The organism is Rhizobium sp. 25PS6 (assembly GCF_032464655.1).
Lineage (GTDB): Bacteria > Pseudomonadota > Alphaproteobacteria > Rhizobiales > Rhizobiaceae > Rhizobium > Rhizobium laguerreae.
Map to the genome: position 1 here is coordinate 56,126 of NZ_JAWDIV010000024.1, position 56,676 is coordinate 112,801.

54 protein-coding genes and 1 pseudogene (2 of these 55 only partly in view) are annotated in these 56,676 nt (G+C 61.2%); 23 read left to right on the top strand and 32 right to left on the bottom strand.

Annotated elements, in window-relative coordinates; translation table 11 throughout:
• Nucleotides 1-845 carry the 3' portion of a GGDEF domain-containing protein gene (locus tag RWK44_RS28825; protein WP_316029804.1) on the top strand. Its footprint begins 427 nt before the window's first position, so the window shows 845 of its 1,272 coding nt (coding positions 428-1,272); its start codon lies off the left edge, out of view; the stop codon is at nt 843-845.
• A 7-nt stretch (nt 846-852) separates the two neighbouring features.
• Here RWK44_RS28825 and RWK44_RS28830 read toward each other — a convergent pair whose 3' ends face one another.
• A complete protein-coding gene (locus RWK44_RS28830) occupies nt 853-1,629 on the bottom strand; it encodes an SDR family oxidoreductase (protein WP_316029788.1) in 777 nt (258 codons plus the stop codon).
• 162 nt (nt 1,630-1,791) lie between these two features.
• Here RWK44_RS28830 and RWK44_RS28835 point away from each other — a divergent pair, with 162 nt between their 5' ends.
• Nucleotides 1,792-2,367 (top strand): TetR/AcrR family transcriptional regulator, encoded by a 576-nt coding sequence (locus tag RWK44_RS28835; protein WP_316029789.1) that lies wholly within the window; start codon nt 1,792-1,794, stop codon nt 2,365-2,367.
• A 48-nt stretch (nt 2,368-2,415) separates the two neighbouring features.
• Here RWK44_RS28835 and RWK44_RS28840 read toward each other — a convergent pair whose 3' ends face one another.
• Nucleotides 2,416-3,030: an FMN-dependent NADH-azoreductase gene (locus RWK44_RS28840; RefSeq protein ID WP_316029790.1), complete on the bottom strand. Its 615-nt coding sequence runs from the start codon at nt 3,028-3,030 to the stop codon at nt 2,416-2,418.
• A gap of 139 nt (nt 3,031-3,169) precedes the next feature.
• On the opposite strand from RWK44_RS28840, the gene RWK44_RS28845 reads away from it, so the two are divergent.
• Nucleotides 3,170-4,138: a LysR family transcriptional regulator gene (locus RWK44_RS28845; RefSeq protein WP_168281662.1), complete on the top strand. Its 969-nt coding sequence runs from the start codon at nt 3,170-3,172 to the stop codon at nt 4,136-4,138.
• 42 nt (nt 4,139-4,180) lie between these two features.
• Here the strand turns inward: RWK44_RS28845 and RWK44_RS28850 are convergent, their stop codons facing one another.
• Nucleotides 4,181-6,169 (bottom strand): bifunctional 2',3'-cyclic-nucleotide 2'-phosphodiesterase/3'-nucleotidase, encoded by a 1,989-nt coding sequence (locus RWK44_RS28850; protein WP_316029791.1) that lies wholly within the window; start codon nt 6,167-6,169, stop codon nt 4,181-4,183.
• Nucleotides 6,170-6,345: 176 nt separating this feature from the next.
• Here RWK44_RS28850 and RWK44_RS28855 point away from each other — a divergent pair, with 176 nt between their 5' ends.
• Entirely contained in the window at nt 6,346-7,068 is a 723-nt protein-coding gene (locus RWK44_RS28855) for a hypothetical protein (RefSeq protein ID WP_168281666.1), read from the top strand.
• Here the strand turns inward: RWK44_RS28855 and RWK44_RS28860 are convergent.
• The 3 genes from RWK44_RS28860 to RWK44_RS28870 all read right to left on the bottom strand — a co-directional run bounded on the left by RWK44_RS28860 (nt 7,038) and on the right by RWK44_RS28870 (nt 8,943).
• Complete coding sequence (locus RWK44_RS28860) at nt 7,038-7,442, bottom strand: PilZ domain-containing protein (RefSeq protein WP_131663833.1); 405 nt, start codon at nt 7,440-7,442, stop codon at nt 7,038-7,040. The two genes, RWK44_RS28855 and RWK44_RS28860, sit on opposite strands and share 31 nt — an antisense overlap.
• 84 nt (nt 7,443-7,526) lie before the next feature.
• Nucleotides 7,527-8,408 carry a DMT family transporter gene (locus RWK44_RS28865; protein WP_020049624.1) on the bottom strand — a complete coding sequence of 294 codons (882 nt, stop codon included), beginning with the start codon at nt 8,406-8,408 and terminating at the stop codon, nt 7,527-7,529.
• Between the two features lie 73 nt (nt 8,409-8,481).
• A complete protein-coding gene (locus RWK44_RS28870; protein ID WP_003538804.1) occupies nt 8,482-8,943 on the bottom strand; it encodes an Lrp/AsnC family transcriptional regulator in 462 nt (153 codons plus the stop codon).
• A gap of 156 nt (nt 8,944-9,099) precedes the next feature.
• On the opposite strand from RWK44_RS28870, the gene ald reads away from it, so the two are divergent.
• Nucleotides 9,100-10,218, top strand: a complete 1,119-nt coding sequence (gene ald, locus RWK44_RS28875) for an alanine dehydrogenase (RefSeq protein ID WP_168270894.1) — start codon at nt 9,100-9,102, stop codon at nt 10,216-10,218.
• A 16-nt stretch (nt 10,219-10,234) separates the two neighbouring features.
• Here ald and RWK44_RS28880 read toward each other — a convergent pair whose 3' ends face one another.
• Complete coding sequence (locus RWK44_RS28880) at nt 10,235-10,744, bottom strand: DUF1203 domain-containing protein (RefSeq protein ID WP_316029792.1); 510 nt, start codon at nt 10,742-10,744, stop codon at nt 10,235-10,237.
• A 78-nt stretch (nt 10,745-10,822) separates the two neighbouring features.
• On the opposite strand from RWK44_RS28880, the gene RWK44_RS28885 reads away from it, so the two are divergent.
• On the top strand, nt 10,823-11,059 hold the full coding sequence (locus RWK44_RS28885; protein WP_168270767.1) for a hypothetical protein: 237 nt from the start codon (nt 10,823-10,825) through the stop codon (nt 11,057-11,059).
• A 30-nt stretch (nt 11,060-11,089) separates the two neighbouring features.
• Here the strand turns inward: RWK44_RS28885 and RWK44_RS28890 are convergent, their stop codons facing one another.
• Genes RWK44_RS28890 through RWK44_RS28905 form a run of 4 tightly spaced genes read right to left on the bottom strand, consistent with a single transcriptional unit; the run spans nt 11,090 to nt 14,325 of the window.
• Nucleotides 11,090-11,650 (bottom strand): GNAT family N-acetyltransferase, encoded by a 561-nt coding sequence (locus tag RWK44_RS28890; RefSeq protein ID WP_020049628.1) that lies wholly within the window; start codon nt 11,648-11,650, stop codon nt 11,090-11,092.
• Between the two features lie 5 nt (nt 11,651-11,655).
• Nucleotides 11,656-12,525 carry a 3-mercaptopyruvate sulfurtransferase gene (gene sseA, locus RWK44_RS28895; RefSeq protein ID WP_131663837.1) on the bottom strand — a complete coding sequence of 290 codons (870 nt, stop codon included), beginning with the start codon at nt 12,523-12,525 and terminating at the stop codon, nt 11,656-11,658.
• An 18-nt stretch (nt 12,526-12,543) separates the two neighbouring features.
• A complete protein-coding gene (locus RWK44_RS28900; RefSeq protein ID WP_222009857.1) occupies nt 12,544-13,281 on the bottom strand; it encodes an alanyl-tRNA editing protein in 738 nt (245 codons plus the stop codon).
• Between the two features lie 6 nt (nt 13,282-13,287).
• Nucleotides 13,288-14,325: a cysteine synthase A gene (locus RWK44_RS28905; RefSeq protein ID WP_316029793.1), complete on the bottom strand. Its 1,038-nt coding sequence runs from the start codon at nt 14,323-14,325 to the stop codon at nt 13,288-13,290.
• A 226-nt stretch (nt 14,326-14,551) separates the two neighbouring features.
• Here RWK44_RS28905 and RWK44_RS28910 point away from each other — a divergent pair, with 226 nt between their 5' ends.
• Together RWK44_RS28910 and RWK44_RS28915 are read left to right on the top strand one after the other, a co-directional pair.
• Nucleotides 14,552-15,211 carry a ChrR family anti-sigma-E factor gene (locus RWK44_RS28910; RefSeq protein WP_316029794.1) on the top strand — a complete coding sequence of 220 codons (660 nt, stop codon included), beginning with the start codon at nt 14,552-14,554 and terminating at the stop codon, nt 15,209-15,211.
• Between the two features lie 99 nt (nt 15,212-15,310).
• Nucleotides 15,311-16,144, top strand: a complete 834-nt coding sequence (locus RWK44_RS28915; RefSeq protein WP_168286565.1) for an SDR family NAD(P)-dependent oxidoreductase — start codon at nt 15,311-15,313, stop codon at nt 16,142-16,144.
• Here RWK44_RS28915 and RWK44_RS28920 read toward each other — a convergent pair whose 3' ends face one another.
• The 3 genes and pseudogenes from RWK44_RS28920 to RWK44_RS28930 form a co-directional block, all read right to left on the bottom strand.
• Complete coding sequence (locus RWK44_RS28920; protein ID WP_316029795.1) at nt 16,145-17,404, bottom strand: cyclopropane-fatty-acyl-phospholipid synthase family protein; 1,260 nt, start codon at nt 17,402-17,404, stop codon at nt 16,145-16,147.
• A 289-nt stretch (nt 17,405-17,693) separates the two neighbouring features.
• Nucleotides 17,694-17,804: pseudogene (locus tag RWK44_RS28925) on the bottom strand (deoxyribodipyrimidine photo-lyase); the annotation flags it as partial.
• Nucleotides 17,805-17,957: 153 nt separating this feature from the next.
• On the bottom strand, nt 17,958-18,284 hold the full coding sequence (locus RWK44_RS28930; RefSeq protein ID WP_168256545.1) for a hypothetical protein: 327 nt from the start codon (nt 18,282-18,284) through the stop codon (nt 17,958-17,960).
• A 210-nt stretch (nt 18,285-18,494) separates the two neighbouring features.
• Between RWK44_RS28930 and RWK44_RS28935 the strand changes: the two genes are divergently transcribed.
• Entirely contained in the window at nt 18,495-18,812 is a 318-nt protein-coding gene (locus RWK44_RS28935) for a hypothetical protein (RefSeq protein WP_316029796.1), read from the top strand.
• Between the two features lie 52 nt (nt 18,813-18,864).
• On the opposite strand, the gene RWK44_RS28940 is transcribed toward RWK44_RS28935, so the two are convergent.
• Entirely contained in the window at nt 18,865-19,350 is a 486-nt protein-coding gene (locus RWK44_RS28940) for an Lrp/AsnC family transcriptional regulator (protein WP_168256543.1), read from the bottom strand.
• A 136-nt stretch (nt 19,351-19,486) separates the two neighbouring features.
• Between RWK44_RS28940 and RWK44_RS28945 the strand changes: the two genes are divergently transcribed.
• Nucleotides 19,487-19,906 carry a DUF2000 domain-containing protein gene (locus RWK44_RS28945; RefSeq protein ID WP_025394231.1) on the top strand — a complete coding sequence of 140 codons (420 nt, stop codon included), beginning with the start codon at nt 19,487-19,489 and terminating at the stop codon, nt 19,904-19,906.
• A gap of 119 nt (nt 19,907-20,025) precedes the next feature.
• Nucleotides 20,026-20,703: an HAD family hydrolase gene (locus RWK44_RS28950; RefSeq protein ID WP_077981211.1), complete on the top strand. Its 678-nt coding sequence runs from the start codon at nt 20,026-20,028 to the stop codon at nt 20,701-20,703.
• Between the two features lie 37 nt (nt 20,704-20,740).
• Here RWK44_RS28950 and RWK44_RS28955 read toward each other — a convergent pair whose 3' ends face one another.
• The 7 genes from RWK44_RS28955 to RWK44_RS28985 form a co-directional block, all read right to left on the bottom strand.
• On the bottom strand, nt 20,741-23,398 hold the full coding sequence (locus RWK44_RS28955; RefSeq protein WP_316029797.1) for a nitrate reductase: 2,658 nt from the start codon (nt 23,396-23,398) through the stop codon (nt 20,741-20,743).
• On the bottom strand, nt 23,399-23,734 hold the full coding sequence (nirD, locus tag RWK44_RS28960; RefSeq protein ID WP_017960132.1) for a nitrite reductase small subunit NirD: 336 nt from the start codon (nt 23,732-23,734) through the stop codon (nt 23,399-23,401).
• Between the two features lie 4 nt (nt 23,735-23,738).
• Complete coding sequence (gene nirB, locus RWK44_RS28965) at nt 23,739-26,189, bottom strand: nitrite reductase large subunit NirB (RefSeq protein WP_077981209.1); 2,451 nt, start codon at nt 26,187-26,189, stop codon at nt 23,739-23,741.
• Nucleotides 26,190-26,206: 17 nt separating this feature from the next.
• Nucleotides 26,207-27,475, bottom strand: a complete 1,269-nt coding sequence (locus tag RWK44_RS28970; protein ID WP_077981208.1) for an MFS transporter — start codon at nt 27,473-27,475, stop codon at nt 26,207-26,209.
• A gap of 481 nt (nt 27,476-27,956) precedes the next feature.
• Nucleotides 27,957-29,237, bottom strand: a complete 1,281-nt coding sequence (locus RWK44_RS28975) for a CmpA/NrtA family ABC transporter substrate-binding protein (RefSeq protein WP_316029798.1) — start codon at nt 29,235-29,237, stop codon at nt 27,957-27,959.
• Between the two features lie 34 nt (nt 29,238-29,271).
• Nucleotides 29,272-29,859 (bottom strand): ANTAR domain-containing response regulator, encoded by a 588-nt coding sequence (locus RWK44_RS28980; RefSeq protein ID WP_018241751.1) that lies wholly within the window; start codon nt 29,857-29,859, stop codon nt 29,272-29,274.
• Between the two features lie 85 nt (nt 29,860-29,944).
• Complete coding sequence (locus RWK44_RS28985; protein WP_221998952.1) at nt 29,945-30,949, bottom strand: LacI family DNA-binding transcriptional regulator; 1,005 nt, start codon at nt 30,947-30,949, stop codon at nt 29,945-29,947.
• 228 nt (nt 30,950-31,177) lie between these two features.
• Here RWK44_RS28985 and RWK44_RS28990 point away from each other — a divergent pair, with 228 nt between their 5' ends.
• From RWK44_RS28990 to RWK44_RS29025, 7 genes are all read left to right on the top strand, one after another.
• The gene (locus RWK44_RS28990; RefSeq protein WP_131663850.1) at nt 31,178-32,317 is read left to right on the top strand and encodes a sugar ABC transporter substrate-binding protein; all 1,140 of its coding nucleotides are present in this window, start codon (nt 31,178-31,180) and stop codon (nt 32,315-32,317) included.
• A 77-nt stretch (nt 32,318-32,394) separates the two neighbouring features.
• Nucleotides 32,395-33,933 carry a sugar ABC transporter ATP-binding protein gene (locus RWK44_RS28995; protein ID WP_316029799.1) on the top strand — a complete coding sequence of 513 codons (1,539 nt, stop codon included), beginning with the start codon at nt 32,395-32,397 and terminating at the stop codon, nt 33,931-33,933.
• Nucleotides 33,930-34,925 carry an ABC transporter permease gene (locus RWK44_RS29000; RefSeq protein ID WP_017991160.1) on the top strand — a complete coding sequence of 332 codons (996 nt, stop codon included), beginning with the start codon at nt 33,930-33,932 and terminating at the stop codon, nt 34,923-34,925. The genes RWK44_RS28995 and RWK44_RS29000 overlap by 4 nt, the downstream gene beginning before the upstream one ends.
• The gene (locus tag RWK44_RS29005) at nt 34,922-35,905 is read left to right on the top strand and encodes an ABC transporter permease (protein ID WP_003538873.1); all 984 of its coding nucleotides are present in this window, start codon (nt 34,922-34,924) and stop codon (nt 35,903-35,905) included. The genes RWK44_RS29000 and RWK44_RS29005 overlap by 4 nt, the downstream gene beginning before the upstream one ends.
• 118 nt (nt 35,906-36,023) lie before the next feature.
• Nucleotides 36,024-37,856, top strand: a complete 1,833-nt coding sequence (locus tag RWK44_RS29015) for a TRAP transporter large permease (protein WP_168286558.1) — start codon at nt 36,024-36,026, stop codon at nt 37,854-37,856.
• A 13-nt stretch (nt 37,857-37,869) separates the two neighbouring features.
• Nucleotides 37,870-38,868, top strand: coding sequence for a TRAP transporter substrate-binding protein (locus RWK44_RS29020; RefSeq protein WP_077981203.1), 999 nt, complete (start codon nt 37,870-37,872; stop codon nt 38,866-38,868).
• A 294-nt stretch (nt 38,869-39,162) separates the two neighbouring features.
• Nucleotides 39,163-39,822, top strand: a complete 660-nt coding sequence (locus tag RWK44_RS29025; RefSeq protein ID WP_017964008.1) for a peroxiredoxin — start codon at nt 39,163-39,165, stop codon at nt 39,820-39,822.
• Nucleotides 39,823-39,975: 153 nt separating this feature from the next.
• Here RWK44_RS29025 and RWK44_RS29030 read toward each other — a convergent pair whose 3' ends face one another.
• Nucleotides 39,976-40,698 carry a glutathione binding-like protein gene (locus RWK44_RS29030; protein WP_168281704.1) on the bottom strand — a complete coding sequence of 241 codons (723 nt, stop codon included), beginning with the start codon at nt 40,696-40,698 and terminating at the stop codon, nt 39,976-39,978.
• A gap of 220 nt (nt 40,699-40,918) precedes the next feature.
• On the opposite strand from RWK44_RS29030, the gene RWK44_RS29035 reads away from it, so the two are divergent.
• Nucleotides 40,919-41,875: a lytic transglycosylase domain-containing protein gene (locus tag RWK44_RS29035; protein WP_168281706.1), complete on the top strand. Its 957-nt coding sequence runs from the start codon at nt 40,919-40,921 to the stop codon at nt 41,873-41,875.
• A gap of 96 nt (nt 41,876-41,971) precedes the next feature.
• Entirely contained in the window at nt 41,972-42,925 is a 954-nt protein-coding gene (locus tag RWK44_RS29040) for an NAD-dependent epimerase/dehydratase family protein (protein ID WP_168281708.1), read from the top strand.
• 84 nt (nt 42,926-43,009) lie between these two features.
• On the opposite strand, the gene RWK44_RS29045 is transcribed toward RWK44_RS29040, so the two are convergent.
• From RWK44_RS29045 to RWK44_RS29070, 6 genes are all read right to left on the bottom strand, one after another.
• Nucleotides 43,010-44,275 carry a glycerate kinase type-2 family protein gene (locus tag RWK44_RS29045; protein ID WP_131663856.1) on the bottom strand — a complete coding sequence of 422 codons (1,266 nt, stop codon included), beginning with the start codon at nt 44,273-44,275 and terminating at the stop codon, nt 43,010-43,012.
• 145 nt (nt 44,276-44,420) lie between these two features.
• A complete protein-coding gene (locus RWK44_RS29050; protein WP_168339309.1) occupies nt 44,421-45,818 on the bottom strand; it encodes a dipeptidase in 1,398 nt (465 codons plus the stop codon).
• A 17-nt stretch (nt 45,819-45,835) separates the two neighbouring features.
• Entirely contained in the window at nt 45,836-46,894 is a 1,059-nt protein-coding gene (locus tag RWK44_RS29055; protein WP_077981198.1) for an ABC transporter ATP-binding protein, read from the bottom strand.
• A gap of 6 nt (nt 46,895-46,900) precedes the next feature.
• Nucleotides 46,901-47,692, bottom strand: a complete 792-nt coding sequence (locus RWK44_RS29060; RefSeq protein WP_017964016.1) for an ABC transporter permease — start codon at nt 47,690-47,692, stop codon at nt 46,901-46,903.
• Nucleotides 47,689-48,513, bottom strand: coding sequence for an ABC transporter permease (locus RWK44_RS29065; protein WP_316029800.1), 825 nt, complete (start codon nt 48,511-48,513; stop codon nt 47,689-47,691). Before RWK44_RS29065 ends, RWK44_RS29060 begins: the two co-directional genes overlap by 4 nt.
• 132 nt (nt 48,514-48,645) lie before the next feature.
• Nucleotides 48,646-49,686: an ABC transporter substrate-binding protein gene (locus RWK44_RS29070; protein WP_131640260.1), complete on the bottom strand. Its 1,041-nt coding sequence runs from the start codon at nt 49,684-49,686 to the stop codon at nt 48,646-48,648.
• 73 nt (nt 49,687-49,759) lie between these two features.
• Between RWK44_RS29070 and RWK44_RS29075 the strand changes: the two genes are divergently transcribed.
• Together RWK44_RS29075 and RWK44_RS29080 are read left to right on the top strand one after the other, a co-directional pair.
• Nucleotides 49,760-51,778, top strand: coding sequence for an adenine deaminase (locus tag RWK44_RS29075; protein ID WP_316029801.1), 2,019 nt, complete (start codon nt 49,760-49,762; stop codon nt 51,776-51,778).
• A 108-nt stretch (nt 51,779-51,886) separates the two neighbouring features.
• Nucleotides 51,887-52,186 carry a DUF6074 family protein gene (locus RWK44_RS29080; protein WP_077981194.1) on the top strand — a complete coding sequence of 100 codons (300 nt, stop codon included), beginning with the start codon at nt 51,887-51,889 and terminating at the stop codon, nt 52,184-52,186.
• A 42-nt stretch (nt 52,187-52,228) separates the two neighbouring features.
• On the opposite strand, the gene RWK44_RS29085 is transcribed toward RWK44_RS29080, so the two are convergent.
• Nucleotides 52,229-53,320: an extracellular catalytic domain type 1 short-chain-length polyhydroxyalkanoate depolymerase gene (locus tag RWK44_RS29085; protein ID WP_168339313.1), complete on the bottom strand. Its 1,092-nt coding sequence runs from the start codon at nt 53,318-53,320 to the stop codon at nt 52,229-52,231.
• 342 nt (nt 53,321-53,662) lie between these two features.
• On the opposite strand from RWK44_RS29085, the gene RWK44_RS29090 reads away from it, so the two are divergent.
• Complete coding sequence (locus RWK44_RS29090) at nt 53,663-54,070, top strand: low affinity iron permease family protein (RefSeq protein WP_025394249.1); 408 nt, start codon at nt 53,663-53,665, stop codon at nt 54,068-54,070.
• Nucleotides 54,071-54,170: 100 nt separating this feature from the next.
• Here RWK44_RS29090 and RWK44_RS29095 read toward each other — a convergent pair whose 3' ends face one another.
• Both RWK44_RS29095 and RWK44_RS29100 read right to left on the bottom strand, forming a co-directional pair.
• Entirely contained in the window at nt 54,171-54,530 is a 360-nt protein-coding gene (locus RWK44_RS29095; RefSeq protein ID WP_168286546.1) for a low affinity iron permease family protein, read from the bottom strand.
• Between the two features lie 150 nt (nt 54,531-54,680).
• Nucleotides 54,681-56,676, bottom strand: partial view of a catalase gene (locus RWK44_RS29100; RefSeq protein WP_221945890.1) — the 3' portion only. It continues 122 nt past the right edge of the window; only the last 1,996 of its 2,118 coding nucleotides appear in the window; the start codon falls outside the window, past its right edge; it ends in the stop codon at nt 54,681-54,683.

Genomic DNA, 56,676 nt, shown 5'->3' on the forward strand with positions numbered 1-56,676 from the left:
TGCTCTATGTCGATTCGCTCGGCATCATCCTGCTTTACGAAAAACTCGGCGATTTCTTCCGCCGCCGCGTCGTCCTGCGTTTCCTGATTTCGGGCTTCGTGCTGCTGACCTTCGACCAGATCGGCTTCTTCGCCGCGCTGCATTATTTTCTGGATGTGCCGATCGCCGCATTCTGGGGCGGGTGGAAGGCGAAAATGCTTGCCGTCTGCCTCTACGCGGCGATGTTCGCATTCTATGAATATCGAATTCGCCGCGGCGGAGCAGCCGGGTCCGCACGTTCGATCAGCGACGTGTTCGGCGACCTGACGTTCCGCGAGCGCTACAACGATCTTCTGGAACGCACCGGCCGCGATATGCTCACCGGCGTCTATGATCGGACGCGCATGGAGGTTGAAGCGCCGCTGATGCTGCGTGAGGCGCTGAAGCAGGGGCTATACGCCACCGTTCTCATTCTCGACGCCGATCACTTCAAGGATGTCAACGACGGCTACGGCCATCTCCAGGGCGACGAGGTGCTGAAGGCGATCGCCGCCCGATTGGGCACGACGTTGCGTTCGAGCGATCGCGTCTTCCGCTTCGGCGGCGAGGAATTCGTTGCCGTCTGTCCAGGTACCGACCACGAGGAAGGTCTGCGGCTTGCCGAGCGCCTGCGCTGGACGATCGCAACCAGCGTCAAGACGCCGGATGACAGGCCGATCACGGTCAGCATCGGCGTTGCGACTGCCGACGAGGACGGCGTCGATTTCACCGCCGTGCTGACGGCTGCCGACGGCAGGCTCTACGCAGCCAAGAAGAGCGGCCGCAACTGCGTCGTCGGCCGCTCCGGCGTGGTCAAGCTCAGCTGAAACTCATTCAGGCGGCGCGGAAGATCTTGGCGCCGGATGGCGCGCTCGTCATGCCGCCGTCGACGGTGATCTCGATGCCGGTGACATTGGCCGAATCATCCGAGGCCAGATAGAGCGCCGCCTTGGCGATTTCGTCGGCTTCGCTCATGCGGCCGAGCGGGCTCATGCCGCCGATGCGGGCTTCGAGCGCCGACATGGCGTCTTCTGTCTGAGCCATCGGCGACCAGATCGGCGTTTTGGTGCCGCCGGGCGTTACCTGATTGACGCGGATGCCGCGCGGCGCGAGCTCGGATGCCATATTGCGCGTCATCGCCCGGACTGCCGCCTTGGTCGCCGCATAGGCCGACCAGCCGGGAGCGCCGAGCACGGCATGCACCGAACCGTTGAGGATCACCGAAGCGTCGTCATTGAGATGCGGCAGGGCCGCTTGCACCGTGAAGAAAACTGCCGTGAGATTGGTGCTGATGATCTGGTTGAACTGCGCCAGTGATGTCTCGCCGAGCGGCGTCGCGCCGCCGATGCCGGCATTGGCGAAGACGATGTCGAACTTGCCGACCTTTCCGGCGGCTTCCGCAAAGGCCCTCTCGGTTGCGGCGGCATCAGTGACATCGACCTTCAGCGCCAGCACGCCGGCGCCGAGCGCCTTTTCGGCGGCAGCGAGCGTTTCCGGGTTGCGGCCGGTGATCACCACCCGGGCACCCTCGTCGATGAAGACCTTGGCGGTCGCAAGACCGATGCCGCTGTTTCCGCCGGTAATCAGGGCGACCTTGTTTCTTAGACGCATGATTCATGCTCCTCTTGGAATTGGCAACGATATGGATTATGATCGTTATCTACAAGAATTATGATGATAATCCACATGAGTCAAGAGAAGCATGATGCCGAAAAGTGTAAGCGGTTTTCGGCCGACATCATGCTCATTCGATTGGTGCCAGGGAGATGTCCGATGGGTCGTTCGCAATTGGAAAAACAGAAGACGCACAAGAAGATTGTCGAGATCGCGTCGAAGCGGCTGCGTGAGGAGGGGCTCGAAGGTATTGGCGTCGCCGATCTGATGAAGGAGGCCGGACTGACCGTCGGCGGCTTCTACAAGCATTTCGCCTCGCGCGCTGATCTGGTCGCCGAGGCGATCCAGTCCGCTTTCGATTCATGGGGACGCAAGCTGGAGGCCGAGGGGGTGAACCCGGCGCAGATGACGGCTGCCGATGTCGCCGATCGTTATGTCAGCGCCTATCATCGCGACAATCCCGGCGAGGGCTGCCCTTTTGCCGCGCTGACCTCCGATATATCCCGCAGCGGCGAGAAGGCGCGGGGGATCGCGACGGACGGGCTCAAGCGTAATTTCGCGTCATTGGCGAGCAAGGCTGCGGGAGCGGACGAAGGGGAAAGGCGGCGCAAGGCGATCATGGCCTTCGCGATGATGGCCGGTGGCGTCGGCCTTGCCAGGATTTCGTCCGATGAGGAACTCTCGGCCGAAATCCTGGCGACGGTCCGGGATTTTGTCGCCGATATCGATAGATGAAAAACGGCCGGCAAAGGCCGGCCGTTCCGCAAAGCATTTGGGAGCCGATCAGGCCGCCAGTGCGATTTCCTGGACGCGCGACTTGGCGGCGTCGATCGCCTTTTCGGCAGCTTCCGGACCAAAGGCCAGGCCTTCGACATAGATGGTCTCGATATCGCTGATGCCGAGGAAGCCGAGAACCGACTTCAGATACGGCACGGCATGGTTCAAGGCGGCGGCCGGTCCCTGCGAGTAGACGCCACCCGAGGCGAGCACCACATAGACCTTCTTGCCGGTTGCCAGCCCAACCGGGCCGCTTTCCGTGTACTTGAAGGTCAGGCCGGCGCGGGCGACGTTGTCGATCCATGTCTTCAGCGACGAATAGATGTTGAAATTGATGAGGCCGGTGCTGATGACGATCGTGTCGGCGGCGAGCAGCTCGTTGACAAGCTCGTCGGAGGTTTTGACGGCTGCCGTTTCCTCAGCGGTGCGGGCTTCGGCCGGCTTGCGGATCGCGCCGGTGAAGAGGTCATCGATATGCGGCAGCGGGTTGGCGGCAAGGTCGCGGCGAACGACGACGCTGCCCGGATTCTGGCTCTTCAGCTTTTCGGCGAGATCGACGGCGATCGGCGTCGAGAGTGAGTCGGCGCGCGGGCTGGACGTCAGAAGAAGGATGGACGACATGGTGCATTTCCTTTCGAATGGAGTTTGACGGCCCGTTGCTGGGAGGTGAGCCGCAGTCTCGATGAGGAAAATAGGTCTGGCCTGCTATCGAAAAAACGGTGATAATGTCGATCGAAACTATCGATGGAATGGATAGAAGATGCTGCCAAACCCCACTCTGGACCAATTGCAGGTGTTTCTGACGGTTGCCGAGACCGGCAGCTTCTCGGCCGCTTCGCGGGCGCTGAACCGTGCCCAATCGGTCGTCAGCTATACGATCGCCAATCTGGAGGCGCAGCTCGAAGTACCGCTTTTCGAGCGTTCCGGCGCGCGTCAGCCGAAGCTGACGGAGGCGGGCAAGGCGATGCTTGAGGATGCGCGGCGCATTCTCGGCGACCTGCAAGTCATGCGGGCGCGCGTCAAGAGCCTGAGGGAAGGGCTCGAAGCGGAGGTTTCCGTCGCCATCAGCGTCATGGTGCCTTCACGAGCCCTGGTGGACGTCCTCCGCGAATTCCGCGAGATGTTTCCATCCGTTTCTTTAAGCCTCAATGTCGGCGAGCTCGGAATGGTCATGGATCTCGTCCTCAGCGGCAAGGCGACGATCGGGATTGGCGGCGCGGTCGTCAAGCAGGACGATTCGATCGTCACGGAGCGTATCGGTCATTCCTTCATGTTGCCGGTTGCCGCGCATAACCACCCGCTTGCCGGAATCGGCCGGCCGCTGACGCTCGGCGACGTGCGCGAGGAAGTGCAACTGGTCGTCACCGATGCGTCGGGACGGACGAAGGGGCGCGATTTCAACGTTCTCTCCTACAAGACATGGCGCGTCAGCGATATTGCGACGAAGCACCAGCTCATCACGGCCGGCCTTGGCTGGGGCGGCCTTCCGGCTTCCGTGATTCATGACGATCTGACGAGCGGCAGGCTCGTTCATCTCGATCTGGATGCCTACGAACAGGGGGAGTATCCCATATATTCGGTGCGCCAACTCGCCAACCCGCCTGGACCTGCCGCCACCTGGATGATCGAAGCGTTCCGCACGCGGCTTTCCGCCTGCCCGAGCCAAGCCGATTTCCATGCTCAGATAGCAGAACTCCAGGACGCTGGTACGCCGCTCGCGGCCGAATGACGAAGGCGCGGGTGCCGCGCCTTCGCTGATATTGTCTTCCGCTTAAAGAACCAGCCTGAATTTCGAGAAACCGTCGGCCCCTTCGCCGGCATCCTCGATCTTGACGCTCTTGACCTCGGCGAGGAACTGTTTCGCCTTCGGGCCGCTTTCGAAGGTCACGGTCGTACCGGGGAGCGGCTTGAAGGTCCAGTTTGCGTCGGCAGACGGATTGATCGTGCCTTGATCATGGACATAGCGGACGATGACGTCGCGGTTGGTATCCGGCGCCTGGAAGATCACCTTGTCCGCGGTTATCTCAGGGAAATTGCCGCCGCCGCCGGCGCGGTAGTTATTCGAGACGACGACGAACTTCTGGGCCGGATCGATCGGCTTGCCGTTGAAGGCGAGGTTCTGGATGCGGTTGGCGTCCGGATTGATCGGCTTGCCGGACGAATCATACTTCGGCGGCTGCGACAGGTCGATCTGGTAGGTGACACCGTCGATGACGTCGAAATTGTAGGACGGGAAGTCGTTGTTGAGCAGCGCCGGATCCTTTGAGCCGGCCTCGATGTGATTGAACATGCCGGCCGACATTTCGAGCCAGTTCTTCACCTGGGCGCCGGTGATGGCGACAGCCTGTACCGTGTTCGGGTAGAGATAGAGGTCGGCGACGTTCTTGATGGCGATATCGCCGGCCGGCACGTCGGTATAGTAGTCGGCACCGCCGCGACCGCCGGCCTTAAAGGGAGCAGCCGCCGAAAGCACCGGCAGGTCCTTGAACTGGGTGTCGGCGAGCATCTGCTTGATGTACCAGGTCTGGGCTTGGCTGACGACCTGCACCGAGGGATCGTCGGCAACCAGCGCGAAGTAGGAATAGAGCGGTGCGGAGGTCTTGCCGACCGGGGTGCGGACATAGGCAAGCGTCGCCTCATGCTCGGCCTTGGCGGCCCCCACCACATCCTTCTTGTCGGCGTAGTCGGCAACCACCTTCTTCTTGTCGTCGCGGTGATAGATCGGCCGTGCTTCCGAGGTGAAATCGACGATCTTCCAGCTATTGCCGTCCTTTTCGAGCAGCAGGTCGATAAGGCCGAGATGCGAGCCCCAGAAGCCGGCCATCACGGCGGGCTTGCCGTGCAGCGTGCCCTTGACGGGGTCGGCATTGGCCACACTGTCCCAGCTCTTCGGGCCAGGGAAGACGAGATGCTGGTGGCCGGTGAAGATCGCGTCGATCCCGTCGACGGCGGCGAGATGCAGCGAGGCGTTTTCCATCTTTTCGGACGGTGCGCTGCCGTCGATGCCGGAATGCGAGAGCGCAATGACGATATCGGCGCCGGCTTCCTTCATGGCGGGAACCCAGGCCTTGGCGGCCTCGACGATGTCGCGCGTCTGCGCCTTGCCTTCAAGGTTCTTGATGTCCCACAGCATGATCTGCGGCGGCACGAAGCCGATGAAGCCGATCTTGACGGGGCTCTCATTGCCGGCGCCGTCCTTGATCTGTTTTTCGACGATGATGTAGGGCTTGAAGAAGAGATCGTCCTGCTTCGGGTCCGAGGCGAGCTGGCCCTTGGTCAGGTTGGCGCAGACGAACGGGAAGTTTGCGCCTGCCAGGACCTTGAACATGAAGTCGAGGCCGTAGTTGAACTCGTGATTGCCGAGCGTGCCGACCGTATAGCCGAGCGTGTTCATCGCCCTGATCACCGGATGGACGTCGCCGTCCTTCATGCCGTGCTGATAGGCCATGTAATCGCCCATCGGATTGCCCTGCAGCACGTCGCCATTGTCGATCAGCAGCGAGTTGACGGCCTCTGCGCGGATCGCGTCGATGATCGTCCCGGTGCGCGACAGGCCCATCGTGTCGTTCGGCTTGTCGGCATAATAGTCATAGGGGAAGACGTTGACGTGAATGTCGGTCGTTTCCATCAGCCTGAGATGGGCCTGGTTGGCGCTGGCGCGGGCGCTGAAAGGGTGCAGCAGCACCAGGGCGGAAGTGGCGGCGAGGCCGCCGAGCAGGGAACGGCGGCTCATTACACCAACATCGAAAATGGAAGACATGGAAACTCTCCTTCAAAGATCACGCATCGTCCGGCCCGTCAGAATTAGGACGAATTGACGACGAGTACACTGCGAAAATGACAGAACGGCAAAACAATCCAACGGGAAAGCCTCATGGTCGTGAAATACAATTTATCGTACAGTGGTAGCGGCTGGAACCATTGGGGAGATGGGATATGAACAAGGTCGTTATCGCTTTGGTCGGAGGTTTCGGAGGCATCGCACCCAGTCTGGTCGACAAGGCGCAGGCGCTCTACAGCGGCGATGTGGAGAAATGGCTGACGACGACGGCAAACCCTTGGATCTCAGTTGCCTGCGCGCTTGCCGCCATCGTCGTCTTCTTCATTATCGGCGGCGCTATCGCGCTGATCTATCGCGAACAGCAGTTGCAGAAGGCGCTTCTTCTTGGCATCGGCGCACCGGCTCTGATCATGGCCGCTGCACAGGGGAGTGCAGCCAACCCGAGGCCGATCGAGGTCAGCTCGGCTACCAGCCTGTTCGGCATCGTCGGCGTCGCCCATGCTCAGGACGGCACTCGCTCCCTGCCGCCGCGGGTCGAGCTGAAAGTCAATCCCGGCTGGACGCAGGGCGAATGCCAGACCTGCGATATCAAGTTCCTCGGCGGAGACGGCCAGATCATATCAAGCGAGCCGCTCTCCAGCAGCCAGGCGCCCGGCGCGGTCAACGTGCCGCTCGGCACGGAAACGATCCTGCTGTCCGGCGCCAACGCCAATACTGCCACCGTCGACGTCAGGAACCTCGGCGCCAGGCTGCCGCAGACGCAAGGCGCAGTCACTCTCGACGTCAACGTCAACCGCAGCTACTGGAACGATCTCAGCCGCTCCTTCGGCGCAAAAGCGGTGCAGCCTTACGATTTCAGCGTCGACGTTGCCAAATGAGGCATCCGGTCGCTATTAGCGCCTGATATGGCCAGCGGGCGGGTCGCCAGCACGGGCCGCACTTCCTTATGGAAAAAGCGGAAATAGGAGGAGATTTGTGCCCGCGCGTTCGAATTAACGTCGAACTGGATGCCGACGCGGCCATTGTGCTTCCAGCGGATGATGCCTTCAAGCAGCCCGAGGTTTTCGGCCTCGATGCGTACCTTGCTGCCTGAGGCGGCATGGAGCGGCCCCTTCATCTCCAGGGCGGCACCGGTCAGCGATAGGTCGAGGAAGCGGGCATCGACCTGGCTGTTCAGGTATTTGACATGGCCGAACACGCGGCAGTTTTTCCGATCAGTCTTCCGGGCCGTGATTTTCAAGTTGCGGGTCATACTGTCTCCCTTGGTATAGCGAGGGAGCATAGCGCCGGAAAATTGAAATGGTTTTAGGGGCTTGGCTAAAATTGCAGTGAAACATCAATTGGCGGCAGTGGCCCTGCTTCCGACCACATGCTCGCGCCAGACCGTGAAAATGCCGGCGGCAACCACGATGATCGAACCGATGATCGTGTTAAGACTGAGCGTTTCGTCATAGACCGCCATGCCGATGACCGAGGCGTAGACAAGTGACAGATAGGTCAGCGGCTGGACGGCGGCGGCATCGAGAACATCATAGGCGCGGATCAGGAAATAATGGCTGGAAATGCTGGTGACGCAGACGAGCGCCATCCAGCCCCAATCACCCGGCGACATCCAGCTCCAGTAGAACGGTCCGATGAGCGTCATGGTGACGCCGCCGACGACGCCGGTATAGAAGAAGCTGGTCATCGACGAATCGTCGCGGCTGACCAGACGGGTGGCGATGACGTAGAAGGCGAAGTTGAAACAGGAAATGACGGCGAGAAGCAGCTTCACGTCGAAAAATTCGCCTTCCGGCTTCAGGATCAGCAGCACCCCGAAAAGTCCGGCGCCGATCGCTGCCCACCGCCGCCAGCCGACCCGTTCGCCGAGGATCGGCATCGCCAGCAGCGCGATCAGGATCGGCGTCGCGGAAAAGATCGCTTGTGAACGGGCAAGGCCGATCATCGCAAAGCAGGTGATGGCCAGTACCACCTGGACGGCAAGCAGCACGCCGCGGGTCACCTGCAGGAGAGGGCGTTTGGTGCGGGCCGTCGCCTTGATGCCGCCGCGCATCTTCGAGGCGAGGATAATCGTGAAAAGCGCAAAGGCCCAGTAGCGGATCATCGTCACGAAGATTGGCGGATAGGCCGTCGCCAGATGTTTCGAGATGGCATCCTGCAGGGAGAATATGGTGATCGCCAGCAGCGCGAAAATATAGCCTTGGGTCTTCGATGTCATGATTTGCCATTGGGTGGGGAGGCGCTTGCGCGCATCGAAAATCTGGGCAGGCTTTCGGCAAAGATGCAAGGCCTCAAAGGCCGACATTCGGCTTATCGATGATTTCTCTGAGCGCGAAGCTCGAGTTGATCTTGACGACGTGGGGCAGGGCTGACAGCCAGTCGCGGTGGATCCGCTCATAGTCCTCGAGGTCGCGGGCGGCGACGCGCAAGATATAGTCGTATTCGCCCGACATCAGGTAGCAGACGAGCACGTTCGGGCAGAGCTTCACCGCTGCCTCGAATTCCGCCAGCGTCTTGGCGAACTGGCCGGAGAGCGAGATATGCACGATGGCGATCATCTTGTAGTCGAGCGCCTTGTGTGAAAGCCGCGCATGGTAGCCGCCGATGACGCCGCTTCTTTCCAAGATGTCGAGCCGGCGCGAACAGGCCGAAGGCGACAATCCGATCCTTTCGGCAAGCTCGGCATTGGTGATGCGGGCGTTTGCCTGCAATGCCCGAAGAATCGCAAGATCGATGGTATCGAGATCGGCCATTCGAAGAACCTTCGAAGAAAGGTAGGAGAGGCGCAATAATCGCCGAAAAATCGCGTCTTCGCAAATCGTCTTTGCAAGGACATTTCGCTGCCTTGATGGTTGGATTCCTCATCTGAAAAAATCCGCGGCCGCGGAGATAAAATGAGAGGAACGCGCATGCGTGTCGGTTGCCCGAAGGAAATCAAGAATCATGAATATCGCGTCGGCCTGACGCCGGCTTCGGTGCGAGAATATGTTGCCCATGGCCACGAGGTCTGGGTGGAGACCAAGGCAGGCGTCGGTATCGGCGCTGATGATGCTGCCTATGCCGCGGCTGGCGCCAAGATCGCCGCCTCCGCCAAGGATATCTTCGAAAAGTGCGACATGATCGTCAAGGTGAAGGAGCCGCAGCCCGCCGAATGGGCGCAGCTCCGTGACGGCCAGCTTCTCTACACCTATCTGCACCTGGCGCCGGATCCCGAACAGACCAAAGGCCTCATCTCCTCCGGCGTCACCGCGATCGCCTATGAGACGGTGACCGACGAGCGCGGTGGCCTGCCGTTGCTGGCGCCGATGTCGGAGGTCGCCGGACGCCTGTCGATCCAAGCAGGAGCAACCGCCCTGCAGAAGGCCAATGGCGGCCTCGGCGTCCTGCTCGGCGGCGTGCCCGGCGTGCTGCCGGCCAAGGTCGCGGTCATCGGCGGCGGCGTCGTCGGCCTGCATGCTGCCAGGATGGCTGCCGGCCTTGGCGCCGATGTCAGCATCCTCGACAAGTCGCTGCCGCGGCTGCGCCAGCTCGACGATATCTTCGCAGGCCGCATCCACACGCGTTATTCCAGCATCCAGGCGCTGGAGGAGGAAGTCTTCTCGGCCGATCTGATTATCGGCGCCGTACTGATCCCGGGTGCAGCCGCTCCGAAGCTCGTCACCCGCGAGATGCTGTCCGGCATGAAGAAGGGCTCCGTCATCGTCGACGTCGCCATCGACCAGGGCGGCTGCTTCGAGACATCGCATGCGACGACCCATTCCGATCCGACCTATGAAGTCGACGGCGTCGTGCACTATTGCGTTGCCAACATGCCGGGCGCCGTGCCGGTCACCTCGGCGCACGCGCTGAACAATGCCACATTGGTTCACGGCCTGGCGCTTGCCGATCGCGGCCTGCGCGCCATCGCCGAAGACAAGCATCTGAGGAACGGCCTCAACGTCCACAAGGGCCGCATCACCAGCAAGCCGGTCGCCGACGCGCTGGGCTACGAGGCCTTCGCGCCGGAAAGCGTGCTGAACGTAGCGTGAGTTACCTGACTATAGGTCAGATAGAGGCGCCGGTCTCCGCAAGGCCCGGCGCCTTAACCTTGTCGATCCGGCATTGGAAGCAGTTGTTGCGCGCGGAGCGCACATGCACATAGGCGATATCCGATCGCCCCAGCAGCTCCTCACCATAGGCTGGAATATCGCCAATAGCAGTCACCGCGCCGGTGCCGTAGACGATGCGGTCATTTTCGTTATAGCCGCGGACGATGAAGTCACGGCCCGTCGTCAGCACCGGCGGCATGATCTCCTCGGCGGCATAGCCTGCACAAGGCTGCTTGTGCAGGAAGACGGGGCCGGTTTCGGCATAGGGCTGCAGCTCGGAGAAGGGCCGGTAGGCGAAGACCAGCAACGCCTCGCCCGCATCGATATTTTGAAGGCAATGGCGGCAGGGATGACCGGGACCATCGGAAACGATCGTCTCGGGCAGCCTGTCATAGGCGTCGCGGCCGCCGTTCCAGAGGTATTCGGCGTCGGTCGTCGGCATGGCGACAAAACGAATGGCGGTCATGGCAAATCTCCTTTGTGATTGCCATGAATTGCACCTGGACGAACGCGCAAGCCACCCGTTTCTTGCCTGCATCTGGATATGAGATCGCCGAAGAGCGAAAAGCGGCGTATCTTCTGTCCGTACTCTGTAAGGCGAAAGGAAAAACCCTTGGCCGACGTTGATCTCGCGCTGCTGGCGCAACAGAATGTGGAAATACTGGAAGAGCTTAAGGCTCTGCGCAAGGAAGTGGCGGAACTGAAGGAACAGTCGGGCCGCACGCTCGATTTCGAGCGCCGCAACGACCCGCGCCGTCCGAACAGTCTGACGCGACGTTAACCAGCTCTGCCCGCGTCAGGAAGGCATCCGTCAGCTTTTCCGCGCAAGCTCCAGAAGCTCCTTGTCGCTGAGCGGCCGGACGATGCCGGTGCCGGTCGAAACGGGGGAGAAGCCGTACATCTGGTAGAGCTGCAGCGCACGCGGATGGTCGAGATTATTGGTGGTGGTGGTGACCCGCTTCGGATTGAGCGACCAGATAGCATAGAGCGCCTGCAGCAGGAACCATTTGCCGATGCCGAGACCGAGTGCATGTTCGATCAGGCCGAAATGGCTGAGCTCGATCATATCCTCGTCTTCGCAGAAATATTCGTAGAAGCCGGCGGGCGCGCCGTTCACATAGAGAACGCTGATATTGTTGCGCTTGTCGTTCAGCGTTTCGGCAAGCTGCTCGTCGCTCATGCGCAACCGGTCCACCCATTGCCAGCGCGCGCCCACCTGCCGGTAGAGATAGCGGTAGAAGGGCAATGGGATCTCGGGCGCGCGCATGATCGCCGTCTGGATATTGACGGGCACCGGCATGCTCGCCTTCGGCGGCGCCGTCATTTCGAGCCGGGTGATATGAGCTTTCAGCGAAGCGGGTGTCTTCCCCATGGCGGTCAGGCTTTGACCGGCGTCGGCGGACCGGTGACGATGGGCGTGTCGTCACGGCTGCCCCATTCGCTCCACGAACCGTCATAAAGCTTGTTGTCGTGATGGCCGAGCGATTCCAGCGCCAGCGTGATGATCGCGGCGGTGATTCCCGAGCCGCAGGAGGTGACGACAGGCTTTGAAAGATCGATACCGGCATCCTCGATCGTCTGCCTGAGTTCCGGCAGCGACTTGAAACGGCCCTGGCTGGCGAAGACGCCGGAGGGCAGGCTGCGGGCGCCAGGCATATGGCCGGAGCGCATGCCGGCGCGCGGCTCGGGCTCGACGGCGGCAAAGCGGCCGGCGCTGCGGGCATCGGCAATCTGCATCGCACCGCTGGAGACGATGTCGCGCATCGTATCGAGCCTCACCACGCGGCTCTCGTCGAAGTCAGGCGTGAAGGTCGCCGGCGCAGGATTGGGTGCTTCGGTTTCAAGCGGACGGCCCTCGGCCTTCCAGCCGTCGAGACCGCCATCGAGCACGAAGACATTTTTCGCGCCCATCACCCGGAACAGCCACCAGACGCGCGGCGAGGCGAACAGGCCGATGCCGTCATAGACGACGATCCGATCATTCTCGCTGATGCCGAGCCGGCCGACTTCGGCGGCGAAATAATCGGGCGAGGGGATCGTGTGCGGCAGCGAGGTCGAATGGTCGGCGATCTTGTCTTGGTCGAAGCGGATAGCGCCGGGAATATGGCCGGCTGCATATTCGGCATCGGCATCGCGCTTCTGCGCCGGCAGATAGAAGGAGGCGTCCAGCACGCGCAGGTCAGCTTTGCCGAGCTCGGACTGCAGCCAGTCGGCCGAAACGACGAAACGGCTCTTGGTCTCACTCATGATGGTCTCCCTTGATAGTCAGGCTTCGTCGCCGGGCGTGCCGAAGCGGATGCGGAAGCGCCGGTTCTCTTTGCCCTTCTTCTCGATCTTGGCGATATGGATCCGGCCGACTTCCTGAGTCTCGGAGACATGTGTGCCGCCACAGGGTTGGCTGTCAATCGAGGAGTTCTTGCCGATGCAGACGAGGCTGACGCGCCCGAGCCCCATCGGCGGGCGCACGTTCTTCGATTTGACGATATCGGGGTTGGCCACAAGCTCTTCGTCGGTGATCCATTGCAGAGTGACCGGATGGTTCTGCTCGACCAGTTCCATCAGCTTGGCCGTCACCGCGTCCTTGTCGATCGTCTCGATCATGTCGAAGTCGACGCGGCTTTCCTCCTCGCCGACGGCAGCCCCGGTGATCGGATAGGAGCAGACGACGGAAAGCAGGTGGCAGGCCGTGTGCATGCGCATCAGCCTGTAGCGGCGCGGCCAGTCGACATGCAGCACCAGCGTCTCGCCGACTACGGGCCGCGGCGCACCTTCGAGCGGCACGTGGATGATGACATCCTTGCTCGGACCATGTTTCGTCTGGCCGAGCGCGATCTTGCTGCCGTCGGCGCGTTCGAGCAGGCCGGTGTCACCAGGTTGGCCGCCTGATGTCGCATAGAAGCAGGTCTGGTCCAGTTCGATGCCCCCGTCTTCGTGAACGGCGGTGACGACCGCCTCGCACGTCGAGAGATAGAAGTCGTCACGATAGAGGGCATTGACGGGCATGGGGTCTCACACGGGCTCGTAGGGAACGTGGATATCGGGCGACTTTGCCATCCAGCCCGGAACGGGCAGTCCCTTCGACGTTAGGAAATCCGGGTTGAAGAGTTTTGACTGATAGCGGTTGCCGTAATCGCAGAGAATCGTCACCACAGTGTGACCAGGTCCGAGATCCCGGGCGAGGTTGACCGCGCCGGCAATGTTGATCGCCGTCGATCCGCCGAGGCAGAGGCCCTCGTTCTCGACGAGGTCGAAGAGATAAGGAAGCGCTTCGGCATCGGGGATCCGATAGGCATAGTCAGGCGTGAAGCCCTCGAGATTGGCGGTGATGCGGCCCTGGCCAATGCCCTCGGTGATCGAGGATCCCTCGGATTTCAGCGCTCCGTTCTGGTAGAATTCATAGAGTGCGGCGCCATCGGGATCGGCGATGCCGATCTTGACGTCTGCCTTGAAAGCCTTGAGGCCGGCAGCCACGCCTGCCAGCGTGCCGCCGGAGCCGACCGAGCAGATAAAGCCGTCGACTTTGCCGTCGGTGTCTTGCCATATTTCTTTTGCCGTCGTTTCGACATGCGCCTGGCGGTTGGCGACGTTGTCGAACTGGTTTGCCCAGATCGCCCCGTTCGGCTCGGTCTTCGCCAGCTGCTCTGCCAGCCGCCCGGACACCTTCACGTAGTTGTTCGGGTTCTTGTAGGGGACGGCGGGCACTTCGACGAGTTCGGCGCCGAGCAGCTTCAGCGCGTCTTTCTTTTCCTGGCTCTGCGTTTCCGGGATGACGATGACGGTGCGATAACCGAGCGCCTTGGCGACCAGCGTCAAGCCGATGCCGGTATTGCCGGCCGTACCCTCGACGATGACGCCGCCCGGGCGAAGCAACCCCTTCCGCTCTGCGTCGCGGATGATGTAGAGCGCGGCGCGATCCTTGACCGACTGGCCGGGGTTCAGGAACTCCGCCTTGCCGAGAATGGTGCAGCCGGTCATTTCTGAGGCGCCCTTGAGTTTGATCAGGGGCGTGTTGCCGATGGCGTCGAGGACGGAGGGGTGGAAGGTCATGGAATCTGCCTCTATTCGAACTCTTACTTTAGGAACGGTCTTTTCCCTTCACAAGGCTGAGTTGGCAAGAAATGCTATTCCACGCCTCTGTCGGACACGATAAAATTTGCTTTCCGCTCCCTGAAATGACGCATGGCCCGCAATCCCGCCGTGTGAAGGGTGATCCGAAGATTGACTTTCCCCGTACGGATGACGACAAAGCGAAAACGGAACGCGGCAACAGGGCGTGACCAAAACCGACATGGTTCACGAGCAGATCGACACGATCGATGCATTGATGGCGCATTATGTTGCCGGCTCCTTGCCCGAGCCGGCGCGTGTGCTGGTCCAGTCTCATCTCGAAATGAAACCGGACAATCGCAGCCTGGTGAACAGCCTCGAGCTGCTGGCAGGCGAAGCTCTGGAAAACGCGCCTGAAGCGGCTATTGCCGATCGCGACGCGCGGCTTGCGGCAATCTTTTCCTCTGCGTCTCCCGTCCCGGCGCCACGGACGGCCGCACGGCCGGAAAACGCGCTGTTTCCGCAAGCGTTGCGCGCCCTCTTGGGCTTCGAGGCCGAAGATGTCCCCTGGCGCCGTCGGTTGCCCGGTTTTAAGGAATATTCGCTCGACATGGACAGCTGCGAGGTCAGCCTGATGTGGATCCGGCCGGGCCGCGCCTTGCCGGCGCACACCCACAAAGGCATGGAGCTGATTCTCATTCTCGACGGCGCCTTCAACGATGAACGCGGTCGTTTCGGTCCCGGTGATATCTCCATTGCCGACGAGACGGTCGACCACCGGCCGGTCGCCGAAAAGGACAGGCCGTGCATCGCCTTTGCCGTCTCGGACGGACCGGCCAAGCTCACCGGATCCTTCCGCCAGATGATCGGCGACCTGATCGGCTGAAAGCAGCCACAATAATGTGATAGAGCCGTAAATCCGGAGGGGTTGAGGAACTTCCGGACCTGTTTTCGCATTTGATCAGGCAGCCCGGAGGAACATGTCATGCGTGATTTCATTGCCCATCCCGAACATGGAATCGTCTGGATTTCGGGTGCGAGCTCGGGCATCGGCCGGGCGCTTGCACTGAGGCTCGCCGGCGAAGGATACAAGGTCGCCGTGACGGCCAGAAGCCACGAAAAGCTGGTCGAACTGCAAGCCGAAGCGAATGGCCTCTCGGGCAGTATCATTGTGCTCGACGGCGACGTCACCGATGCCGAGGACATGGAACATGTCATGGCCTCCATCGAATATGAGCACGGCACGCTCGCCATGGCGATCCTCAATGCCGGCGTCTACCTGCCCGTCCATGCCGAGGATTTGAACCGCACCGATTTCGAGAAGAGCTTTGCCGTCAATCTTTCTGGCGTGGTCAACTGTCTGCTGCCGGCGATCCGCCATATGAAGGCGAAGGGGCAGGGACAGATCGCCATCGTTTCCTCCGTCACCGGCTATGGCGGCCTGCCGACGGGGGCTGCCTATGGCGCTACCAAGGCGGCGCTGATCAATATGGCCGAAAGCCTGAAATTCGATCTCGACAAGATGGGCATCCGCATCCAGCTCGTCTGCCCGGGCTTCGTCGATACGCCGGCAACGAGGAAGAATGCCTTTCCTATGCCGGCTTTGGTGTCGGTCGAGGAGGCCGCTCGGGAGATTGCCGCCGGGTTGAAATCGCAGGCCTTCGAGATCACGTTTCCGAGGCGCTTCACCACCATGCTGAAGCTCGCGCGCCTGCTCCCCTATAGCGTTTATTTCACGCTGGTGAACCGCGTGACCGGCTGGCGGGAGCGGCCGCCGTCGGCTGGTCGCCACCCGGTGACACCGCATGCGGCGGAATGATCAACGGCGCGAGAACACGACCTGGCGCACATCGATATTGCGGGCACGGAAGCCGGCCTCGCAATAGAACAGATAGAATTCCCAAAGCCGCTTGAAGCGCTCGTCGAAGCCCATCGGGCGGATGCGTTCCCAGACCGACCAGAAACGCTCGCGCCATTCGGCGAGCGTGCGGGCGTAGTCGAGCCCGAAGCCGAAATCCTTGACCAGCGACAGATCGACCTTGCCGGCAAGTTCGGCGAGATGATTGCGCGTCGGCAGCATGCCGCCGGGAAAGACGTATTTCTGGATGAAGTCGGGGTTGCTGCGATACTGGTCGAAGGATTCCGGCCGGATGGTGATGATCTGCAGCCCAGCCTTGCCGCCCGGCTTCAGACATTGCCGGAGCTTGGAGAAATAGGACGGCCAGTATTTTTCGCCGACCGCTTCGAACATCTCGATCGAGACGATCCGGTCGTAGAGCCCTGCTTCATCGCGGTAATCCTGGAAACGGAATTCCACGCGGTCATCGAGGCCGGCGTTGTGAATGCGCGCCTCGGCAAAGGCGAGCTGCTCACGGCTGATCGTCAGCCCCGTCACCTTGCAGTTCAGCTCGCTTGCGGCAAATTCGGCAAAACCGCCCCAGCCGCAGCCGATCTCCAGCACATGATCGCCAGGCCCGATGCCGGTCGCCTCGGCAAGCGCCCGGTATTTGGCGTTCTGGGCCGATTGCAGATCGTTGGCGCCGGTCGAATAGAGTGCTGAGGAGTAGGTCATGCTCGGATCGAGCCATTCCCTGTAGAAATCGTTGCCGAGATCGTAATGGGCGGAAATATTTCGCTTCGAGCCCGTTTTGGTATTGGCGTTCATCCAATGGCGGACGCGCTCGAAGAGACGGCTGACGCCGCCTTTGCCGTGCGCATAGCTGTGCGCGGCCTCGCCGTTGACGAGGAAGAGTTCAAGGAAGGCGGTGATGTCGGGGCTATCCCAATCGCCGTCCATATAGGTTTCGGCGACCCCGATCGTGCCGCTCGTCAGCGCCCGATAGGCAAGGTTCCAATTGTTGAGGCTGAGCGCCGCCTTCGGCCCGGGCTGCTTGCCCTCGATCAGCAGCCTGCGGCCGTCGGGGAGGGTGACGGCGAGCGAACCGTGCTGCATGCGCAGAAGTCCGCGCAGCGCCAGCTTCGCCTTGAAGGGCAGCCCCTTTGCCAGACGGGATATGTTTTCCCCCGTCAGCGTCACCGCGTCACGGGCCAGCAGATTCCAGTCCTGCGCCTTGCTCATCTCTCCTCCTCCAGCATTTTTTTGCCGGTTAGGGACGACGATACATCCGTGACGATGCGCCCGACCGGCCCCCGGCCATTGCATTGAAGGCTACTGCATAATTTCCTAATTCGGAACCGGTCTAAGGATAGATTTATGCAGCAGTTCAATATGCTGCAACCCGCTTTGCACGTGAAAAACGTGCGGCGCTGTCATGTCATTCCGCCGCGTTCGCGCGGGGCTGCCGGATGCTGACTTCAGGCGGAGCCGCCGGACACCTGACGTAGCGTGAGCTTTCAGCCGCAATTCACGGGATGATCGACCGCCTGGAGAGATGGGCTGCGTTGAGAGCCTCGTTGTCGTCAAAGCGCAAATCCTTGCGAAACCAAAGGATAACCGGTTTTGCCGCGTCCCTTGCCAAGGAAGCGTTCCCTGACTGTGTTCTTCAACCTGCTACGGATGTCCGGAACGCCCGGATCAAAAATTTCATTGCAAAGGAAAAGCGTTCATCGCTGCCACGACATGGATAAGGCCGGCGTGAACCGGCCTTTTCCAGGAGCGGGGAACCGCCTGCTTAGTTGTCGTACTCGCGGCAGGCTTCGCTGATCGATGCGCCGCTCTGACCGCCGCGCGTGTCGACGCCGGACATCTGCCGAGGCATGCCGGGGCATTCCATCGTCTGCGGTCGGCCGATGCTCTGTGTCGTCGTCGGATCGACCGGCGAGACGGGAACCGGACGAATGCCGTTGTCACTATTGGTGTAATCGGACGAATAGGTACCGGAACTCGGATCGGTCGAACCGCCGTTCGTTGGCCCGATCGGGCTCGGGTTCGATTGGGCAAAGGCCGACGACGCCATGCCGATGGCAAGCAGCGAAGCGGCGATGAGGGATTTGGTCATAGGATATCCTCCTTTGATTTTCATCTTGGATGACCCTCGGGTAACCGCCTGATGGAATCATTGTTCCGAAATTTGCAAAAAAATTGGCGAGACCCTGCGGCTGTCCCGCGTGGTTACGCATAAACCTTAACGGTCGAAGCCGCTGGATCGGCGCGCTTACCTGCCGTAGTTGCATGATGAAACGCTAAAAACTTGCAGCATGAGGCCGCTATGTTCGTTTCTCCGCGCGAGGCCGCTGATCTCGGTCTTCAGATTGCGCTTGCACTCGCCTTGACGGCAAGCGGGATGGCGACTGCGTCCTCTGCACTGAGCGGAGAGAAGGGCCGTATCTCCGCGATTGACGTCAGCCGCCCCTCGCTCTGGACCGCCGCTCCCGTGCGCGTCGACGTCACCACGCAGACCTACCTGCGTGCCGACGCTCCAGCCGGGCTGGAACTCGCCGGCACCGAGGATGATCTGTGCCACGATCCGATCGGCCTTCGGCTCTCATGCGACGTGATCACCACCACTGCCAGCACAGCCTTCTAGGCGGTGGCCTATGCGGAGGCGGCAGAGGGAGGGAAAGGGGCAGGCGGTTACTTCAGCGCGAAAGGCTGGCGGCCGATGCCTGAACAGGCAGGATCGTCGATGCCTTGATGTCCTTCAGCACAAACATCGTATGCATTTCTTTGATGCCGGGCAGACGGCGGATTACCGTCATGGCGAATTCGGCGTAGCTGTCGAGATCAGCCGCGACCACCTGCAGCAGGAAATCAGCCTCGCCGGCGACGGAATAGCAGGCGATGACCGCCTCCAGCTCACCAACCTCGCGCTCGAAACGCTCGGCTTCGTCATGCGAATGCGTGTCGATCTGGACACGCACGAAAGCCAGGACGCCGAGGCCGACGGCGCGGCGATCGACGACAGCCTGATAGCCGCGGATGACGCCTGCCTCTTCCAGCTTTTTTACCCTGCGCCAGCAAGGCGAGGTCGACATTCCCACGCGTTCGGCAAGCTCCTGATTGGTGAGCCGCCCATCGCCCTGTAGCGCCTTCAATATGCGGATATCTCCCGGCTCAAATTCCATGATCGGTATGTCCTTTCGAGTTTTATCGATTAACGGGAAGATCTTACCTGATTTGGAGGCGAGATGTCAGGAATAGGCAGGACATTTCTCTGCCTTTCGATAGGTTGAGGACTTCGAACAGAGAAGGAGCGGACGGATGATGGTTGAGGATTGGCGTGTCGCGGTGATTGTCGAACCGGGGCTGCCAGTTGGCGAACTCGCCAATACTGTTGCGGTGCTGTCGATCGGCCTTGGTGCTGCGGCACCCGCGCTTGCCGGTGCGCGGCTGACCGATCATGCCGGTCGGGCATTTCATGTCAGTGCCAATAAGCCGGTTCCGGTGCTACAGGCCGCGGCGACCGATTTGAGATCACTTCTGCTGAAGGCGCTGCCGGCCCCTGAAGGTGCGCTGGTCGTGCCATTCCCGCGTTTTGCCCGCGCGCTGCACTTTTATGCCGATTACGAGGCTTCGATGCCCGAACGCGACCTCTCTTCGGAAATTATCGACGGCGTCGGGCTCGCCGGCCCGGCGAAATGGATCCGCTCGCTGACCGGCTCGCTAAAGCTGCTTCGTTGATCCGTTTGGCCGGGCGTGCGGATAGGCTCGTCCTGGGAAAGCTTGCAAAAGGCCATGATTTGCCGTTTGATCGAACGATACGACGACCATCCGACACTCCTCCTTAAAAGGATCCGCCTTTGTCCCTGCCGATGCCCCGCGGCTTCGAGAAGCCCTATGCCGCCTTCCTGTTCGATATGGACGGCACCATCCTCAATTCGATCCGTGCGGCCGAGCGTGTATGGAGCGACTGGGCGAGGCGTCAGGGGCTCGATGTCGCCACCTTTTTACCGAAGATGCATGGATCGCGCGGCATTGACACGATCACCCGGCTGAACCTGCCTGGAGTCGATCCCGAACATGAATCGAAGCTGGTGACCGAGGCCGAGATCGCCGATGTCAGCGACGTTGTGGCCATTCCCGGCGCCGCGACCTTTCTGAGTTCACTGCCCCCGGATCGCTGGGCGATCGTCACCTCCTCGCCATTACGCCTTGCTCACCGGCGGCTGGAGGCAGCAGGCTTGCCGGTGCCGAGATTCATGGTGACGGCGGAGGACGTGAAGGTCGGAAAACCCGACCCGCAATGTTATATTCTCGGCGCCGAGCGCCTCGGCGTCAGCACGCAGGATTGCCTGGTGTTCGAGGATGTCGCAGCCGGCATTACCGCCGGCGAGGCGGCGGGTGCCGATGTCATGGTCATCACGGCAACACATCACCAAAAGATGGAGACGCCGCACCCGACGCTTTCATCCTATGACGAGATCTCGGTCCGCATGTCCTCCGATCACAGGATGCTGATCGTCCCGAACGCGGCCTGACAGTGCTCCGGCTGCGTCCTGCTTGCTTTTGTGCGGTTCACTCCGCGGCTGCGGCAAGACAGCGATCGATGATGCTGCCGATTTCGCTGCGGCAGGAGCCGCAATTGGTTCCAGCGCTGGTTTCTTTGCCGACCGCCTCGACGCTGTGACATCCGCCGCGCACGGCAGCCGCAATCTGGTTGACCCCGACACTGAAGCAGGAGCAGACGGTAGCGCCTGGATCCGGCCTGCCTGCGCCGGGACGACCCGCAACGAGCGCAAAGCGTTTCCTGAGGTCGCCATGCGAGGCGGAGAGCTGCGAGATCGCCCAGTTGCGCGCGACGGCAACGGGCTCGCGTGCCAGAAACAGCGCCGCAAGCAGGACCTCGCCATCGAAGAAGGCGAGCCTGAGGTCGCCGGATTGCCGGTCGGCATAACCAAGCGGTTCGATCTCGGCCGGAATGGCGAAAACCGCCCGGCACCAGGCCGTCCAGTCTTCGACGGTTTCGCCGAAGGCAAGCTCAAGCCGCCAGCCGCCGGCGGCTTTTGCCAGCGCCCAATAGGCGGCGTCGGGCGTAGCGGGTTTTGTGGCGGAGACGGCGAAACCGTAATGGGTGGCGCGGAAGGGCCGGACGGCGACGGCAACGTTCTTCGACGCCGGTTGACCGGAAATGGGGTCGGTTACCGGCGCGACCACGGCGTCGATGCGCGCTCTTGCGGCGAACTGGTCGTTCCAGTGCATCGGCGCAAAGATGCCGCCGCGCGCCTGGCGATCGGTCACCAGCGCCCGCACGATTGCCTTGCCGTGCGGGCTGTCGATCTCGACGAGGCCGGCGCTTGATATACCGGTCTCGATCGCGTCGCGCGGATGGATTTCGGCAAAGGGTTCGGCGATATGGGCGGAAAGCCGCGCGCTCTTTCCTGTTCGCGTCATCGTGTGCCACTGGTCGCGGATGCGCCCGGTATTCAGCGTGAAGGGGTACTCGGCATTGGTGCGATCGGTTGCGGGCGGTTTGACCGCGACGAAGCGCGCCTTGCGATCGGGATGGAAGAAACCGCCTTCGGCGAAGAAGCGGGTGATGCTCGGTTCTGTCCCTGCCGCCTGCGGCCACTGGAAGGGCGACAGTTCGTCATAGGCCCCGCCGCTCATGCCGGCGCGCGCGCCGATGTCGAAATCGCGGCTGCCGTTATTTTCGAAGGCGGAAAGCGCGGCGTGTTCGGCGAAAATTGCGGCCGGCGCGTCAAAATCGAAGGCGGCGGCAAATCCCATGCGGCGTCCGATCTCCGCAAGCTGCCACCAGTCGGCCCTTGCATCGCCGGGGATATCAAGAAACGATCGTTGCCTTGAAATGCGCCGTTCGGAATTGGTGACGGTGCCATCCTTCTCGCCCCAGCCGAGCGAGGGCAGAAGCACATTTGCGTGCCGGGTCGTATCCGTCTCTTTCAGGATGTCCGACACGACGACGAAGGGACAGGCGGCGATCGCGTTTTCGACACTGTCGGCATCCGGCATCGAGACGACGGGATTGGTCGCCATGATCCAGAGCGCCTTGATGCGTCCGTCGGCCACGGCTTGGAACATGTCGACCGCCTTCAGGCCGGGCTTTGCGGCGATGACGGGCGAGTCCCAGAAGCGCTGCACGCGGTCCCGATCTTCGGTGTTCTCGATCGCCATATGGGCGGCAAGCATATTGGCGAGACCGCCGACCTCGCGTCCGCCCATGGCATTCGGCTGGCCGGTCAGCGAAAACGGTCCCATGCCGGGACGGCCGATGCGGCCGGTCGCCAGGTGGCAGTTGAGAATGGCATTGACCTTGTCGGTGCCGGAGGAGGATTGGTTGACGCCCTGGCTGTAGCAGGTCACGACCTTCGGCGTCGTCTCGAACAGCCGGAAGAACTCCCTGATCTGCATGGCGGGCAGGCCGGTCCGTTCCAGGAGATCGTTGATATCGAGCGCGGCGGCCGCCGCAAAAGCGTCGCCGAAACCATCTGTATGGGCGCCGATATAATTCTGGTCGATTGCCGGACTGGTCGCCAGATGGGCAAGCAGTCCCATGAATAGCGCAACGTCGCCATCAGGACGGATGGCGAGATGCAGGTCGGCGATGTCGCAGGTCATCGTCCGTCGCGGATCGATGACGACGATCCGCATGTTTGGCCGCGCCATCTTTGCGGCGGCAAGCCGTTGGTAGATGACCGGATGACACCAGGCGAGGTTGGAGCCGGTCAGGACCACCAGATCCGCAAGTTCGATATCCTCATAGGTCCCGGGCACCGTATCGGCGCCGAAGGCGCGGCGATGCCCCGCCACGGAGGAGGACATGCAGAGCCTTGAATTGGTGTCGATATTGCCGGAGCCGATGAAGCCCTTCATCAGCTTGTTGGCGACATAGTAATCCTCGGTCAGCAACTGGCCGGAGACGTAGAAGGCAACGGAATCGGGCCCGTATTCGGCGATCGTTTCAGAAAAACGGCGGGCGACCAGATCAAGAGCCTCGTCCCAGCCGCTCCGTTCGCCTTCGATTTCGGGATGGAGAAGCCGGCCATCGAGATCGATGGTTTCGGCAAGGGCTGAACCCTTCGAGCAGAGCCGGCCGAAATTCGACGGATGCTCGGGATCTCCTTTGACGCTGACTGCGCCTGCCTCGTCGACCGTGGCGATAACGCCGCAGCCGACACCGCAGTAGGGACAGGTGGTCTTGACCTCAGCCGCCATCTATTCCGCCGCCATCATCAGGCTTTCCAGAGCGATGAACAGCCTGCCGTCTTCGTTCAGCACCTGTATCGTCCGGACCTCGCCTTCGTCGGCGCCGAGCGCCTTGCCTGTTTCCAGCGAGATAACCCAGTTGTGCAGCGGGCAGGTGACTGACTTGGCGTGGACGATGCCTTGGGAGAGCGGGCCGCCCTTATGCGGGCAGTGATCCTCGATGGCGAAGACCTCGTTTTCGGCCGTGCGGAAGACGGCGATCTTGCCCTGCGGCGTCTTCACGCAGCGCGCGCCGCGCAGCGGGATGTCGGAGATGTCACCGATTGCGATCCAGTTCATGTCCATCTCCTTATTCTGCAGCCTGCGGATAGCCGATCGTCGCCATCGGCTTGAACTCATGCTTGTCCTTACCGGAAACACGCTCCGACCAGGGATCGACCTGGGCAAATTTCTGCGAGAAGACGAAGCGGTCGTAATAGGCTTTGCGCTTTTCGGCATCGCCCATGATCTGACGGCGGATTTCATCCAGGCCGACGCGCTTGGCCCATTTGTAGATGCGCTCGAGGTAGCGGGCCTGCTCGCGGTACATCTGCGTCAGGGCCACGATATGCTCCAACGCCTCGTCCTCGGTCCGCACAAGCCCTAGAACCTCCGTGCCCTTGATGTCGAGACCGGCCGCACCGGCGAAATGGATCTCGAAACCGGAATCCACGCAGATCACGCCGATGTCCTTGCAGGTTGCTTCCGCGCAGTTGCGCGGGCAGCCGGAGACGGCCATCTTCAACTTGGCCGGCGTCCAGGAGCCCCACATGAACCTTTCGATCCGGATGCCGAGGCCGGTGGAATCCTGCGTGCCGAAGCGACACCAGTCCGACCCCACACAGGTCTTCACGGTGCGCAGGCCCTTGGCATAAGCCTGGCCGGAGACGAAGCCGGCCTTGCCGAGATCGGCCCAGACGGCGGGCAGGTCTTCCTTCTCGATGCCGAGCAGGTCGATGCGCTGGCCGCCGGTGACCTTCACCATCGGGATCTCGAACTTGTCGACGACATCGGCGATGGCGCGCAGCTCGTTCGAATTGGTGACGCCGCCCCACATGCGCGGAACGACGGAGTAGGTGCCGTCCTTCTGGATGTTGGCATGCACGCGCTCATTGATGAAACGCGACTGGTAGTCGTCGGCATATTCGTCCGGCCAATCGCAGACCAGGTAATAGTTGAGCGCCGGGCGACATTTGGCGCAGCCGCAGGAAGTCTTCCACTCGAGCTCCTGCATGACGGCAGGGATGCTCTTCAGACCCTTGGCCTTGATCAGCCGGCGAACGTCGTCATGGCCGAGTTCGGTGCAGGTGCACATCGGCTGGACCGCAGTCGGATTGTAGCTGTCGCCGAGTGTCAGCGCCATGAGTTGTTCGACGAGGCCGGTGCAGGAACCGCACGAGGCGGATGCCTTCGTATGGGCGCGTACGTCGTCGAGCGACGTCAGCCCCTTGCCTGAAATCGTCGAAGTGATCTTGCCCTTGCATACGCCGTTGCAGCCACAAATCTCCGCGTCATCCGGCAAGGCTGCAACGGCCGCCATAGGGTCCAGCGGCGACCCTCCCTGATAGGCCTGTCCGAAGATCAGCGTCTCGCGCATCTCCGAAATATCGGTTGCCTTCTTCTTCAGGTCATTGAACCAGGCACCATCGGCGGTTTCACCGTAAAGCACGGTGCCGATAATCTTATTGTCCTTGAGCACCAGACGCTTGTAGACGCCGGCGCTGGCATCGCGCAGCACGATCTCCTCGCGGTCGTCGCCGTCGGCGAAATCGCCGAGCGAATAAAGCTCGATGCCGGTGACCTTGAGCTTGGTCGGCGTATCCGCATGAACGAAGGCGGGCGAGCGATCGCCGGAAAGATGCGAGGCGGCAATACGGGCCATTTCATAGAGCGGCGCAACGAGGCCATAGACCATGCCGCCCACCTCGGCGCATTCGCCGAGCGCGAGAATATCGCCATCCGAGGTCTGCATGCCGGCATCGACGACGATGCCGCGATTGACCGCAATGCCGGCGTCCTTCGCCAAACCCACACTCGGACGGATGCCGACGGCCATCACGACCAAAGTTGCCGGGATGATACGGCCGTCGTCAAGCTCGATGCCCTCGACCTTGCCATTGCCGACGATCGCCTTGGTATTGGCCTTGCAGATGACCTTGATGCCGCGTTCCTCGACTGCCTTCTGCAGCAGGTAACCGGCGGCGGGGTCGAGCTGGCGCTCCATCAGCGTCGGCATGACGTGCAGTACGGTGACGTCCATGCCGCGCTGGGCAAGACCGGCCGCTGCTTCCAGGCCAAGCAGTCCGCCGCCGATGACGACGGCCTTTTCGCGCGACTGGGCGGCAAGCAGCATCGCCTGCACGTCGTCGAGATCGCGATAGGTGATGACGCCGGGCAGATCCTTGCCGGGAACGGGGATGATGAAGGGCACGGACCCAGTTGCGATCACCAGCTTGTCGTAGCTTTCGGTGACGCCGTGGTCGGAGGTGACGGTCTTGGCGGCACGATCGATGTTGACGATCTTGTGGCCCTTGTAGAGCATGATGCCGTGCTTGATATACCAGCCATCGCCGTGAATGATGATCTGCTCGTAGTCCTTTTCTCCGGAGAGAACCGGCGACAGCATGATGCGGTCGTAATTGACGCGCGGCTCGGCATTGAAGATCGTAACTTCATAGCGTCCGGGCGCCTGCTCGAAGAGGTGCTCCAGCATGCGCCCGGGCGCCATGCCATTGCCGATGATGACAAGTTTTTCGGTCATATTTCCAGGTCCTTAGATCAGGTTGCAGCCACGGGCGCCGAGTGCCCTTGGCGCGACAGTTGCTTTACGGACAGGTGCATCCAGATGAGAGAGATCACGACGATCGCAAAGAGCAGCAGGAAACAGCTGGACCAAAGGCCGGTCATGTCCTTGAGGAGGCCAAAGGCAATCGGAAGGATGAACCCGCCAAGGCCGCCCATCATCCCGACGACGCCGCCGACTGCGCCGACGTTGTCGGGGTAGTAGGCCGGGATGTGCTTGTAGACCGCAGCCTTGCCGAGGCTCATGAAGAAGCCGAGCACGAAGATGACGACGATGAAGATGAAGGGGGTGATACCAAACGCCGGACCCGTCCCGGACGCGTCGGCGGCCGGCAGCGAGAGGATGAGGGTGGCGACGGCCGAAACGGCAAACATCGTATACATCACGCTGCGCGCACCCTTCTTATCCGACAACACGCCGCCGAAGGCGCGGAAGATGCTGCCCGGGATGGAGTAGGCCGCGGCGATCATCCCGGCCGTCTCCAGGTTGAAGCCGTAGACGCCGACCAGGTAGCGCGGCAGCCACAGCGACAGGGCGACGAAGCCGCCGAAGGCGAAGAAATAGTAGAGCGAGAAGCGCCAGACCTGAACGTTCTGAAGCGGCGCGAATTCCTCGACGAAACTCTTGGTGGCAACGCGGCGTTCGCGGCGGAGACGGAAGGCCGGATCATCGGTCGTGGTGAACCAGAAGACGATTGCCATCAGCGCCAGTCCGACGGCCCAGATCTCCGCAACCGCCTGCCAGCCCCATGCGATCAGCACGAAGGGGGCTGCGAATTTGGTTACGGCCGCGCCGACATTGCCGGCACCGAAGATGCCGAGTGCGGTTCCCTGCTTCTCCGCCGGGAAAAAAGGCGAGACATAGGCGACGCCGACTGCAAAGGAGCCGCCGGCGAGGCCGACGCCGAGGCCGGCGATCAACATCTGCGTATAGGTCTGGGCGTAAGAGAGCAGAAAGGTCGCCAATGCGGCGGCCAGCATGGTGAGGGTGTAAACGAGACGGCCGCCGTAACGCCCCGTCCAGATGCCAAGAACGATGCGCACAAGCGAACCGGTGAGCACGGGGGTGCCGACCAGCAATCCGAACTCGGCCTCGTTCAGGCCGAGATCCTGCTTGATGCGAATGCCGATGATCGCGAAGATCGTCCAGACCGCAAAACAGAGGGTGAAGGCTACAGTGGAGATCCACAATGCCTTGGCTGGTTCGCCGGCGGACATGGGCTGTGATTTCTCGATGACAGACATAACTTCTCCGAGGCCCGACAAGGTCGTGCCGATCCATCGCTGAGGGTTAAAACAAAAAAGCCGCTGGTCAGGACGCGCATACACGAGGTGCGCGAAATATCCTGATCAGCGGCTTTGCTGGTGGCGCCCGCCGTTGGACGCCGAATTCTTAGGCCTTCTGGCCCATTGCCTGAAGGCAATCCGTTGGCCGGATTGCTCAAGCTAAAACCTACCTCTTCAATCTGAAGAGCAATCTCTGTGTCTACCGTGAGCGTCTACCGCGCGCTCATTCTGCGCTGATCGTCATTGACCGGTGCTATTAAAGACGATGCAAACTGCGTGCCAGTTTGGCTGCCTGCGTTCAAGTCACTGAATGCAAAAGACATTTATGAAACGTGCCGCCTGCTTGTTTTTCGGGCCGCCACCCGCTGATGCAAATATTTTGTGCGCTTGACATGAGGCGGGCAGATGCTTGCTGGTGTTTTGTGCAGGCCGGCATCGGTTAGACCTCGTCGTCGCAAACGAAGGCGAGGGCGCTTTTGACTGCAAAACCTGCGACATAGTCCGGCAGCCTCGCCGGGTCGAAGACGTGGCCGTCCATGAAACGGTCGCCCTCGGCACTGCCTTCGATCCGGATATCGGCATCTTCGGGTGCGTTGTCGTCACCGAGAGCAGCGCGATAGAGATCCGGGCGGTAGGCGGATGCTGCGGCCCTTGCCATGTTGAGGCTGATCTCGGCCTGTCCCCAGCGGATCATTTGGCTGTAGATCCACAGCGCCTGGCTTGGCCGGGGATAATTGGCGAAGCCGGAATGGAACATGAAATAATCGGCGATGATGCGGCGGTTACCCTTTGCGTCGAGGCTGAATTCGCCGGCGAGCACACGGCGAATGATTTCGACGGGGGCAGCGATATAGCGCGGGTCGGCAAGAGCCGCCGCCAGCGCGTCGTGATTTTCCGGCTGGTCGCACCACTGGGCTGCCGCATCGAGCGCCACGATCAGCCTGGAAACGGTTTCCGGATGGCTTTCCGCCCAGTCCGGCCGCATACCGATCACCTTTTCCGGTGCCGACGGCCAGATATCCTGTTTGGCGGCGACGATGCGGCCGACGCCGCGCTCTGAAGCAACCATGTTCCACGGCGCGCCGACGCAGAAACCGTCGATCGCACCGGCTGCCAGCGCATCCGAAGTCATGGGTGGCGGCACGACCACGAGCTTGACGTCCTTGTCGGGATCGATGCCGCCGGCTGCCAGCCAGTAGCGGAATTCGTAATTATGCGAGGAGAAGGGGTAAGTGACCCCGAAAGTCGGCAGCGGCTCGCCGCGGGCCTTCATTGCCGCCAATGTTTTTGCCAGGGCGTCGGCATTGTCGAGCGCGCTTGCCGTTTCCGGCAATCCCACGTCACTCCGCATCCTGTCGAAGAGCCGCGTCGACAGCGTGATCGCGTTGCCGCCGCGCCCCAGCGAAAATGGCGTGATCGTCGGCGAGGGATTGGAGCCGAGACCGAGCATGGAGGCGACGGGCATCGGCGACAGCATGTGGGCGATGTCGAACTGGCGGAATGCCAGGCGGTCGCGCACATTCGCCCAGGAGACGTCCTTGACGAGATCGAGCGTCAGGCCTTCCTTCCGCGCGAAGCCGAATTCCGCCGCCGCAATCAGCACCGATGCATCGACGAGCGGAATGAAACCGGCCCGCAGCACTTTCGGTCCTTCGTTGTTCACCCGCACGGGTGAGGGCAGCTCGCCGCCGGCGTTGGAGGTCTTCGTCATCATATCCACTCCGGTTTCCTCCGGAAATTCATCAGGTCGGCCATTACATCAACAGCCCCGCGGCCGTGACGACGCTCTGGGCAATTTCCGACATCTTCTTCTTTTCGTTCATCGCTGTCTGGCGCAGCAGGGCGAAAGCCTCTTCCTCCGACAGGCCGCGCATCTTCATCAATATGCCCTTGGCGCGCTCGACCAGCTTGCGTTCCTCCAGCGCGGAGCGGGCATCGGCAAGCTCCCGCCGTAGCCGGTTGAAGGCATTGAAGCGGCTGACGGCCATGTCAAGGATCGGTTTGACGCGTTCCTTCTTCAATCCGTCGACGATATAGGCCGAGACGCCGGCATCGACGGCAGCCTCGATCGAGGCGGTATCGGAGCGATCGACGAACATGGCGATCGGGCGGCTGACCGTGCGCGTCAGCTGAAACAGGTGCTCCATCATGTCGCGGTTGGGATTTTCGATATCGATGATGATCACGTCGGGCATCAGCGTTTCAATGATTCGCGCGATGCCGTTGACCTCATGCACCACGGTGACGCGCACATGCCCTGCCTCGCGCAGGCCTTCTTCGATGATGGAGGCGCGAATGGCATTTTCGTCGATCACCAGAATTGTCAGATCGAGATGCGTCATTGTTCTATTCATGACGCACTGCAACAATTTTGGCAAGCGCGCCAGCCTGAAAAGTGTGCAAAAACTAAGTATGCACAAAATATGATCAAATTGCCGTGCTTTCGCGCGGAATCAAGACAAAGCCGAGGTCGATCTGCTCGGCCCTCAATACCACAGAGGAATTCAACGCGGCAAGCACCCTTTCGGCCGCGAGTTTTCCGGTTTCGAAACGCCGAGTCGCGATCGAGGAGAGGGAGGGTGCGGCGCAGGCGGCGAATTCCAGGTCGTGAAATCCGATGATCGAGATGTCATCGGGCACACGGATGCCGCGTTTGCGGCATTCCTGCATGGCGCCGAGCGCCAGATTGTCGTCAGTGCAGAAGATCGCCTCGGGCACGTCACCACGTTCATGCGTAATGGCGAAGAGGTCGGAGCCGAGTGCCACGGAGCTATGGCGTGGCCTCTCGGCGATGATCTCCAGATTCGGCAGCTCCGCCTCCTGCATCGCCAGCCGGTAGCCGTCGAAACGCGACTGGGCGCGGTGGTCGAGATTGCCGGTCAGGAAGGCGATCCGGCGGAAACCCCGTTCGATCAGGTGCTGCGTCGCCGTCTGCCCGGCATGCTCCTGCGACATGCCGATGTTGAGGTCGATCGGGTTTGGAGAAAGCTCGAAGGTCTCGACAACGGGCAGACGAGCCTGGGCGAGAAGCTGACGCGAGAGCGGCGTGTGATGAGTGCCGGCGATGATGATCGCCTCCACCCTTTGCCCTAGTAATGCCTTGATGGCGTTTTCCTCCTCGATCTCGGAATAGCGGCTGTTGACGACGATCACCTGGAAACCGGCGGCGACCAGCACCTCGTGAAGCGCAAACAGATATTCCGCGAAGATAACGTTGTAGAGGGTCGGAACGATGACGCCGATCGCATGCGTGCGCGAGGAGGCGAGGCGGCTCGCGGCAATATTCGGCACATAGCCGAGTTCCTTGACGGCGGCATCGACGCGCAGCCGCAGGCCTGGCGAGACCGCATCGGGCTTGCGCAGCACCCTCGAAACCGTGATCGGGCTGACGCCGGCAAGATTTGCCACGTCATCAAGTGTTATCCGCCGCATGCAAGTCCCGCCATTCGTCCCATAATATTGATTCTCATATTCTTTAAAATTAGAGAATATTTGCTCATCGCTGTAGTTGACAGCGCTAGCAGATACGATTTGACAGCGCTGTCAACTATGTTAACCTAAAATTGTACCGGAAAGGGACGGGGTGGAGCCTTCCGGGACCAAGTATGCAAATCAAAGCATAGGAGAGGCGGCTCGGTCCGCCTGAGGAGGAGAACATTCATGTTTAAGGTGAAAGAAGCCAAATTGGCTCGCATTGCCGCGTTTTCCGTATCCGCGCTTGCCCTGCTCTGCGGCGCGGCCAGTGCGGAACCGAAGGTCGTGTCCGGTCCGGCCGCCGAGCCCGGCTGCATGGTGCCGTGGGCAGCCGACACACAGTTCCTGCAATATCCGAAGAAGGACGGCCCCTATCGCATCGCGCTCGCCAACGGCTATATCGCCAACACCTGGCGTATCCAGATGGTGCAGACGGCCAAGGCCTACGCCGCCCAGCCCGATGTCGCAGCCAAGCTGAAGGAGTTCAAGGTCGTTTCCACAGGCGAGGATGTGCCGGCGCAGATTTCCGCCATCAACAACTTCATCGATGCCGGTTATGATGCCATCGTCGTCAACGCGCAGAACCCGACCGCCTTCGGGCCGGTGATCAAGCGCGCCAAAGAGGCCGGGGTCGTCCTCGTCGCTTTCGACAATATCCTGGACACCAAGGACGCTATCAATGTCAACGTCGACCAGAAGGGGCTCGGCGTCCTCTGGGCCGACTGGCTGGTGAAGCATCTGCCGAACGGCGGCAAGGTGCTGGAAGTGCGTGGCGTCGCCGGCACCTCGGTCGATACGGATCGCCACAACGGCATCCACGAAACCCTGGACGCTTCGGGCAAGAAGTTCACGGTAACCGAGGTCGTCGGAAAATGGGATGACGGCGTTGCACAGAAGGCAACCGCTGACGCGATCGCCACCAACGGCCCGTTCGACGGCATCACTGCCCAGGGCGGCGATACCGGCGTCGTTCAGGCGATGATCGATGCCAAACATCCCTTCGTGCCCTTCGGCGGTGAGACGGAAAATGGCTTCCGCAAATTCTGCGCTGCCCATGCCGCCGACGGCCTGAAGTGCTCGTCCGCCGGCACCGGCCCGGCCCAGGTCGCCGTCGCCATCAAGACGGCGATTGCAGCCCTTGAGGGTCAGGTCGTGCCGCAGGCCGTCAAGCTGCCGACCGCGGTTGTTTCGGATCCTGATTTCAAGGAAGGCGAGGATTATTATCCCACCCAGTCCGACAACTTCTTCGTCGGCAATTCCTTCCCCACCTGCGGCATTAATTTCAGCGCTCAGGAAATCATGGGGCAGTCCAAAGAGAACCAATAGCAGCCGTCCTCCGGATCTGATTGCGGGTGTTCGCACCCGCAATCTCGAAGGTGATAGACCGAATGGAGGCTGGATGCATGACCTTGCCCGAACCGCTTTTCCGCATGGAAGGCATATCGAAACGCTATGGCGGTGCCGTCGCGCTTAAGGATGCCGATATCGCCATCCGGCCGGGCGCGATCCATGCCGTCCTCGGCGAGAACGGCGCCGGCAAATCAACGCTGATCAAGATCATGGCGGGCGTCGTGGCGCCTGATGAAGGACGCATGCTGCTCGACGGTAAGGAGATCGCCTTTGCCTCGCCGGCCGCCGCCAATGCGGCGGGCATCGTCTGCGTTTTCCAGGAGCTTTCGCTGATCCCCGACCTCTCGGTCGCCGACAACATCGTCATCAGCAATCCACCGCTGAAATTCGGCATGATAGACCGGCGCAGGCAGCGGCGGATCGCCGAGGAAGCGTTAGCGCGCGCCGGCGCCTCCGACATTCATCCGTCCGCCTTGGTCAAGGATCTACCCCTGTCCCGGCGGCAAATGGTCGAGATCGCCAAGGCGCTTGCCCGCAAGCCGCGGCTGATGATCCTCGACGAGGCGACCTCGGCGCTGACGCAGTCGGATGTCGAAAAGGTCTTTGCCGTGCTGAAGCGCCTGCGCGCCGAGGGAATGGCGCTGATCTACATCTCCCACCGCATGCACGAGATCGCCCAGCTGGCGGATGAGTGCACGGTCTTCCGCAACGGCCGCAGCATCGAATCCTATCCGGCCGGCACGAAGACCGACCAGCAGGTGGTGGAGCTGATGATTGGCCGCGAATACAGCAATGTCTTTCCGCCGAAACCGGCGCATCGCGGAGAGGTAAAGCCGGTCCTTTCCTGCCGCGACCTTTCCTGGGGCGATAGGCTTTCTGGCATCACCTTCGATATCAAGCCCGGCGAGATCATCGGCGTCGGCGGCCTGGACGGGCAGGGACAGCGCGAATTGCTGCTGGCCCTCTTCGGCGTGCTGCGCGATGTGAAGGGTGAAGTCGTAATCGACGGCAGGCCGGTGACGCTGAAAAGTCCCCGTGATGCCAAGTCCGGCGGCATATCCATGGCGCTGATCCCCGAGGATCGGAAGACCGAAGGGCTGATGCTGCCGATGACCGTGCGCGAGAACCTGTCGATTGCAGCCCTCGACCGCGTCTCGCGCAACGGCGTGATCGACCGGGCGGCCGAGCGTCGCGAGATCGACGACCTGTTCAAACTGTTGGCGATCAAGGCCGCGACGATCGACATGCCCGTCGCCGCCCTGTCCGGCGGCAACCAGCAGAAGGTGGTCATCGCTAAATGGCTGATGAACCGGCCGCGCATCATCCTGCTCAACGATCCGACACGCGGCATCGACGTCGGCACCAAGCAGGAAATCTATCTGCTGCTGCGCAAGCTTGCCGATGCGGGAGCGGCGATCATCTTCTATTCGACAGACTACGACGAACTGATCGGCTGCTGCGACCGCGTGCTCGTCATGTATGACGGCAGCATCATCCGCGAGCTCGAAGGCGCCGAGATCAACGAGCACGAGCTGATCGGCGCCGCTCTCAACATCGCCGGCGACCACGCAGCGCAAAGGATTGCCCTATGAACAAGCATGCTTCCGGCGACCGGCGGTTCTGGTATGCGCAGCAGAAGGGAACGCTGTTTGCCGCACTCCTCTTCGTCGCCATGTTCGCCCTCTACGTCTCGAACCACCCGGCGGGCTTCACGCCCAACGTCGTGCAGACGGCTTCGAACAAGGCGACGCTGCTTGCCTTCGTCGCCATGGCGCAATGCCTGGTCGTCATCACCGCCGGCATCGATCTCTCGGCCGGCATGGTTCTGGTCCTCTGCAATTGCCTCGCCTCCTGGCTGGTCGTCGGCACGCCGCTGCAGACGGGAACTGGCATCGTCGTGGTGCTGCTCGCCGGGCTGGGCTGCGGCATGCTGAACGGGCTCATCATCATCTTCGGCCGGCTGCAGCCTATCGTGGCGACGATCGCGACCAGCGCGATCTTCTATGGGCTGGCGCTGTTGCTGCGACCGACGCCCGGCGGCTCGGTCAACGAGGATTTGGCCGATGCCTTCACCTCGAAGCTCTTTGGGATCGTTCCGGCAAGCCTCGTGGTTCTCCTCGCCGTCATTGTCGTCATCTGGGTTCCGTTCAGCCGCTCGGCGATCGGCAGGGCGGCCTATGCGGTGGGTTCGGCCGAGAACGCCGCCTATATGTCGGCAATGCCGGTCAAGCGGGCGAAATTCACCGCCTATGCATTGGCGGGACTGCTTTCGGCGATCGGCGGGCTCTATCTCACCTTTTTCTCCTATACCGGCGAAGCGGCGTTTGCGAGCGGCAACGCCTACACGCTCTATTCGATCGCGGCGGTGGTGCTCGGCGGCGTTTCCCTTGCGGGGGGCAAGGGAAGCGCCGTCGGCGCTGTCTTCGGAGCCCTGGCCTTTCGCACGATCGGCGACCTGCTCTTCGTCTTCGATTTCGATCCGCTTTGGCAGCCGCTGTTCCAGGGCGTGGTGTTGATGCTGGCGATCAGTATCGGCTGCATCGGGCTTGCCAGGGTCCGCAATCGGCTGGAGTGGTTTCAATGAGCGAGGAAGCGTCTCTCATGCGGCAGCTTCGAGTGCCCACACGCCTGCGCGGCGTCGATCCGGCGGTGGCGACCGCCTTCGGATGCATCATCCTGCTTCTGCTCGCCGGATCGATCTATTCGCCGAATTTCCTGTCGCCGGATTATCTGCTGCAGCAGCTGAAGGTGGCCTCGTTCCTTGGCGTCATCGCCACCGGCATGATGGCGGTCATCCTGCTCGGCCAGATCGACCTTTCGGTGCCATGGGTTGTGACGACAGGTGCGATGATGGCCTGCGCCGCGACCGCTTACGGTACGACCGGCTCGGTTCTGGCGATCCCCTTCGGCATTTTCTGCGGCGCTGCGATCGGTCTCGTCAACGGCCTGGCGGTCGCCTATCTCCGCATTCCCTCGATGATCATCACGCTGGCGACCAATGCCGTCGCGCAAGGGCTGATGGTCGTCTACACCGGCGGCTTCTCCCCGCAGGATTCGGCCACGCCGGCCATGCGGTTCCTGGCAACCGGCTACACAATCCCGGGCCTCCCTAACGGGGTTCTCGTCTGGCTATGCGTGGGTTTGGCCGCGGTTTTCATGCTGACGCGGACGACCTTCGGCCGGTCGCTCTACGCCATCGGAAACCGGGAGCGCGCCGCCTACATGTCCGGCATCAATACTCGTCGCATTACGCTTCTGGCTTTTGTTATTTCGGGAGGGCTCAGCGCGCTCGGCGGCGTTCTGCTGGCGGGTTACGCGTCAAAGGCGTCGCAATCCATGGGCGACGCCTATCTGCTGCCGTCGATCGCGGCCGTCGTTCTCGGCGGCACGCATGTGCTCGGCGGCAAAGGTTCCTACCTCGGAACGGTGGCGGGCGTCATCCTGATCACGCTGCTGCAATCCATCCTCTCGGTGATGCAGATCGAGGAGGCCGGCCGCCAGCTCATCTACGGCGCCGTCATCATCGGCATGCTCCTGCTCTATGGCCGCCAGAAGCCGGCCTGATCGGCCGTTGTCGATACTTTCATGTTTTCCAGCATCCGCTGCTTGAGGAAACCTATCGTTTCGGCGAAAAGGAGCTGCCGCGGCTCGATGTCACCAGGGAAGTCAGAAGGTACGTTTTGTGGCCACCAGCGAATTTCATCCGATCGAACGGACTGCTCTGGATGACGGACCTGCCGCGCGCGCCTTGAGGGCGGTCGAAGCGGTTCTCGGCATTGCCGCGGCAGTCGTTCTCGCGGTGCTGCTCTTCATGGTGCTGGTCACAGTCTGCCTGCGTTATTTCTTCAGCGCCGGCTTCATCGGCGCCGAGGATCTCGGCATCTGGCTGCATGTGGGCCTGATCGCGCTCGGCGCGCCGCTCAGTCTCAACAGCGCGCTTGCCATGCGCCTCGACGTCTTCGTCAAGATGCTGCCGGAAAGCCTGCAGAAGGTCACGCCGATCGGCGCCGATGTCTTCACCGTGCTTTCGGCACTGATTCTGAGCTTCGGCGGCAGCGAGATCATGACGATGCTTGGCGGCGTCTCGCCGACGCTCGGCGTGCCGGAATGGATCCGCTTCGGCTTCCTCGGCACCAGTGGCGCGCTGATCCTCGTCGTGCTGCTTCTACAGCGCGTCGCCGAAGGCAGGATCCTGCCGGTTTTGCTCTCGCTTGCCGTCGGTGTCGCGCTCTATGCCGGCATTCCGCATGTCTCGCTCGATCTCGACTGGCCGCCGAGCATCTTTCTCGGACTGATCGCCGCGGTCGGCCTCGTGCTTGCTGCGCCTCTGCCGCACGCCTTTCTTGCCGCAGCCTATGTCGCCATCGCCTTCGGCAGCAGCCTGCCGGAGCCCGCGATCGTTTCCGCGACCGTCACCGGCATCTCGAAATTCCTGCTGCTCGCCATTCCCTTCTTCCTGCTCGCCGGCGGTCTTCTCACTGTCTCCGGCGTCGCCAATCAGCTCGTGCGCTTCGCCGCCGCCATAGTCGGTCATCGCCGGGCCGGGCTGGCGCAGACGACGCTGTTGACCAGCGTCCTCTTTTCCGGCGCCTCCGGCTCGTCGGTCGCAAATGCCGCCTTCGGCGCATCGACCTTCCAGCCCGAGCTGGTCAAACACGGCTACCCTCCGGCGCAGGCGGCGGCGATCATCGCCTCGACATCGGTTCTCGACAATGTCATCCCGCCGTCGATCGCATTTCTCATCCTTGCAACCGCGACCAATCTCTCCGTCGGCTCGCTGCTCGTCGGCGGCTTCTTTGCCGGCGGGTTGATGGCCATATGCCTGGCGGTCGCAATCCATCTGACGGTCAGCGAACAGGTGCCGTTGCCACGCGCAAACGCGAGGCAGCGCTGGCAATCGGCGGTCCAGGCAATCCCGGCCTTCGGACTCGGCGTCATCGTCGTCGTCGGCATCCGCATCGGCATCGTCACGACCACGGAAGCCGCCGCTCTTGCTGCTTTCTACACGCTGCTGCTCGGCATCGGCGCGCGCCTCGGCGTTCTCTCGCTCTATGCCGCCTTTCGCCAGGCAGCAGTCGAAGCGGCGGCGATCGGCCTTCTGATCGGCACGGCCGGCCCCTTTGCCTTTTTGCTGGCGGTCGACGACGTGTCCGGACTGATCTCGCACCTGACGACGGCGCTCGGCGGCAGCGCGCTTGCGGTCATCCTGCTGTCGAACGTCATCCTGCTGGTGATCGGCCTCGTTCTGGATATCGGCGCTGCGATCCTGCTCTTCGGCCCGATCCTGCTGCCGGCAGCGGTCGCCGCCGGCATCGATCCCATTCAGTTCGGGGTGATCATCGTCGTCAACCTGATGATCCATGGACTGACACCGCCGCTCGGCATGCTGATCTTCGTCGTCAGCGGCGTCACGCGCATTCCCGCCTCAGAGCTCTTTCGGGCGGTGGTTCCCTATCTGCTCGCTCTCCTGGTCTCGCTCGCAATCCTCTGCGCCTGGGCCATCATCTTCTCGTAAACAGGACAACCCCATGGACAATTTCAACCGACGCAATTTCCTGAAGACCGCAGCTCTCGCTGGAACGGCGCTTGCAGCGCCCGCCATCGTCCGCACCGCCGCCGCCCGCACGACGACGATCACGATCGCCTCGCTGCTCGGCGACGACAAGCCGGAAACGAAGATCTGGGTGAAGATCGGCGAATTGGTCGAAGCGAAGCTTCCCGGCCAGTTCAAGTTCAATATCGTCAGGAACGGCGCGCTCGGCGGCGAGAAGGAAGTGGCCGAAGGCGTGCGCCTCGGCTCCATCCAGGCCAGTCTTTCCACGGTCTCGTCGCTCTCCGGATGGGCGCCGGAACTGCAGATCCTCGATCTGCCCTTCCTCTTCCGCGATGCCGACCATGTCCGCAGGACCGTCGCCGGCGATGTCGGCGCCGATCTCAAACAGAAACTGCAGGCGCAGAATTTCGTCGTCGGTGATTTCATCAACTACGGCGCCCGCCATCTCCTGACCAAGGAACCGGTGACGCGGCCGGAGCAGCTCAAGGGCAAGCGCATTCGCGTCATCCAGAGCCCGCTGCACACCAAGCTCTGGAGCGCATTCGGCACGACGCCGATCGGCATTCCGATCACCGAGACCTATAATGCGCTCGCAACCGGCGTCGCCGACGCGATGGATCTGACCAAGTCGGCCTATGCCGGCTTCAAGCTCTATGAGGTCGTGCCCGATATGACCGAGACCGGGCACATCTGGGCATCCGGCGTCGTCTATTATGCCTCGACCTTCTGGGCCGGCCTCAGCGACGAGCAGAAGGCGGTGTTCCAGCAGGCTTCCAGCGAGGGGGCTGCCTATTTCAACCAGCTGATCGTCGACGACGAATCCAAATCCGTCGAGACCGCACTTGCCAACGGCGGAAAGCTCTTGAAGCCGGAAGCCTTCGACGAATGGCAGAAGGGCGCAAAGGGTGTGTGGGACGATTTCGCGCCTATTGTCGGCGGCATCGACAGGATCAAATCGATCCAGGCCGCCTGAGCAAGCGGCGGGCGGTTCTCCTGCAGCTTTGAACGGGGACCGATGGAAAAGCCATCGGTCTCTTCATCGCGCGCACTTGCCGGAAAAATAATGCCGAAGCAGGCCGGAAATCGAAAGAGCATGCCTTCGGTGATCGTGGTATATGACTTACTGAAAATCCTGGGATGGGAAGTTTTTTACCTTCAGCCGGCGCGATCCTGATGACCGCAATCTTGCGACCGCTTCCGGCGGACGGATCCCATGGCCTCGATTTGGGATGAACAACATTTAACACAAGGCTTTGGAGGGCCGACCATGAGCTTACGCATCAACGACATTGCCCCCGATTTTACCGCCGACACCACACAGGGACCGATCAGCTTTCACGATTGGATCGGCAACGGCTGGGCCGTCCTGTTCTCGCATCCGAAGAATTTCACGCCGGTTTGCACGACCGAGCTCGGCGCCATGGCTGGCCTGGCCGGGGAATTTTCCAAGCGTGGCGCCAAGATCATCGGCATCTCCGTCGATCCTGTGGAAAGCCATGCCAAGTGGAAGAACGACATCAAGACCGCCACCGGCTTCGACGTCGAATATCCGCTGATCGGTGACAAGGACCTCAAGGTCGCCAAGCTCTACGACATGCTGCCGGCCGGCGCCGGCGAGAGCTCGGAAGGCCGCACGCCTGCCGACAATGCGACGGTGCGTTCGGTCTTCATCATCGGTCCCGATAAGAAGATCAAGCTGATCCTGACCTATCCGATGACGACGGGCCGCAATTTCAATGAGATCCTGCGCGCCATCGATTCCATCCAGCTGACGGCCAAGCACCAGGTGGCCACACCGGCGAACTGGAACCAGGGCGAGGACGTTATCATCACCGCCGCGGTTTCCAACGAAGACGCGATCACGCGTTTCGGCTCCTTCGATACGGTTCTGCCCTATCTCAGGAAGACCAAGCAGCCAACGGCTTGATTGCTGCTTTCAAGCCACTCCCAAGCCGCCGCGGCCATATGGCCCGGCGGCTTTTTCCTGCAGGCATTCTGGAAGAATGTCGCCCCGCTGCGCCTTGTTTTTGCGCAATTCCGGACGCAAACCGCCGCGCACTTTTGCTGGAATTGCTTAGGCTCAATCCGGAACGGGAAGGGCGCGCTGGTTGTAGAGGATCTTGCGGATGCGTGCCTGTTCCTCTTCGGAGAGCTTGCTGTTGTCGGTGCCAAGATCGGCGCCAACCGCAAGGCCGCGCTGAACGCCGGGCCTTGCGCCGACCTCCTCGAACCATCGCTTGAAATGTTTGAACTCGTTGATGTCCTGACCCTGTGCCTGCCAGTTGACGGTCCAGGGATAGCTGACGATGTCGGCGATGGTGAATTCGTCGCCGGCAAGATAGCGCCGGTCGCGTAGCCGCATGTTGAGAACGCCGTAAAGGCGGTTGGCTTCGTCGGTGAAGCGCCGCACCGCATAGGACTGGTCGCCTTCGCGATCGCCAAGGCGACGGAAATGACCGGCTTCGCCGAGTTTCGGCCCCTGGTTCGCCATCTGCCAGATCACCCATTGCGTGACCTCGTATTTGCCGCGCAGATCCTGCGGCCAGAATTTGCCGGTCTTCTCGGCGAGGTAGAAGAGGATCGCGCCGGATTCGAAGACGCTCAACGGACCGCCGCCATCGGCAGGTTCGTGGTCGACGATGGCAGGCATGCGGTGATTGGGATTGAGTCTGAGGTAATCAGGCTTGAACTGGTCGCCCCGGCCGATATTGACCGGCACCAGCTGATAGGGCGTGCCCGTTTCCTCCAGGAAGATCGAAACCTTCTTGCCGTTCGGCGTCGGCCAGTAGTGGAGATCAATCATCTGCTTATCCTCATTCGCTTAAGCATTCCTGATGAGCAGAATAGCGCTGCGACCATGGCAGGCCGAATATGTTTGTTCCAAAATCGATGGCGAAATTAAAAACCTGTGAGCGTTCCTGGCGCCAATTCGGGTGCAGATATGGAATGGGGAAGCGTCGCGCTTTGATCGATGGTATCTAGAATCGAGCGTCGAGATGGAAGTTCGAACCTGCTGAGATCCGATGATAGGCCGGAAGCGTCAGTCCGACATGGGGAGGAGATCGGTGAAGGCCATGCTTTCGCTCGGTCTTCTGTTTCCCGCCGTGGATACAGTAAAGGCCCAGCCTGAGGGGAGCGCCGGGCCGCCGGCCTGCTTGTATTCGGGACCTTCGGCGGCGGGATCGGGTGAGACGCTCTGCATCCGGAAAGACAGTTTCAACTACGACCTTTGCGTCGCGATCGAGCATTTCGCCAGCGCCAATCAATTGCCAGCGGATTATTTCGCCCGTCTCATCTGGCGAGAGAGCACCTTTCGCCCTGATGCAGTCAGCTTCAAGGGAGCGCAGGGGATTGCGCAGTTCATGCCCGGAACGGCGAAACTGCGCGGTCTCGAAGACAGCTACCAGGTGTTGGAAGCGCTGCGGAAATCGGCGCAGTATCTCGACGAATTGCGCAATCGTTTCGGCAATCTCGGCCTTGCCGCCGCCGCCTATAATGCCGGTGAAAACGGCCTTGCGACTTACCTTGCGTCAGGAAGATTACTTTACGAGACACGTAGCTACGTCATGGCGATCACCGCGCATACAGTCGAGGAATGGAAGGATAACCCACCGGAAGATGCGGCCGCCCCGCTCGACAAGGACAAGTCCTTCCTCGATGGTTGCGTGGCGCTTGCGGAGAGACGGACGTTGAAGGACACGCCCTGGCGTCAGGAGGGTGAATGGGCGCCCTGGGGCGTCCAGCTTGCGGCGAATGCGAATGTCGCGGTCGCCCGGCGCATGTTTCTCGATGCTATGCAGGATCTGCCCGCGCCCCTGAATGCGGAGCAGCCGCTGATCCTGCGCCAGCGCGATCGCAGCTTCGGTTTTCGGCCGCGTTATGCTGTCCGCATCGGCCGGCAGACGCGCATGGAAGCCAACGACCTCTGCAACCAGATCCGCAAACACGGCGGCACCTGTCTTGTTTTCAAGAATCGATAGCGGGCCTGGTTGAGCCGACTTGATCACGAAAAGTCTGCTTGCAGGATCACCTGAGCGCGGCATATTCAACACGGAAATGCCAAGGGAGGAACGACGATGCGGGTTTTGGTAATCGGAGCAACGGGCCATGTCGGAACCTATCTCGTTCCCCGTCTGGTGGAAGCCGGTCACGACGTCGTCACGATCAGCCGCGGCACGGCAAAGCCCTATACGGCAAACCACGCCTGGGCTGCCGTCGATCAGCGTCAGATGGATCGGGCAGCCATGGAACTGACGGGTGATTTCGGCCCGGCCGTACGTGCATTGAAAGCCGACATCGTCATCGACATGATCTGCTTCACGCTGGAAAGTGCCGAGCATCTGGTGACGGCGCTGTCAGGGCATGTCGGTCACTTCCTGCATACCGGCACGATCTGGACGCATGGCCATTCGACGGTCGTACCCACGCTGGAGGAGACGCCGAAATTTCCCTTCGGCGACTATGGCACGCAGAAGGCGGCGATCGAAACCTATCTGCAGCAGCAGGCAAGGCTTCGCGGATTTCCGGCAACCATCATCCATCCCGGGCACATTGTCGGTCCCGGCTGGACGCCGCTCAATCCGGCCGGCAATTTCAACCTGCAGGTCTTTTCAACACTTGCCCGCGGAGAGACCCTGGCGCTGCCCCATTTCGGCTTGGAGACCGTTCATCACGTCCATGCCGATGACGTGGCGGCGATGTTCATGGATGTGATCGCCAACCGGAATGCGTCTACCGGTGAAAGTTTCCACGCGGTTTCGGAGCAGGCATTGACCCTTCGCGGTTATGCCGAATCCATGTCTCGCTGGTTCGGGCACGAGCCGAAGCTCAGCTTCGCCCCATTCGACGCCTGGGCCGAAAGTCAGACGGCTGACGATGCGAAGGCGACCTGGGAACATATTGCCCGCAGCCCGAATTGTTCGATCGCAAAAGCCGGACGCCTGCTGGGTTACACTCCGAGATACACCTCCCTGCAGGCGGTGCAGGAATCGGTGGGTTGGCTGGTCGAGCAGGGGCGGATCGAGACCTGATCCGCCAGCGCCGCCGGCGGCCGGCTGCTTTTGTTTTACGCAATTCCGGACGGAAAACCGCTTCGCACTTTTCCTGAAATTGCTCTAACGGATCAGGATCGCCCTGAAATCATTGACGTTGGTTCCGGTCGGGCCGGTTTCGAAGAGATCGCTGGTGGCCGCAAAGCCCGAATAGCTGTTATTGCCGTCGAGCAGCCGGCGCGGATCGAGCCCGGCGGCGTGCAGGCGCCTCACCGTGCCGCCATCGGCAAAGGCGCCGGCATTATCCTCCGAACCGTCGATCCCGTCGGTGTCGGCGGCGAGGACATGAATGCCCTCCTGTCCGTCGATCGCAAGCGCCATGGCGAGCGCGAATTCGCCATTGCGTCCGCCCTTGCCACCCTTGGCTCTCAGCGTCACCGTCGTCTCGCCGCCGGAAAGGATGACGACCGGCTTGGAAAACGGCCTGTTCCGGCCCAACACCTCGCGGGCGATCGCCGCATGCACCAGCGCCACGTCACGCGATTCCCCCTCGATCGCATCTGAAAGGATAGCCGGCTCGATCCCCTGCGATTTTGCCAGGGCGGCAGCTGCCTCCAGCGAAACGCCGGCGGAGGCGATGATGTGATGCGCGTGCCGCAAAAACACCGGATCGTCCGGCCGCGGTGCATCGGCTTTCGGCGAGTTCAGATGGTCGAGTGCTGCCTGCGGCAGCTGCAATCCGTATTGCCTGATGATGTCGAGCGCATCGTGCCGTGTCGAACCATCAGGCACCGTCGGTCCGGAGGCGACATGAGCCGGGTTGTCGCCGGGAATGTCGGAGACGATCAGGCTGATGACCCTCGCTTTGGTCGCTGCTGCAAGTCTGCCGCCCTTGATGGTGGAGAGATGCTTGCGCACGACATTCATCGCCGAAATCGGCGCGCCCGAGGCAAGCAGCATTTCGTTGAGCGCAATCTCGTCTTCGAGGGTCAGCCCGTCCGGCGGGGCGGGCAGCAGCGCCGAGCCGCCGCCGCAGATCAGCGCGATCACCAGATCGTCTTCCGTCAGCCCGTTCACCGTCTCCGTCAGCCGCTTTGCGGCGGCAAGGCCAGCCACATCCGGCACCGGATGCGCTGCCTCGAGGATTTCGATGCCGCGTGTCTCGCAGCCATAGCCGTAACGGGTGACCACCACACCTTCGAGCGGTCTGTCCCAGACGCTTTCGAGCGCCCGCGCCATCTGCGCCGCGCCCTTGCCGGCGCCGATCACCACGGTCCTTCCCTTCGGCCTTTCAGGCAGACGCGCCTTGATGCCGGTCAGCGGATCGGCGGCGCGAACCGCCGCGTCAAACAGGCCTTTCAGGAAATCGCGGGGAGCGGTTATCGTCATCGGTGGTCTCTGCTGCCTCGGTGTCGATGGTGATGTGGGGCGCTTTGCGCTTGCTGCACCATAGCCTACTGCATAATGCAGCAATTCAAAGTGTTACAGCGTCCTTTGCTGCTCCCGAAAAGCTACGCGGCGCGGTACATTCGCGTCAGTCGGCGAGGGCGGCCAGGATGCGGACCCAGGATCGTATGCCTTTATGAAAGCTGGAGAGATCGTATTTTTCGTTCGGGCTGTGGACGCGGTTGTCAAAGCGGGCGAAGCCGACCAGGAGGGCATCGCATCCGAGCCGGCGTTTGAATTCGCCGATGATGGGGATCGAGCCTCCCGTGCCGGCAAGGGCCGCTTCGCATTGCCATTCCGTCGAAAGCGCCTGAAGCGTTCTGGTGAGAAACGGACTGTCGATCGGCATGACGGTTGCCGGCGAAAGCCCGTAATCCTTGAAGCTAACCGAACAATCCTGAGGGATACGTGCGCGCACGTGCCGCTGGAAGGCATCGCGGATCGCCTGAGGATCCTGTCCTTCAACCAGGCGAAAGGAAATCTTGGCGCTTGCATTCGCCGGAATGACCGTCTTGAAGCCTTCGCCTGTATAACCGCCGCTCATGCCGTTGATCTCGCAGCTCGGCCGCGCCCAGATCTGTTCGAGGACGGAACGGCCTGCCTCGCCGGCCGGATCTCTGAGGCCGATATCACCGAGAAAGGCCTCCTCGTCGAAGGGCAGCCTTTTCCACAGCGCCTTGATGGCGTCCGGCAGCTCTTTCACGCCATCATAAAAACCCTCGACCGCGACGCCGCCATCGGCTCGCCGCAGGCTCGAAACGACGTCTGACAGCACCTGCAGCGGATTGCGCGCGGCATTGCCAAACATGCCGGAATGCAGGTCTTGATCGGCGCAGGTGACTTCGATTTCCGTACTGAAGATACCGCGCAGCATCGTCGTGACGGCAGGCGTTTCGCGATCCCACATATCCGTGTCGCAGACGAAAACCGCATCGGCCTTCAACTCGTCCGCCGTGGCATCCAGAAAGGGTGCGAGGCTCGGGCTGCCGGCCTCTTCCTCGCCCTCGAACAGCACGCTCACCTGCACCGGCAGTTTACCCGTGACGCTCTTCCAGGCGCGGCAGGCTTCGACGAAGGTCATCAATTGCCCCTTGTCGTCGGAAGCGCCGCGCGCGACGATCGCGGTATCGCCATTCGGCAAGGCTTCCATGCGCGGCTCGAACGGATCGCTCGTCCACAGCGCCAGCGGATCGACCGGCTGGACATCGTAATGGCCGTAAAACAGCAGATGCGGTCCGGACGCCGCCTTTTCATGGGCGACGACCATCGGATGGCCGGTCGTTTTGCGCACCGATGCTTCGAAGCCGATGGCAGCCAGATCCCGGCTCAGCCATTCGCCAGCAGCCCGGCAGTGATCACGATAGGCCGGGTCGGTCGAGACGCTCGGAATGCGGATCAGCTCGAAAAGCCGCGCCAGACTGTCATCAAGGCTCCGGTCCACGTAGGCAAGAACGGCATCGATGTCGTGATGGATGATACTGGTCATCGTCTCTCCTCAGCGTTTCAATCTTCCGGATCGAGAATGCAGCATTGCTCTGCTACAGGCGTCAACACGGCGGATGCCCCTGTTTCCAGCGGATCGGACAACGCCCCATTGGCGGTGATCTCTCCAGCTGATGTCATGCATTTGTACTGATAGGCCCGGCCGAGATAGGTGCGCGTGCCGAGCACGGCCGCGATGCCATCGCCATCACGGCTGACAGAAAGACCGTCTGCGCGGCAGGCCAGGACAAAGTCGTCCTTGATCGGCCCGAATGTTTCCTGCGACAGCTGCAGCCGCGCTCCACCGGTCGTCTCGGCCACCACAAGCGCGCCGTTGCGCTCAGCCACCTTCATACGGATCAGGTTCTCGAAGCCCACAAAACGGGCGACGAAGGCATTGGCCGGCTGGCGATACAGCACCTCAGGCGCGTCGAGCTGCATGATGCGCCCCGCATTCATGATCGCCACCCTGTCGGAGATCGAGAATGCCTCCTCCTGGTCATGGGTGACGTAAAGTGACGTCGTGCCGTTGGCGCGCTGGAGCTGTCTGATTTCGACGCGCATGTCGATCCTGAGCTTTGCATCCAGGTTGGAAAGCGGCTCGTCGAACATCAGAAGCGGCGGCTCAATGACCAGTGCCCGGGCGAGCGCCACGCGCTGTTTCTGGCCGCCCGACAGGGCCGACGGCAGGCGGTCGGCGAAGGCCGAAAGGCCGACGCGGTCCAGCATGGCCATCGTTCTTTTCGCCCGTTCCTGCTGGGGAACGCGACGCTGCCTCAGGCCGAAGGCAACATTGTCCTGGACGCTCAGATGCGGAAAAAGCGCGTAGTTCTGAAAAACCAGGCCGATGTCGCGCGCATGCGCGGGAAGTCCGGTCAGGTCGCGCTCGCCGAGCTTGATGCTGCCGCTGCTCGGCTGCAAAAAGCCGGCCACGAGGCGCAATGTCGTCGTCTTGCCGCAGCCGCTGGAGCCGAGCAGGGACACCAGCTCTCCGGCCATGACTGAGATCGACAGGTCCTTCAGCACCTGGGTGCTGCCGTAATGGGCGGAGATCGAATCGATGGTGAGGGATACGGTCAAGAGCTTCTACTTTGTCAGGAAGGTGAGGCCGAGCGTGGCCTCGACGACGGCCATGACGCCGACTGTCACGAACATCAGCAGCACCGAGACCGATGCGATCGTCGGATCGAAGAACTGTTCCATATGCGCAAGGATCTGGATCGGCAGCGTCGAGATACCCGGCCCGGTCAGAAAGACCGAAACCGACACGTCGTTGATCGAGGTGATGAAGGCGAGGATGAAGGCGGCAATGACGCCGGCGCGGATATTCGGCAGGACCACGGTCAGGAAGGTCTTCAATGGCGGGCAGCCGAGGCTGATCGCCGCCTCTTCGACGGAAAAATCGAAGGCCGCCAGGCTGGCGCCGACGACACGCACCGAATAGGGCAGGATCAGCAGTGCATGGCCGACCAGCAGGCTGATGAAGATCGGCAGCCCGAGGCCGATCGTGACGGATTTCATCAGCGAAAATCCGAAGACGATCTCCGGCACCAGGATCGGCAGCACGAAAATGGTGGAAAGCCAGCGCGGCAATTCCACCCGGTAGCGGTTGATCGCATAGGCGGCCGGGACGCCGATCAGCAGCGACAGCGCCGTGCCGAGAAAAGCGACCTGCAGGCTGGTGATCGCGGTCGTGCGGAAGGCCTCGATTTCGAAGATATTGACGAACCACCGCAATGTCAGGCCCTGCGGCGGGAAGGTCAGATAGGTCGTGTCGCTGACGGCCGCACCGATGATGATGACGAGCGGTGCGAGCAGGAAGAAGAAAACGCAGGCCGCGAAGGCGGCGAGGATCGGGTGAACGCGCCTGTCCATCACACCGCCATCGGATTGAGCCGGCGTGCGATGCGGCTCATGATCAGGACGACACTGAGCGTCAGCACCACCATGATGGCGGCGATCGTCGATGCGCCGACCCAGTCGAAAGTCACCATGGCGCGCTGATAGAGGAAGGTCCCCATCATCATCTGCTTTTCTCCGCCGAGCAGTTGCGGTGTCGCATAGGAAGTGAAGCTGCCGGTGAAGACCAGGACCGCGCCGACGATGAGGCCGGGTGTCGCGAGCGGCAGGATCACCTGAAAGAATGTCATCAGCGGCCTTGCGCCGAGCGAGGCGGAGGCATCGATCAGATCGCGCGGGATGCCTTCAAGCACGCCGACGAGTGTCAGGATCATCAGGGGAACGAAGAGATAGACCATGGCGACGATCACCGAGCCTTCGGTATAGAGCATCGAAAGCGGCTCACTGAGGATGCCGGTCGAGATCAGCATGGCGTTCAGGATACCGTTCTTCCCGAGAATGATCAGCCATGCGAAGGATCGGACGACGACACCCGTCAGCAGCGGAAAGACCGCTGCGACGATCATGATGCTCTTTGCGCGACCGGGCATCTGCGCGATCACATAGGCGGTGATGAAACCGACGGTGAGTGAAATCGCTGTCGTAATCAGGGCGATTTCCAGCGTCCGATAAAGAACCGCCCGCCGAAAGCCGCTGCTGAAGAATGTCACATAGGGCGCAAACACGCCCTTCGGCTCGGTAAACGTCGCAGCGATGGTGATGGCGACGGGAACGATGAGAAGCACAACGACGGCAATCGTCGCCGGCATCGTCAATCCCCATCTGGCAAAATGCTTCATCTTAAAACTCGTGACATGTCCGGATATCAGGAGCGCCGCATCTCGGATTCGGATGTGCGGCGCTTCCAGGTCTGGCCCAGGTCTAGCCCAGGACTGGCAATGAACCGGTCTCAGGCCAGGATATCGCGCAGCTTACTGACCGAAGACTTCGTTCCAGCGATCGATCCAGTCGGCCTTGGCAGCGTTCATCTTGGCATAGTCGATGCGGGTGAGGCCTGCCACCATATCCGCGCCATAGGTCCAGATCTTCGCCTGGTCCGGCGTCAGGCTGACCTTTGTCGAGATCGGCGCATCGACGCCTTGTTCGGCTTCAGCCTGCTGGACTTCTTTGGACAGGATGAAGTTGATGAACTGATGGGCGAGTTCGACATTTTCCGAACCCTTCGGGATGTTCACGGTGTTCAGCGTGGCGATATCGCCGTCCTTGAGCTTGGCCCATGTCATCGTCGGAACGGCCGCCTGCATCGATGCCAAGGTAAAGTCCTGGGCCAGCGCAACACGCACTTCGCCTGTTGATATCAGGTTCACCAGCTCCGAGCCGGTGTTGTAGTTCTTGACGACATTGGGCTTCAGCGCCTCGATTTCCGAGAAGGCCTTGTCGGTGTCCTCATAGGCATCTGCGCCGCCATGCTTGCCGGCTTCCAGAACGACCAGCGGGCCGGCAGTGGTGGTGATGCCGGGCAGGGAGACGGAGCTTTTCAGATCGTCGCGCCACAGGTCGCCCCAGGCAGTGATCGGCGGATTGACCTTGGCGGAATCATAGACGATGCCGACGCGACCGATCGTATAGGCGGGGCCGTATTTGCCTTGAGGCGCCTTGCCCAGCTCGTAGATATCCGCGAGGTTGGGGATCTTCGACGCATCGATCTCCTGGAACAATCCCTGTTCAATGCCGAGCTGCGAGAAGCTGTCGGTGAGATAGATGACATCGACGCCCTTGCCATCGCGCAGTTTCAGCTTGTTGAGCCGGTCGGCATTGTTGCCGGTCTCGAACACGATCTCGCAGCCGCAGATCTTCTTGAAAGGCGTGATGATGTTCGCATTCATCTTCTCGCCGTTATAGCCCCACCAGGAGATAGTCAGCGTCTTTGATTGCGCATGGGCCGCAGCGGTGCTGCCGACGGCGGCAAGCAGCGCGAGAGACAGGATTCGGGCAAAACGTCTGGCCTTCATGAGCAATGTCCTTCTGTGAAAAACGGCGTTGGCAATCGAGATGATACCCCCAGGATTTGAGGGATACTATTTTTTGATCGATCGGGCCGCAAGCTCAATAATTGAGCAAATACGCTCTTGTGCGAGGAATTTTCCAAGACCGGAGCATCGCTTTACACATCGGCGTGTGGTCTTTACGGTCCGGCGGTTCCAGCTTCTCACGGGCATTCCATTCATGGCCACTTCGCGCACTACCCTTCCCGACGATCTGCTGATCAACGCCTCCGACGAGGTGCTGACGCGCCAGGATCTCGTGCTGACGGCGCTCGGACGACGGCCCGCCGACAGGCTGTTGCGGGTCGGCAGGTTGCTCGATGTCCATTCGAGGACATGGCTCGACGATCAGGAGATCGTCATCAAGGGCCGCCGCATCGCCTATGTCGGCCCCGCCGGCAGTTACGCAGGCGAGGTGAACGAGCGGTTCTCCGAGCCGGATCTTGCGGCCGTGCCGGGCTTCGGGGAGGCACACAAACATATCGAAAGCTCCCATCTGACGCCGGAATGGGAGGCGGCTTTGGTGATGCCGCATGGCGTGACCTGGACATGCGAGGCGAGCCACGAATTTTCCAACGTCAACGGCGCCCGCAATCTGGAATTCTGGCTGGAAGCGCGCCGGCGCGGATCGCCGATGAAAATCTTTCCGCTGCCTGGCTCCGCCGTCCCGCCGACCGCCTATGAATGGGGTGGCGGCTGGTTCGGCTACGATGAGCAGAAGGCCTTCCTTTCCGAAAGCCTGATGGTCGCCGGGCTCGACGAGGTCATGGACTGGCCGTCCATATCCGATCCCGGCAATCCTTCCTACGATCGGCTGTGGGGCATGATCGGCGCGACCTTCGAGCAGCGCGGCGTGGTCGAAGGCCACGGTGCCGGACTGCGCGACATAGCCTCGATCAATGCCTTTGCCGCGGCAGGCCTCGCCTCCGATCACGAAGGCTGGTTTCTCGATGAGATCTGGCAGAAGCTCCTCCACGGCCTTTTCATCGAGCTCAGGCCGCATTCCCTGCCGGAGGTCATCCGCGGACTGATCGACAAGGGACTGACGGACTGGTCGCAGATCGCTCTGGTGACCGACGACCGCAGCGCCTCGGACACACTGAAAATCGGCGCGACCGACCACAATGTCCGGCTCGCCATTGAAAACGGCCTTGCGCCGGAGATCGCCATCCAGTGCGTCACCCTCAATCCGGCACGCCATATGCGGCTGACGCCCTGGGTCGGATCGATCGCGCCGGGCCGCTTCGCCGATATTGTTCTTCTCAGCGACGTCGACAGCCTGTCGATCGAAAAAGTGTGGGCGGACGGGCGTCCCGTGTCCGAGGGTGCGACCTTCATTGGAGTCCGTCCTGAAATCGACTGGCCGCAATGGGCGACGCGCACCGTGAAAATTGACAGGACGGTCACGGCTGACGATTTCCGCATCGAGGCGCCACCGAACCGGACGACCGTCAACGCTGCACTTTTGCGGCCGTTTCACTGGCACGACGACTTCATCACCATGGAATTGCCGGTGGAAGAGGGCGCCGTGCAGCGGGATCCCGCGCGCAATGTCACCAAATTCTCGATTGTCGACCGGTTCTCCGGGGAGGCCAAGGTCTCCAGGATGTTCTGGCTGGGCACCGGGCCGCGCACGCCGGAGACGGCGCTCGCCTCCACGCTCGGGCACGACAAGCACAATATCTGGACGGTCGGCTCATCGGATGAGGCGATGGCGATATCAGTCAATGCCTTGAACGAGCAGCAGGGCGGCTGGGTGCTGGTATCCGCCGGCAAGATTCTCGCCCGCGTCCACTACGAGGTCGGCGGCCTGATGACGGCGCGTTCGGCCGAAGTGCTCGATGCAGAGATGCAGGCTCTTTATGCCGCCGGCGCCGGGATCGACTGGATGTACGAGCCGACTTTTTCGCCTCGATGGTGGCCGGGATTTCCCGAACGCCTGTCGTTTGCGACGCTGACCTGCTCGCCTTGGCGCTGGGTCCTGGTCGCGCCCTCGGAGCTGGCGCCGGAGGGGTTCGTGAACGTGCTCACCGGCAAAACCCATCCGATTGTCTGGTGACATTGCGGCCCGCTAAATTTCCACCTGATTGATCTTCTTACCGCAGCAATAGAAAGCATTAACCATAGTCCCGTAGACAACGAACAGGATCAAAGGAACCTGTGTTCGATGGCTACTGAAATGACCCGCCGGCCTGCCGGCGCCAATGAAGGCAAGATTATTGCCTTTCCCGCTGGAATCGGAACTGCCAATGTCGAGCGCTGCGCTCGCGAACTCGGCCGGCGGCACGGCGCAGATGCGATAGAATTCTGGAAGGCCGAATGCCGCAGGCTTGCCGATCAGCTTCTGGCCGCAGGGATGCCGGAGAGCGATGTCGGTCAGCGGGTGCTGCAGTTTCAGCAAGATGTCCAGAGCGAACTCGTCTTCAGCCACCAAAACGGACCACTGCCCAAGTCTCAAAACCGATAGCGCCGATCTCGCGGGTTCTGACGGCCGTCGTATGCCTTGCGACTATCGCAGCAGTCCGGCGGACCGAAGGGCGTCTTCAATGATTTTCTGAATGCTGCCACGGTCGCTGTCCGCGCCGAATGGGCCTGCGACGTTTTCCGGTTGCGAAGCAAAGGCTTTTGCATCGCGCCGTTTTTCAAATGAGGGGACCAGACCCCAGGACCTGGCAATTTCGACGGTCGATGAAATTCCGACGTCAAGCATGAAGGGGCCGCTTGCTCCGTAGCCGGTGCCGACATCGAGCGGCGTGCCGTGATCCATCCCGGCAATCGTATAGAGCTCGATCACGTCGACACCGTGAGCATCGGTCCAGACCTTTCGCTGGTGTCTTCCGATATCTTCGACGCGGCCCGGCGATGCGTCGACACCGTGGATATTTTTCCATTGCTCCACGATCGCATTCGCATTGGATGGCACGACGGTTCTGTCTGCGGTTCCCTGCCAGAGTGATAATGTCGGCCACGGGCCTTTGTGCCCTGAGGCGTTTCTCAATCGCAGTTCAAGCTCTTTGCCAGTCGGACTGCCATGGCCGCGCATTCGGTCGAACGCCTCGGGAATGGTTGCTGCACTTGCATATGGCAGGCCTGCGATGATTGCGCCGCCTGCAAAAACCTCAGGATAGGTGGCGAGCATGGCTGCGGCCATGGCGCCGCCGGCCGAAAGCCCGGTCACGAACACGCGCCTGCCGTCGATACCGTGTTCCGCAACGACCTTTGCGATCATCCGGCGAATGGAAAAGACCTCGCCGTGATCCCGGCTTATGTCCTCTGGGTTAAACCAATTGAAGCAGAGGTTTGGATTGTTTGCCCGTCGTTGCTCGGGAAGCAGCAGCGCGAAGCCATAGTCCTCGGCCAATCGCGACCACCCGGACCCAATATCATATCCGGCGGCGGTCTGGGTGCAGCCGTGCAGGACAACGACAAGGGCCATGTCTTTCCCGCGCTTCGACGGCAAATAGATGTAGCCCCCCAAAGCGCCCGGGTTTGAGCCAAATGCGTCCAAGGCGACGAGATCGGGATTGTCCTGCGAGGGTCGGGCGCGAAGGGTTCCTCGCAGCGCAGCAAGGCGTGCGAGGGTGTCTGACATAGATCTCATTGAAAGTCTCCGCCAATCAGCAGCCGGGACGGCGGTGATGCTGAACTAAACGCGTCAGTCTACGAAAAGGTTGCTGCGCTGCACAATGTTTTCTGGCGCGTTTTTGGTTGGGCGGGCCACTTCTCCTGAGTGAACCAGCTAAGCTATTCAGATATCTTATTTCTTTTGCCCGGCAGGGGGAACATCCGTGAAGGTACGGGTTATCAGCGACAATCTTCTCCGCGGGCAGCGAAGGAAGAGCGTCGGACCTCTTGATTGACCTCGGCGGCGCGAGGAACTTCGGCCCGTATGTAGAGTTGATGTTGTCGATTGACAGCATTGCGACCCAACGAGGCTTTACAGATGTCGAACAAATCCAACTTCTTCTCTTCCTTTGCGACCACCGTCGCCGATCTCTCGGGAAAGCCGTTCACCTTTGTCGCGGCTTTGGCGCTGGTGCTTGTCTGGGCGGTTTCCGGCCCTTTTTTCGGCTATTCAGAGACCTGGCAACTTGTGATCAACACCACTACCACCATCATTACCTTCTTGATGGTATTTGTGTTGCAGAACAGCCAGAACCGTGACGGAAAGGCTCTGCAGGCCAAACTTGACGAACTCATCCTGACGAGCCAGGCGGCCAATAAGTTTGTCGGCATCGAAAAGTTGGATGAGGGCGAACTCAGGGAAATGAGCAAGACCCTTGCCGAGAAAGCAGAATGCGTCGAGGACAAAGCGGATGAGAAATCTGCCGCAGAGGCAGCGTCCGTCTAGGACATGTCGCGCAAAACTGTGCAGCAGTTTTGCGATAACGACACGCGTAACAGTAAAGATCTGAAGCGCGGGGAGCGAATCTGAAAGATTGCGACGCGCTTTAGGTCGACGTCTCTGAGGTTTGGCCGTGGTGTAGCTGGCGCATTCCCTCTATCGCGTCGGCATCTTTCTTCTCAGCCGCAATCCATTGGTTTCCTGCTTCGCTCGACCGGATCAGTTCGTCGAGCTTGGCATGGAGCGCCGTCATGTCCCGGTTTTGGGAGTGCTGCACCAGCAGCAAGATAAAAAATATGATGAGAGTACCGACCATATTGGTCAGCAAAAACCACTGCTTTGGGAAGGAAAAGCTGAGACCCACTGCCGCCCAAATGGCTGCGAACGCGATCAGCGTGACAGGAACCACACGATGGCCTGCCCATAAGACGGCCAAATCAGAGATCTGGCGAAAGTGCGAGCGCATACGGCTCTCCACAGCGCGTAAAACTGGAGATGGAGCAGCTTCCATCACCTCAGTTCAATAATTAGGGCGCTGCAAACGACATAAAACCCGCGTTTCCGCGGGTTTTATTCTGACGACTAGCCACGCTCGTGCCGTTATGGCGACGAGACGTCAATTTAATTTGACCGATGGCTCCCGGCCCCAGACACGCAGTTTGCCAAGCGCCTTGATAAAAGCCGGAACGTCTTTCGCCGCTCCGAGCGCCATCACGCCCTCATCCAGTGAATCGGCAATTCCGGCCTTCTGCATCAGCGGCAACGCTGTTTCCAAATAACCGATGTACTTGCAGTGTACGAAGGCGTCCGCCACGAAATCGCGGGCCGTTGCCTCCTTCAGCAGATCGGCGGTTCCCTCGGCTGAGGGGAGGAGGGCGACGGCGTCGTAAAGTACTGAAGGTCCGCCGTCGATCATCTGATGCGCCTCGATCCAGTTGCCGTCCGAGAGCGTCACGCCGCCGATCTTTGGCGCGATCACTTCGAATGCTGCCTTCTGCTCCGTGATCTCCGCAAGCAGCGCCTTGAAGACGGCGGCATCGGTGCCATCGCTGACAAGAATGCCGAGCTTGCGTCCTTCGAACCGCTTCGGACCGCGCTCTATGATGCTGAGCGCCGGCGACGGCTCCAGATCCTGCCGCGTCGGCATGGCCGCGTCGGCAGGCTTCGGCATCGATTTGAAGCCGAGGGCGTGACCGACCTTGCTGGCCAGGGTCTCATCGATATTCATCAGATGCGAGACCATACGCTCACGAATGACCGGCGTTTCGACCTTGCTCAGTTCGAAGATGAGCGCAGCAGCGATATGGCGTTGCTCCGGCGGAGTCTGGCTGATGTAGAACTGCCGGGCCTGGCTGTAGTGATCGGCAAAGCTTTCCGGGCGCAGCCGAACCTTGGGACCCTGTTCTTCGGCCGGGAAGTGGCGATAGCCCTGAACCGGCGATTCCCGCGGCCCCTGATTCCAGGAATTCGGCTGGTAATTGACGCGTCCGACAGGATTGCGCATCGCCATATGGCCATCCTGCTGAAAATTGTGGAAGGGACACTTCGGCGCGTTGATCGGCAGATGGGTGAAATTCGGACCGCCCAGACGTTTCAGCTGCGTATCGAGATAGGAGAAGTTTCGTCCCTGCAGCAGCGGATCATTGCTGAAGTCGATGCCGGGGGGAACGTTCTGCGTCATGAACGCGACCTGCTCGGTCTCTGCAAAAAAGTTCTCTGGCATTCGGTCGAGGACGAGACGGCCGATCGGTTTGACCGGAAGAATCTCCTCGGGAATGATCTTTGTCGGGTCGAGGATGTCGAAGTCGAACGTATCGGCGAAATCCTGATCGAAAAGCTGCACGCAGAGTTCCCATTCGGGGAAGTTTCCCGAATGGATCGACTGCCAGAGGTCGCGGCGATGGAAGTCTGGATCCGCACCATTGATCTTGACTGCTTCGTTCCAGGCGACGGACTGCAGGCCAAGCTTCGGTTTCCAATGGAATTTGACGAAGGTCGATTCGTCCGCTGCATTGACGAAGCGGAAGGTGTGAACGCCGAAACCCTCCATGAAACGGAACGACCGCGGAATGGCGCGGTCCGACATCACCCACATGATCATGTGCATGCTTTCGGGTGTGAGGCTGATGAAGTCCCAGAAATTGTCATGAGCAGACTGCGCCTGCGGAAATTCCTTGTCGGGCTCCGGCTTTACGGAATGGATGACGTCGGGAAACTTGATCGCGTCCTGAATGAAGAAGACCGGGATGTTGTTGCCGACGAGGTCCCAATTCCCCTGCTGCGTATAGATCTTGACCGCGAAACCACGCACGTCGCGCGCCAGATCGAAGGAACCCTTGCTACCGGCGACGGTCGAAAACCGAACGAAGGCCGGCGTCTTTTCGCCTGGCCGCTGGAAAAGATCGGCCCGGGTATAGGCGGCCAGCGATTCATATGTTTCGAAATAGCCATGGGCGCCGTAACCGCGCGCATGGACGACCCGCTCGGGGATGCGCTCGTGATCGAAATGAAAGATCTTCTCGCGAAAATGGAAATCATCGATGAGGGCAGGGCCGCGGGCACCGAGACGAAGCGTATTCTGATCGTCTGAGACGGGTCCGCCCTGCGCTGTG

Coding starts and splice junctions, on each gene's coding strand:
- RWK44_RS29070 (WP_131640260.1), bottom strand. CDS start 49,686: ATGAAGGCCAGACGTTTTGCCCGAATCCTGTCTCTCGCGCTGCTTGCC.
- RWK44_RS29090 (WP_025394249.1), top strand. CDS start 53,663: ATGTCGAACAAATCCAACTTCTTCTCTTCCTTTGCGACCACCGTCGCC.
- RWK44_RS28915 (WP_168286565.1), top strand. CDS start 15,311: ATGCGTGATTTCATTGCCCATCCCGAACATGGAATCGTCTGGATTTCG.
- RWK44_RS28855 (WP_168281666.1), top strand. CDS start 6,346: ATGAACAAGGTCGTTATCGCTTTGGTCGGAGGTTTCGGAGGCATCGCA.
- RWK44_RS29035 (WP_168281706.1), top strand. CDS start 40,919: ATGATAGGCCGGAAGCGTCAGTCCGACATGGGGAGGAGATCGGTGAAG.
- RWK44_RS28980 (WP_018241751.1), bottom strand. CDS start 29,859: ATGACGCATCTCGATCTGACAATTCTGGTGATCGACGAAAATGCCATT.
- RWK44_RS29020 (WP_077981203.1), top strand. CDS start 37,870: ATGGACAATTTCAACCGACGCAATTTCCTGAAGACCGCAGCTCTCGCT.
- RWK44_RS28920 (WP_316029795.1), bottom strand. CDS start 17,404: ATGAGCAAGGCGCAGGACTGGAATCTGCTGGCCCGTGACGCGGTGACG.
- RWK44_RS28985 (WP_221998952.1), bottom strand. CDS start 30,949: ATGCGGCGGATAACACTTGATGACGTGGCAAATCTTGCCGGCGTCAGC.
- RWK44_RS28845 (WP_168281662.1), top strand. CDS start 3,170: ATGCTGCCAAACCCCACTCTGGACCAATTGCAGGTGTTTCTGACGGTT.
- RWK44_RS29000 (WP_017991160.1), top strand. CDS start 33,930: ATGAACAAGCATGCTTCCGGCGACCGGCGGTTCTGGTATGCGCAGCAG.
- ald (WP_168270894.1), top strand. CDS start 9,100: ATGCGTGTCGGTTGCCCGAAGGAAATCAAGAATCATGAATATCGCGTC.
- RWK44_RS28830 (WP_316029788.1), bottom strand. CDS start 1,629: ATGCGTCTAAGAAACAAGGTCGCCCTGATTACCGGCGGAAACAGCGGC.
- RWK44_RS28850 (WP_316029791.1), bottom strand. CDS start 6,169: ATGTCTTCCATTTTCGATGTTGGTGTAATGAGCCGCCGTTCCCTGCTC.
- RWK44_RS29085 (WP_168339313.1), bottom strand. CDS start 53,320: ATGAGATCTATGTCAGACACCCTCGCACGCCTTGCTGCGCTGCGAGGA.
- RWK44_RS28885 (WP_168270767.1), top strand. CDS start 10,823: ATGAGATCGCCGAAGAGCGAAAAGCGGCGTATCTTCTGTCCGTACTCT.
- RWK44_RS29045 (WP_131663856.1), bottom strand. CDS start 44,275: ATGACGATAACCGCTCCCCGCGATTTCCTGAAAGGCCTGTTTGACGCG.
- RWK44_RS28990 (WP_131663850.1), top strand. CDS start 31,178: ATGTTTAAGGTGAAAGAAGCCAAATTGGCTCGCATTGCCGCGTTTTCC.
- RWK44_RS28880 (WP_316029792.1), bottom strand. CDS start 10,744: ATGACCGCCATTCGTTTTGTCGCCATGCCGACGACCGACGCCGAATAC.
- RWK44_RS29025 (WP_017964008.1), top strand. CDS start 39,163: ATGAGCTTACGCATCAACGACATTGCCCCCGATTTTACCGCCGACACC.
- RWK44_RS29095 (WP_168286546.1), bottom strand. CDS start 54,530: ATGCGCTCGCACTTTCGCCAGATCTCTGATTTGGCCGTCTTATGGGCA.
- RWK44_RS29030 (WP_168281704.1), bottom strand. CDS start 40,698: ATGATTGATCTCCACTACTGGCCGACGCCGAACGGCAAGAAGGTTTCG.
- sseA (WP_131663837.1), bottom strand. CDS start 12,525: ATGAGTGAGACCAAGAGCCGTTTCGTCGTTTCGGCCGACTGGCTGCAG.
- nirB (WP_077981209.1), bottom strand. CDS start 26,189: ATGACCGAAAAACTTGTCATCATCGGCAATGGCATGGCGCCCGGGCGC.
- RWK44_RS28865 (WP_020049624.1), bottom strand. CDS start 8,408: ATGACATCGAAGACCCAAGGCTATATTTTCGCGCTGCTGGCGATCACC.
- RWK44_RS28860 (WP_131663833.1), bottom strand. CDS start 7,442: ATGACCCGCAACTTGAAAATCACGGCCCGGAAGACTGATCGGAAAAAC.
- RWK44_RS29065 (WP_316029800.1), bottom strand. CDS start 48,513: ATGAAGCATTTTGCCAGATGGGGATTGACGATGCCGGCGACGATTGCC.
- RWK44_RS28945 (WP_025394231.1), top strand. CDS start 19,487: ATGATGGTTGAGGATTGGCGTGTCGCGGTGATTGTCGAACCGGGGCTG.
- RWK44_RS28870 (WP_003538804.1), bottom strand. CDS start 8,943: ATGGCCGATCTCGATACCATCGATCTTGCGATTCTTCGGGCATTGCAG.
- RWK44_RS29080 (WP_077981194.1), top strand. CDS start 51,887: ATGGCTACTGAAATGACCCGCCGGCCTGCCGGCGCCAATGAAGGCAAG.
- RWK44_RS28835 (WP_316029789.1), top strand. CDS start 1,792: ATGGGTCGTTCGCAATTGGAAAAACAGAAGACGCACAAGAAGATTGTC.
- RWK44_RS28890 (WP_020049628.1), bottom strand. CDS start 11,650: ATGGGGAAGACACCCGCTTCGCTGAAAGCTCATATCACCCGGCTCGAA.
- RWK44_RS28930 (WP_168256545.1), bottom strand. CDS start 18,284: ATGACCAAATCCCTCATCGCCGCTTCGCTGCTTGCCATCGGCATGGCG.
- RWK44_RS28905 (WP_316029793.1), bottom strand. CDS start 14,325: ATGACCTTCCACCCCTCCGTCCTCGACGCCATCGGCAACACGCCCCTG.
- RWK44_RS28935 (WP_316029796.1), top strand. CDS start 18,495: ATGTTCGTTTCTCCGCGCGAGGCCGCTGATCTCGGTCTTCAGATTGCG.
- RWK44_RS28940 (WP_168256543.1), bottom strand. CDS start 19,350: ATGGAATTTGAGCCGGGAGATATCCGCATATTGAAGGCGCTACAGGGC.
- RWK44_RS28840 (WP_316029790.1), bottom strand. CDS start 3,030: ATGTCGTCCATCCTTCTTCTGACGTCCAGCCCGCGCGCCGACTCACTC.
- RWK44_RS28970 (WP_077981208.1), bottom strand. CDS start 27,475: ATGTCTGTCATCGAGAAATCACAGCCCATGTCCGCCGGCGAACCAGCC.
- RWK44_RS29005 (WP_003538873.1), top strand. CDS start 34,922: ATGAGCGAGGAAGCGTCTCTCATGCGGCAGCTTCGAGTGCCCACACGC.
- nirD (WP_017960132.1), bottom strand. CDS start 23,734: ATGGACATGAACTGGATCGCAATCGGTGACATCTCCGACATCCCGCTG.
- RWK44_RS29040 (WP_168281708.1), top strand. CDS start 41,972: ATGCGGGTTTTGGTAATCGGAGCAACGGGCCATGTCGGAACCTATCTC.
- RWK44_RS28955 (WP_316029797.1), bottom strand. CDS start 23,398: ATGGCGGCTGAGGTCAAGACCACCTGTCCCTACTGCGGTGTCGGCTGC.
- RWK44_RS28995 (WP_316029799.1), top strand. CDS start 32,395: ATGACCTTGCCCGAACCGCTTTTCCGCATGGAAGGCATATCGAAACGC.
- RWK44_RS29050 (WP_168339309.1), bottom strand. CDS start 45,818: ATGACCAGTATCATCCATCACGACATCGATGCCGTTCTTGCCTACGTG.
- RWK44_RS28900 (WP_222009857.1), bottom strand. CDS start 13,281: ATGCCCGTCAATGCCCTCTATCGTGACGACTTCTATCTCTCGACGTGC.